Source organism: Enterobacter sp. PL1, from assembly GCF_945957325.1.
Taxonomy (GTDB): Bacteria; Pseudomonadota; Gammaproteobacteria; order Enterobacterales; family Enterobacteriaceae; genus Enterobacter; species Enterobacter roggenkampii.
Genome location: NZ_CAMFKT010000023.1, coordinates 1 through 57,159 on the forward strand (window position 1 = coordinate 1; position 57,159 = coordinate 57,159).

At 56.8% G+C, this 57,159-nt stretch carries 53 protein-coding genes and 1 pseudogene (1 of these 54 only partly in view); 32 read left to right on the forward strand and 22 right to left on the reverse strand.

The window, feature by feature from the left end; all coding sequences use genetic code 11:
• The first annotated feature begins 26 nt into the window (after positions 1-26).
• On the forward strand, positions 27-338 hold the full coding sequence (locus tag N6P30_RS18715; protein ID WP_023292565.1) for a YebG family protein: 312 nt from the start codon (positions 27-29) through the stop codon (positions 336-338).
• Between the two features lie 95 nt (positions 339-433).
• On the forward strand, positions 434-649 hold the full coding sequence (locus tag N6P30_RS18720; protein ID WP_023292566.1) for a DUF6500 family protein: 216 nt from the start codon (positions 434-436) through the stop codon (positions 647-649).
• Between the two features lie 288 nt (positions 650-937).
• Here the strand turns inward: N6P30_RS18720 and N6P30_RS18725 are convergent, their stop codons facing one another.
• Positions 938-2,614, reverse strand: a complete 1,677-nt coding sequence (locus N6P30_RS18725; RefSeq protein ID WP_023292568.1) for a caspase family protein — start codon at positions 2,612-2,614, stop codon at positions 938-940.
• Between the two features lie 501 nt (positions 2,615-3,115).
• Between N6P30_RS18725 and N6P30_RS18730 the strand changes: the two genes are divergently transcribed.
• Positions 3,116-3,526 carry a YybH family protein gene (locus N6P30_RS18730; protein WP_023292569.1) on the forward strand — a complete coding sequence of 137 codons (411 nt, stop codon included), beginning with the start codon at positions 3,116-3,118 and terminating at the stop codon, positions 3,524-3,526.
• Positions 3,527-3,569: 43 nt separating this feature from the next.
• Here N6P30_RS18730 and N6P30_RS18735 read toward each other — a convergent pair whose 3' ends face one another.
• The gene (locus tag N6P30_RS18735) at positions 3,570-4,025 is read right to left on the reverse strand and encodes a hypothetical protein (protein ID WP_023292570.1); all 456 of its coding nucleotides are present in this window, start codon (positions 4,023-4,025) and stop codon (positions 3,570-3,572) included.
• Between the two features lie 398 nt (positions 4,026-4,423).
• Positions 4,424-4,927, reverse strand: a complete 504-nt coding sequence (locus N6P30_RS18740; RefSeq protein ID WP_023292571.1) for a winged helix-turn-helix transcriptional regulator — start codon at positions 4,925-4,927, stop codon at positions 4,424-4,426.
• A gap of 61 nt (positions 4,928-4,988) precedes the next feature.
• Here N6P30_RS18740 and N6P30_RS18745 point away from each other — a divergent pair, with 61 nt between their 5' ends.
• The gene (locus N6P30_RS18745; protein ID WP_021241201.1) at positions 4,989-5,225 is read left to right on the forward strand and encodes a tautomerase family protein; all 237 of its coding nucleotides are present in this window, start codon (positions 4,989-4,991) and stop codon (positions 5,223-5,225) included.
• A gap of 65 nt (positions 5,226-5,290) precedes the next feature.
• On the opposite strand, the gene N6P30_RS18750 is transcribed toward N6P30_RS18745, so the two are convergent.
• Entirely contained in the window at positions 5,291-6,175 is an 885-nt protein-coding gene (locus N6P30_RS18750) for a LysR family transcriptional regulator (RefSeq protein WP_023292572.1), read from the reverse strand.
• 114 nt (positions 6,176-6,289) lie between these two features.
• On the opposite strand from N6P30_RS18750, the gene N6P30_RS18755 reads away from it, so the two are divergent.
• The 9 genes from N6P30_RS18755 (at position 6,290) to clcB (ending at position 15,378) form a co-directional block, all read left to right on the forward strand.
• Entirely contained in the window at positions 6,290-7,417 is a 1,128-nt protein-coding gene (locus tag N6P30_RS18755; RefSeq protein WP_032637711.1) for an alpha/beta hydrolase, read from the forward strand.
• Between the two features lie 49 nt (positions 7,418-7,466).
• Positions 7,467-8,651 carry an MFS transporter gene (locus N6P30_RS18760; protein ID WP_032676802.1) on the forward strand — a complete coding sequence of 395 codons (1,185 nt, stop codon included), beginning with the start codon at positions 7,467-7,469 and terminating at the stop codon, positions 8,649-8,651.
• An 84-nt stretch (positions 8,652-8,735) separates the two neighbouring features.
• Entirely contained in the window at positions 8,736-9,359 is a 624-nt protein-coding gene (locus tag N6P30_RS18765; RefSeq protein ID WP_032663620.1) for a glutathione S-transferase family protein, read from the forward strand.
• Between the two features lie 159 nt (positions 9,360-9,518).
• A complete protein-coding gene (locus tag N6P30_RS18770) occupies positions 9,519-10,256 on the forward strand; it encodes a YoaK family protein (RefSeq protein WP_032676803.1) in 738 nt (245 codons plus the stop codon).
• A gap of 276 nt (positions 10,257-10,532) precedes the next feature.
• A complete protein-coding gene (gene osmY / locus N6P30_RS18775) occupies positions 10,533-11,243 on the forward strand; it encodes an osmoprotectant ABC transporter permease OsmY (RefSeq protein WP_023292577.1) in 711 nt (236 codons plus the stop codon).
• 18 nt (positions 11,244-11,261) lie between these two features.
• Positions 11,262-12,161 (forward strand): osmoprotectant ABC transporter substrate-binding protein OsmX, encoded by a 900-nt coding sequence (osmX, locus tag N6P30_RS18780; protein WP_023292578.1) that lies wholly within the window; start codon positions 11,262-11,264, stop codon positions 12,159-12,161.
• Positions 12,162-12,169: 8 nt separating this feature from the next.
• On the forward strand, positions 12,170-12,817 hold the full coding sequence (osmW, locus tag N6P30_RS18785) for an osmoprotectant ABC transporter permease OsmW (RefSeq protein WP_023292579.1): 648 nt from the start codon (positions 12,170-12,172) through the stop codon (positions 12,815-12,817).
• Positions 12,817-13,965 carry an osmoprotectant ABC transporter ATP-binding protein OsmV gene (gene osmV, locus N6P30_RS18790; protein WP_008502444.1) on the forward strand — a complete coding sequence of 383 codons (1,149 nt, stop codon included), beginning with the start codon at positions 12,817-12,819 and terminating at the stop codon, positions 13,963-13,965. The genes osmW and osmV overlap by 1 nt, the downstream gene beginning before the upstream one ends.
• A 102-nt stretch (positions 13,966-14,067) precedes the next feature.
• The gene (clcB, locus tag N6P30_RS18795) at positions 14,068-15,378 is read left to right on the forward strand and encodes a voltage-gated ClC-type chloride channel ClcB (RefSeq protein WP_023292580.1); all 1,311 of its coding nucleotides are present in this window, start codon (positions 14,068-14,070) and stop codon (positions 15,376-15,378) included.
• Here clcB and bioD read toward each other — a convergent pair.
• The 3 genes from bioD to N6P30_RS18810 form a co-directional block, all read right to left on the reverse strand.
• A complete protein-coding gene (bioD, locus tag N6P30_RS18800) occupies positions 15,313-16,008 on the reverse strand; it encodes a dethiobiotin synthase (RefSeq protein WP_008502446.1) in 696 nt (231 codons plus the stop codon). The two genes, clcB and bioD, sit on opposite strands and share 66 nt — an antisense overlap.
• Positions 16,009-16,138: 130 nt before the next feature.
• A complete protein-coding gene (mlc, locus tag N6P30_RS18805) occupies positions 16,139-17,359 on the reverse strand; it encodes a sugar metabolism global transcriptional regulator Mlc (RefSeq protein ID WP_008502447.1) in 1,221 nt (406 codons plus the stop codon).
• A 94-nt stretch (positions 17,360-17,453) separates the two neighbouring features.
• Positions 17,454-18,386 carry a LysR family transcriptional regulator gene (locus tag N6P30_RS18810; protein WP_023292581.1) on the reverse strand — a complete coding sequence of 311 codons (933 nt, stop codon included), beginning with the start codon at positions 18,384-18,386 and terminating at the stop codon, positions 17,454-17,456.
• Positions 18,387-18,507: 121 nt separating this feature from the next.
• On the opposite strand from N6P30_RS18810, the gene N6P30_RS18815 reads away from it, so the two are divergent.
• On the forward strand, positions 18,508-19,761 hold the full coding sequence (locus tag N6P30_RS18815) for an MFS transporter (RefSeq protein WP_008502449.1): 1,254 nt from the start codon (positions 18,508-18,510) through the stop codon (positions 19,759-19,761).
• Between the two features lie 64 nt (positions 19,762-19,825).
• On the opposite strand, the pseudogene N6P30_RS18820 reads toward N6P30_RS18815, so the two are convergent.
• Together N6P30_RS18820 and N6P30_RS18825 are read right to left on the reverse strand one after the other, a co-directional pair.
• A pseudogene (locus N6P30_RS18820) lies at positions 19,826-21,216 on the reverse strand (APC family permease).
• 356 nt (positions 21,217-21,572) lie between these two features.
• A complete protein-coding gene (locus tag N6P30_RS18825; RefSeq protein ID WP_008502452.1) occupies positions 21,573-22,991 on the reverse strand; it encodes a glutamine synthetase family protein in 1,419 nt (472 codons plus the stop codon).
• A gap of 214 nt (positions 22,992-23,205) precedes the next feature.
• Here N6P30_RS18825 and puuD point away from each other — a divergent pair, with 214 nt between their 5' ends.
• The 8 genes from puuD (at position 23,206) to N6P30_RS18865 (ending at position 32,122) form a co-directional block, all read left to right on the forward strand.
• A complete protein-coding gene (puuD, locus tag N6P30_RS18830; protein ID WP_023292584.1) occupies positions 23,206-23,970 on the forward strand; it encodes a gamma-glutamyl-gamma-aminobutyrate hydrolase in 765 nt (254 codons plus the stop codon).
• A 25-nt stretch (positions 23,971-23,995) separates the two neighbouring features.
• Complete coding sequence (gene puuR, locus N6P30_RS18835) at positions 23,996-24,553, forward strand: HTH-type transcriptional regulator PuuR (protein ID WP_008502454.1); 558 nt, start codon at positions 23,996-23,998, stop codon at positions 24,551-24,553.
• 157 nt (positions 24,554-24,710) lie between these two features.
• Positions 24,711-26,204 carry an aldehyde dehydrogenase PuuC gene (gene puuC / locus N6P30_RS18840; protein ID WP_023292585.1) on the forward strand — a complete coding sequence of 498 codons (1,494 nt, stop codon included), beginning with the start codon at positions 24,711-24,713 and terminating at the stop codon, positions 26,202-26,204.
• Complete coding sequence (locus N6P30_RS18845) at positions 26,201-27,481, forward strand: NAD(P)/FAD-dependent oxidoreductase (RefSeq protein ID WP_023292586.1); 1,281 nt, start codon at positions 26,201-26,203, stop codon at positions 27,479-27,481. Before puuC ends, N6P30_RS18845 begins: the two co-directional genes overlap by 4 nt.
• Before the next feature lie 25 nt (positions 27,482-27,506).
• Positions 27,507-28,778 carry a 4-aminobutyrate transaminase gene (gene puuE / locus N6P30_RS18850; RefSeq protein ID WP_023292587.1) on the forward strand — a complete coding sequence of 424 codons (1,272 nt, stop codon included), beginning with the start codon at positions 27,507-27,509 and terminating at the stop codon, positions 28,776-28,778.
• A gap of 150 nt (positions 28,779-28,928) precedes the next feature.
• Positions 28,929-30,416: a carboxypeptidase M32 gene (locus tag N6P30_RS18855; RefSeq protein ID WP_260629966.1), complete on the forward strand. Its 1,488-nt coding sequence runs from the start codon at positions 28,929-28,931 to the stop codon at positions 30,414-30,416.
• Between the two features lie 230 nt (positions 30,417-30,646).
• Positions 30,647-31,021 (forward strand): acid resistance repetitive basic protein Asr, encoded by a 375-nt coding sequence (gene asr, locus N6P30_RS18860; protein ID WP_021241183.1) that lies wholly within the window; start codon positions 30,647-30,649, stop codon positions 31,019-31,021.
• 279 nt (positions 31,022-31,300) lie between these two features.
• Positions 31,301-32,122 (forward strand): trypsin-like serine peptidase, encoded by an 822-nt coding sequence (locus N6P30_RS18865; RefSeq protein WP_008502460.1) that lies wholly within the window; start codon positions 31,301-31,303, stop codon positions 32,120-32,122.
• 1 nt (position 32,123) lies between these two features.
• On the opposite strand, the gene N6P30_RS18870 is transcribed toward N6P30_RS18865, so the two are convergent.
• From N6P30_RS18870 to mdtJ, 3 genes are all read right to left on the reverse strand, one after another.
• Positions 32,124-34,286 carry a bifunctional diguanylate cyclase/phosphodiesterase gene (locus N6P30_RS18870; protein WP_023292589.1) on the reverse strand — a complete coding sequence of 721 codons (2,163 nt, stop codon included), beginning with the start codon at positions 34,284-34,286 and terminating at the stop codon, positions 32,124-32,126.
• An 84-nt stretch (positions 34,287-34,370) separates the two neighbouring features.
• Positions 34,371-34,700, reverse strand: coding sequence for a multidrug/spermidine efflux SMR transporter subunit MdtI (gene mdtI / locus N6P30_RS18875; RefSeq protein ID WP_008502462.1), 330 nt, complete (start codon positions 34,698-34,700; stop codon positions 34,371-34,373).
• Positions 34,687-35,049 (reverse strand): multidrug/spermidine efflux SMR transporter subunit MdtJ, encoded by a 363-nt coding sequence (gene mdtJ / locus N6P30_RS18880; RefSeq protein WP_008502463.1) that lies wholly within the window; start codon positions 35,047-35,049, stop codon positions 34,687-34,689. Before mdtJ ends, mdtI begins: the two co-directional genes overlap by 14 nt.
• A 421-nt stretch (positions 35,050-35,470) precedes the next feature.
• On the opposite strand from mdtJ, the gene N6P30_RS18885 reads away from it, so the two are divergent.
• On the forward strand, positions 35,471-36,505 hold the full coding sequence (locus N6P30_RS18885; RefSeq protein ID WP_023292590.1) for an AI-2E family transporter: 1,035 nt from the start codon (positions 35,471-35,473) through the stop codon (positions 36,503-36,505).
• A 3-nt stretch (positions 36,506-36,508) separates the two neighbouring features.
• Here the strand turns inward: N6P30_RS18885 and N6P30_RS18890 are convergent, their stop codons facing one another.
• Both N6P30_RS18890 and N6P30_RS18895 read right to left on the reverse strand, forming a co-directional pair.
• A complete protein-coding gene (locus tag N6P30_RS18890) occupies positions 36,509-37,456 on the reverse strand; it encodes a zinc-dependent alcohol dehydrogenase family protein (RefSeq protein WP_023292591.1) in 948 nt (315 codons plus the stop codon).
• A gap of 25 nt (positions 37,457-37,481) precedes the next feature.
• Positions 37,482-38,507, reverse strand: a complete 1,026-nt coding sequence (locus N6P30_RS18895) for an LLM class flavin-dependent oxidoreductase (RefSeq protein WP_023292592.1) — start codon at positions 38,505-38,507, stop codon at positions 37,482-37,484.
• A 178-nt stretch (positions 38,508-38,685) separates the two neighbouring features.
• Here N6P30_RS18895 and yajD point away from each other — a divergent pair, with 178 nt between their 5' ends.
• Positions 38,686-39,033 carry an HNH nuclease YajD gene (gene yajD, locus N6P30_RS18900; RefSeq protein WP_003857471.1) on the forward strand — a complete coding sequence of 116 codons (348 nt, stop codon included), beginning with the start codon at positions 38,686-38,688 and terminating at the stop codon, positions 39,031-39,033.
• Positions 39,034-39,070: 37 nt separating this feature from the next.
• Here yajD and N6P30_RS18905 read toward each other — a convergent pair whose 3' ends face one another.
• Positions 39,071-39,856, reverse strand: a complete 786-nt coding sequence (locus tag N6P30_RS18905) for a MipA/OmpV family protein (RefSeq protein WP_023292593.1) — start codon at positions 39,854-39,856, stop codon at positions 39,071-39,073.
• Between the two features lie 124 nt (positions 39,857-39,980).
• Between N6P30_RS18905 and N6P30_RS18910 the strand changes: the two genes are divergently transcribed.
• The 4 genes from N6P30_RS18910 (at position 39,981) to N6P30_RS18925 (ending at position 46,170) form a co-directional block, all read left to right on the forward strand.
• Positions 39,981-40,676: a response regulator gene (locus N6P30_RS18910; protein ID WP_008500520.1), complete on the forward strand. Its 696-nt coding sequence runs from the start codon at positions 39,981-39,983 to the stop codon at positions 40,674-40,676.
• On the forward strand, positions 40,673-41,869 hold the full coding sequence (locus N6P30_RS18915) for a sensor histidine kinase (protein ID WP_023292594.1): 1,197 nt from the start codon (positions 40,673-40,675) through the stop codon (positions 41,867-41,869). The genes N6P30_RS18910 and N6P30_RS18915 overlap by 4 nt, the downstream gene beginning before the upstream one ends.
• Before the next feature lie 78 nt (positions 41,870-41,947).
• Entirely contained in the window at positions 41,948-43,096 is a 1,149-nt protein-coding gene (locus N6P30_RS18920) for an efflux RND transporter periplasmic adaptor subunit (protein WP_023292595.1), read from the forward strand.
• Positions 43,093-46,170 carry an efflux RND transporter permease subunit gene (locus N6P30_RS18925; protein ID WP_023292596.1) on the forward strand — a complete coding sequence of 1,026 codons (3,078 nt, stop codon included), beginning with the start codon at positions 43,093-43,095 and terminating at the stop codon, positions 46,168-46,170. Before N6P30_RS18920 ends, N6P30_RS18925 begins: the two co-directional genes overlap by 4 nt.
• An 18-nt stretch (positions 46,171-46,188) precedes the next feature.
• Here N6P30_RS18925 and N6P30_RS18930 read toward each other — a convergent pair whose 3' ends face one another.
• Positions 46,189-46,956: an arylamine N-acetyltransferase family protein gene (locus N6P30_RS18930; protein WP_023292597.1), complete on the reverse strand. Its 768-nt coding sequence runs from the start codon at positions 46,954-46,956 to the stop codon at positions 46,189-46,191.
• Positions 46,957-47,052: 96 nt separating this feature from the next.
• On the opposite strand from N6P30_RS18930, the gene N6P30_RS18935 reads away from it, so the two are divergent.
• Complete coding sequence (locus tag N6P30_RS18935; RefSeq protein ID WP_032663644.1) at positions 47,053-48,498, forward strand: PLP-dependent aminotransferase family protein; 1,446 nt, start codon at positions 47,053-47,055, stop codon at positions 48,496-48,498.
• Here N6P30_RS18935 and N6P30_RS18940 read toward each other — a convergent pair.
• Positions 48,470-49,354 carry a LysR family transcriptional regulator gene (locus N6P30_RS18940; protein WP_023292599.1) on the reverse strand — a complete coding sequence of 295 codons (885 nt, stop codon included), beginning with the start codon at positions 49,352-49,354 and terminating at the stop codon, positions 48,470-48,472. The two genes, N6P30_RS18935 and N6P30_RS18940, sit on opposite strands and share 29 nt — an antisense overlap.
• 136 nt (positions 49,355-49,490) lie before the next feature.
• Here N6P30_RS18940 and N6P30_RS18945 point away from each other — a divergent pair, with 136 nt between their 5' ends.
• Positions 49,491-50,471, forward strand: a complete 981-nt coding sequence (locus N6P30_RS18945; RefSeq protein WP_023292600.1) for an NAD(P)H-dependent flavin oxidoreductase — start codon at positions 49,491-49,493, stop codon at positions 50,469-50,471.
• Between the two features lie 66 nt (positions 50,472-50,537).
• Here the strand turns inward: N6P30_RS18945 and N6P30_RS18950 are convergent, their stop codons facing one another.
• Positions 50,538-50,984, reverse strand: a complete 447-nt coding sequence (locus tag N6P30_RS18950) for a hypothetical protein (RefSeq protein WP_008500528.1) — start codon at positions 50,982-50,984, stop codon at positions 50,538-50,540.
• A gap of 75 nt (positions 50,985-51,059) precedes the next feature.
• Positions 51,060-52,115, reverse strand: a complete 1,056-nt coding sequence (locus N6P30_RS18955) for an SDR family oxidoreductase (RefSeq protein ID WP_023292601.1) — start codon at positions 52,113-52,115, stop codon at positions 51,060-51,062.
• Between the two features lie 97 nt (positions 52,116-52,212).
• Between N6P30_RS18955 and N6P30_RS18960 the strand changes: the two genes are divergently transcribed.
• A complete protein-coding gene (locus tag N6P30_RS18960) occupies positions 52,213-53,109 on the forward strand; it encodes a LysR family transcriptional regulator (RefSeq protein WP_023292602.1) in 897 nt (298 codons plus the stop codon).
• A 7-nt stretch (positions 53,110-53,116) separates the two neighbouring features.
• On the opposite strand, the gene umuC is transcribed toward N6P30_RS18960, so the two are convergent.
• From umuC to N6P30_RS18975, 3 genes are all read right to left on the reverse strand, one after another.
• A complete protein-coding gene (umuC, locus tag N6P30_RS18965) occupies positions 53,117-54,379 on the reverse strand; it encodes a translesion error-prone DNA polymerase V subunit UmuC (protein WP_023292603.1) in 1,263 nt (420 codons plus the stop codon).
• A complete protein-coding gene (umuD, locus tag N6P30_RS18970) occupies positions 54,363-54,797 on the reverse strand; it encodes a translesion error-prone DNA polymerase V autoproteolytic subunit (protein WP_008500532.1) in 435 nt (144 codons plus the stop codon). The genes umuC and umuD overlap by 17 nt, the downstream gene beginning before the upstream one ends.
• Before the next feature lie 159 nt (positions 54,798-54,956).
• Positions 54,957-55,823, reverse strand: a complete 867-nt coding sequence (locus tag N6P30_RS18975; protein WP_021241164.1) for an aldo/keto reductase family oxidoreductase — start codon at positions 55,821-55,823, stop codon at positions 54,957-54,959.
• A 143-nt stretch (positions 55,824-55,966) separates the two neighbouring features.
• On the opposite strand from N6P30_RS18975, the gene tcp reads away from it, so the two are divergent.
• Positions 55,967-57,159: the 5' portion of a methyl-accepting chemotaxis citrate transducer gene (gene tcp / locus N6P30_RS18980; RefSeq protein ID WP_023292604.1), read on the forward strand. It continues 469 nt past the right edge of the window; only the first 1,193 of its 1,662 coding nucleotides appear in the window; it begins with the start codon at positions 55,967-55,969; the stop codon falls past the right edge of the window.

A 57,159-nucleotide genomic window follows, 5' to 3' on the forward strand; every position in this document is an offset into this window, starting at 1 on the left:
ATAAATACAGTATAGAGAGGTGCACGATGGCTGTTGAAACAAAATTTGTTGTCGTAAGGAAAGGTGAAGAGAAAATGACATTTGCCAGTAAGAAAGAGGCTGACGCTCACGACAAGCTGCTCGATATGGCCGACGCGTTCACCGACTGGCTGTTGCAAAGCGGAATGCAGATGGACGAAACGCAGGCTGAAAATCTTGGTCTGTATCTCGCCGAGCAGAAAGAGACCGTGCAGCATATTCTGCGTACCAGCAAGCTTCCCGATCTCACTGCTGCTGCTGATAAAACAGAATCCGATGCGGCTGACACGAAAAAAATCAGGGCTGTGAAAGCGGCCTGATTGCCAGAAAACAATATTAACGATCCTGTAGCCGTAAGCAGACATCTGCTTGCGGCTTTTTTTATCCTGAACATGGAAAGAGTAAAGGAGATGGCGTGCGGCAAGGAATGAAGGAAAAAATCATCAGGATCTGTGATTCAAAAATTGCCTCTAAGGGAAGCGATGTTGGGCTTTCGTTTTATGCTTTTTTTGCTAATAAAAATGACGATCCTGAACTGCTTATGGAAGTGGCGCACTGGTGGATTATGGAGATGAAGCTGGACCATTTTGAAAAGGCTGAAAAGATTAGAAACCTCGTCTCAGCCCTTTAACACGCTAAAGCGGGATAGCCGGTAACAACCCTCGATGGTCTTTAACGAGGTGTAGTTAGCAAAGTTATAAAAAATTTAAACAATCAAGCAGGAAAATAAATTATATTAATATTTCTTGTAAAGCTTTAAACTTCGAATGAATACTTTCCACAACGTGGAATAAATCGTTATCGAATTCTAATTTAACGAGATTGAAAATGAGAAAGAATAGAATTATCTTCCTCCGAAAGTACAATCTATCTGCTTTTTTTAAAGCGATAGAATGGTATCACTCTATCGCTTTTCCAATTATGAAACTGATTCTGCTGAAGAACCCTTACTCTTTAAATAATTTAATATAAATGAATTGAATTCTTTAAATATATCGTCAATTTCTTTTTTTGTAGCCACTGCCTTTCCGGGTGATGAGATTTCATTAATCTTCCAGTTTCTACATTTTGCTCTTGAATAAGAACCCCAATCTATAAGTGGGCATGACTCAATAGATGAGAATAAAGTTATTTTCTCGTTTGAGTGCATAAGGGCTAGATTGATAGATATGGAATCCAAAATTCTGAAATCATCTTTCGGAGTAAACGTTACTTGCCGAATTCTACTTTCAGTGTCGTTATCAGTCATTGTTTGAAATAAGAAACCAATGAGTGGCTGGAGATCTTCATTATTGTTGTTCTGAGTGGGAGGAATCGTCGGGTTCGTGACAGATTGTGAGCTGTTTGAGGCCAATGGATTTGTAACGCTTCTTCTATATCTCGGCGTGGCAAAATAGGTGTGTTTGTTATTTTTTAACCACTCCCCTATCACCACTTCATTTGGTAGCGGTTTTTTCTCGCTTGCATTAACTGAATATGTGTAAAATGCAGATATTTTTTTTGATAATGATTCTATATTTGTGTCTATTGAGGCTATGTATTTTTTTAAAGATTCTGAATTAAAAATATTTTCTTTTGTTTTTTCTTTTAACTTCGCTTCCAGATCTTTCAGGAATGCATCATCATTTTCAGATGTTTTATCGCTATTCTTTATCTCTATTCCGCTGGCATACTCTGATATTAAGTTACCATAAATAAACTGTTTCGTGTCAGCATCTATCTCACCAAAACCTTCATCAAAAGAACCTTGCATTACAAAAACAGGGCGCTGTTCTTTTTTTGAAAAATCATCCGCAAGTCTATTAACTAAGTGGCGATATTTTATCTCTCCTTCTAACTCAAATAGTGCTTGAAATATTGACTCCGAAAAATCACTATATTTTGTATTAGCGAAAGACAGTTGATCATTTCTTGATGAAGCCATTACATACACGTTGTTAAAACCGCTATTTTCGTAATGTTTTTTGTCCTTTGATACAACTTCTAGGAATTTATCTCTTTGGTCAATTGCATTCTTTATTAATTTACTTCCGCTAAAGCATGCATCTATAATTTTAACATATGTTACAGGAGAAATATCTCTTGCCAAATCGTCAATAAAATCAGATGAAATAGTTGTTTCATTTATTCTGTTCTGAGAGTAATCAGAAAAAACCAATCGTGATTCACTACCAGCTCCACCTGTATCATGTGAAAGACCATGGCCTGTAAAATAAAAGAAAAGCTCATCGACGTTTAAACTTTTTTCTTTTATTTCTTTAAAAAAGTTTATTAGTTTATCTGACGCTTCCCTTCCGCTTGCCTTTCCAGAGAGTTTGAGAGTATGTAGCGGCTTCTTAATTCTGGATACAATTTCAGACGTTAACTCCATATCATTTTTACACTGAGGTAAATTTGACTCTGTTGACCCATAATCTGAAATACCAATAATAATTGCAATATTTACCTTTTCAGATAACGGCTCATCTGCAATGGTCTTTTTAGATATTTGTTGGGTTTGCCCTAGAATTTGATTTAAGTTTGATGATTCTAAACCAGCAATAACATCAACAAAATTGCTAAGCTTAGTCATTTTTGATTCTATGGGTTTAGACATAGCATGTATCCTTAAAGCTATTGATTTAAAAAGAATGAACAAAGTGGTGCAGATGAAATTATACGATAGTTGCTTTAGTTTTGATAGATATGACTTGAATAAAAACCACTGAATCTATAGAACTGATAAGATGAACTTGAGAATAGTGACTTTTCATATCTACCAATAACCATTACCTACAGCGGTTTTCACACTGCTTAGCATTCCTGCTACTGAGTTTTTTGTCATCAGGTTATTAGCGAGCCCCGTTACGCCCTACATGGTGATCAAATCCTCCTTGTCGACTGAAAGGCATCGGGTCTAAATTTGACCAGTAGACATGGTTAATTTTATTTGATATGAGAGATGCCCGTTTCTAGCGCTTAGCCGACGTAACCTTACCTACACCCACAGCCACAGCCACAGCCACAGCCACAGCCACCAGCCATAAAACCTGGTAGCTATACAAACACGCCATGCTGTTACGTTAATACGTGTTTACCCTTTAACAAGGAAATACGCATGACCCCACACCCGCTACGCCAGATAATCGAATCCTGCGATCGCGCCATCACCACCAAAAACTATGACGCGCTGATGAAACACTACGCCGAAGATGCAGCTCTGGTGGTCAAGCCCGGAATGGTTGTTAAAGGCAAAGACAACATCCGCAGCGCGTTTGTTGCCATCTCGGATTATTTCCAGGACCAATTGATTGTGGAACAAGGAGAGATGCAGGTGATCGAAGGCGGTGACAATGCCCTCGTTATCATGGAAACCGTTCTGCGTTTTCCTGATGGTCAGGGTGGAATAACGGAAATGTCGCGCCGCGCGACCTATGTTTTTCGGCAGGAAAGCGACGGTCGCTGGCTTTGTACCATCGACAACTCCTACGGTACGTCGCTTCTGGATACCGGGAACCGATCGCGTTAATCACGCTTTCAAAGGGGCGCTGCCGCCCCTCCACGCCAGCCCCTTAATGCGCAGTAATGCGCGGCTCCTTCACAAACTCAGCCAGCAGCCACACCATATCGTGCAGCAGGCCCGTCAGCTCTTTCGCTACATTAGCCGGCAGCGTTCCACCCATAACCGCTTGCGTCAGCGCCAGAACGTAGTCCACCTGCGTTAAGGTGTCCTGCCAGCAGTCGGGCACGCAGGAGTTGGTTTTCTCACCCATGATCAACTGTTCAATCAGGTATGGCGGAAGATCGACATCACAGAGTTCACGCAGCCTGCGCATGGCCTCAAGAAGACGCTCGCACAGCGCTGTACGGCTCGCGATATCATCGGTTTCGACCAGCACGCTCACCAGCGCGGCGCAGTTGTCGGCGACGACAAAAAGATCGGCATCGGCCGGAAGCGGCCGGGAGATACGTTGCAGAATGACGTTTTCGTCAGACGGGAGATAAGTCAATGTTGGGATAGTCGCCATACAAGGCTTCCTTCTATATGGAGTTTATTTAACCACCCTTTGAGTTCCTACGCTCGGGGGGTAGCGCTGACAGAGGTAGGAATACCGCCCATATAGAAAACGGCCAGCCTTACGGCTGCTCCGTCAGCGCCACCGTTATTGTAACGAGATCGGCACTGCTGCGACATACGTAATGTCACTATATGGTTGACGGGTTCCTACGCCCGATTGCGGATGTGCCGCAACGCAGGCACTTTACGACCGCGCCCCGTAGAGGAAAAGACATAACGCTGAATTTCATAAGGTTACTTTGCGGTTTGCGAGGCGCCTTCCAGAATGACAACGCTGCCCTAAATTTTAAGGGTATCAATCACCGCTCTCGCTGGGCTTTGACTCCCGGCATTCCTTCAACCGCAGCTTTAAGCGTCAGTATGGTCAGGCGCCTGGGGCATGGCGGCGGAGTATTGGCTGTCGTGAAACGTTAACCGAACGTTTTTAGGATCAACGAACTTACCGTCGACGGTAACATAGGCGCTATTCACCACTTCTCCACTTTCTTTGTCTGTTAAGGCAATATGTGGTGCGTCGTGCAGTATGTTTTTATGACCCCACTCCATCAAAGAGAAAAGAATCGGCGCAAGGCTGCGGCTTTTGGCGGTAAGAACATACTCATACCGTTCACGCGCCCCTTCTTCCTGATAAGGGATTTTGCAAAGCAGGCCGAGTTCAGTCATTTTTTTTAACCGGTTCGCCAGCGTCTGCCGGGTGATTTTTGTATGATCCCGTATCGTTTCAAAGCGTGTTACCCCATAAAACGCCTCTCTCAGAATCAACAAAACCCATTGATCGCCAAGAAGCTCAGCGGCCGCCGCTAACCCACAAAGCTCAGGTAATAAGTACGGTAATGATTTATTTTTTGACATCTCTTCGTTTGCCTCGCAACCTGAGTATGATTTAAAGACTCAGTTATTTAAGGAGAATACAATGCCCTTCGTAAATGTGCAAACCATTAAAGGAATGATGAATTCGGAGCAAAAAAAAGAACTGCTACGTCGTATGACTGACCTTATTGTTGAAATTGAGGGAAACGGCGATCCTGAATTCCGGCGTTCAGTATGGATCCGTATTGACGAGCATGAACCGGAACAGTGGAGTCTTGGGGGAATACAGCCCACATCTGAAATGATTGCTGCAAAATTTGCCTCACCACAGCGGTCCTGATTTATTTTTAGTCATAGCTCACCGGCGGGCAGTTTGAATGTCCGCTCTCGTGATGTTATGCCGCCCTAAATTTTCAGCGTATCGATCACAGCCCTCAGTGCAGGCGACACGTTGCGGTGCGGATAATAGAGATACAACCCGTCCATGCGCAGGCTATAGCGCTGCAACACCCGGATAAGCGTTCCGCGCTCCAGATCGTCAGCCACCAACTCCACCGGGACATAGGCCAGCCCAAGCCCCAGCCGGGCGGCCTCGGCTTCCATGTAGCTGTCAGACAGCGCCCATTGCCCCTCTGGTCGATGGGTGATTTTTTTCCCGTCCTGCACCAGTTCCCACTGATAGTCACTACCGTCGGCAAACTGGTAAGCAATGCAGGGATGGGCCACTAAATCGGCTGGCGTCTGCGGAAAACCGTAGCGTCTGAAGTGTTCCGGGGCAGCCACCGCGGCCATTTCCATATCAGGCGTGATACGCACAGCAATCATTCCCTGCCCTACTTCCGGCCCCAGTCTGACACCCGCATCGAACCGCTCGGCGATAATGTCGACGAAGCGGCTTTCATTGATCAGTTCCAGCCTGATGTCCGGGTAACGCTGTTTAAAAATGGCGAGCTTTGGCAGCAAACATTTATCGATAGCGTGCTGGCTGGCATTAATACGCACCGTGCCGGACGGCGTCTGACGATAGTGTGCCAGGGTCGCCAGACCCGTATCGAGCGTATCGAATGCAGACTCGGCGGTCTGATAAAGCTGTTCCCCGGCATGGGTGAGCGAGAGCTTGCGCGTGGTGCGGACCAGAAGTTGAACGCCCAATCGCTCTTCCAGTTCGCGAACCGAGCGGCTGATCCCGGATTGCGCCAGCCCAAGCCGAAGCGCGGCCGCCGTGAAGCTCCCCTCCCGTACCACCTGCATGAACAGGTACAGCTCATTATAGTTTTCCCGTTTCGCCATCATCCCCACCCATTTATAACAATATGATATGAATCCTAGCAGCTTTCGCCCTCTAATCAGCACTATTTCTGCTAACTATAATGACCGCAACACAACAACCCAGGGTTCATTTCTATGAAAACATTTACCCAAAAACTGTCCGTTGCGATGCTGCTATGTGCATCATTAAGTGGAGTGACAACAATGAGTTATGCAGAAACCACCAACCCCAACGCGCCTGTTTCGATGGTGAGCACTTGGGATAAAACCTTTGCCGAAAGTGACAAAGTCGATCACCGTAAGGTGTCCTTCCAGAACCGATACGGGATCACTTTGGTAGGCGATCTGTATCTTCCCAAAAACCGCGGCGACCGCAAGCTGGCGGCGATTGCGGTCAGCGGGCCATTTGGCGCGGTCAAAGAGCAGTCCAGCGGCCTGTATGCGCAAACCCTGGCAGAAAATGGGTTTGTGACCCTGGCGTTCGATCCGTCCTATACGGGCGAAAGCGGTGGCCAGCCGCGCAACGTAGCGTCTCCGGATATCAACACCGAAGACTTTAGCGCGGCGGTGGACTTCCTCGGTTTGCAGAAAGAGGTTGATCGTAACCGCATTGGTATTCTCGGCATCTGCGGCTGGGGCGGTATGGCGCTCAACGCAGCATCCATGGACACCCGCGTGAAGGCGGTCGCCACCAGCGTGATGTATGACATGAGCCGGGCGATGGGCCACGGCGTGGGCGACGGGAAAGATCGCTATTCAACGTCTGACCGCCGTGCCGTTCTGCAGTATCTGAACGCACAGCGCTGGAAAGATGCTGAGAACGGTACCTTCGCGCACGGCGGCCATGACATTTATGTCGATGAGAACGGCAAGGTGACGGCAGCTGAACGTATTCTGCCGGAGGCGTTACCTGACAACCCGAATCCGGTACTCAAAGAATTCTTTGACTACTACCGTATGCCGCGCGGCTTCCATGCGCGCTCCGTCAACTCCACCGGCGCGTGGACCGCGACCACGCCATTATCATTTATGAATATGCCGCTGCTGAGCTACGGCAGGGAAATTACTATCCCAACGCTTATCGTAACCGGTGAAAAGGCACACTCCCGCTACTTTGCGGAAGATGCGTTTAAAGCGGTCGGCAGCAAGCAGAAGGAACTGGTGATTGTTCCGGGCGCAAACCATGTCGATCTCTACGATAATGCTGCCGGGAAGATCCCCTTCGGCCAGTTTGAGCAGTTCTTCAAAACCAACCTGAAATAAACCTCTACGCCACCCGCCCTATACGGGTGGCTCTTTGTGAAATCTGACTATGTTTACACTGAGCCGCACCACATCACGGAACACAGAGCATGCACACTGGAGTGGCGTTTTTGCCATGACCCTGTGCGTATTTGTCTTGATTGCTTCGGAATTTATGCCCGTCAGCCTGCTTACTCCCCTTGCCAGAGATTTGGGCGTTACGGAGGGTCTCGCTGGCCAGGGGATCGCGATTTCCGGCGCGCTGGCGGTGCTGACCAGCCTCTTCCTTTCCCGGCTTGCCGGGAATATAAACCGCAAACACCTTCTTCTGGGCATGACGCTCCTGATGGCGCTCTCGGGGATGATTATCGCTTTCGCCCCAAACTATCTGGTTTACATGACAGGCCGCGCGCTGATCGGTATCGCTATAGGCGGGTTCTGGTCCATGTCTGCCGCAACGGCCATTCGCCTTGTTCCGCCGCATAAGGTTGCGCGCGCGCTGGCCATTTTCAACGGCGGTAACGCGCTGGCAACGGTGGTGGCCGCCCCGCTTGGCAGCTATCTTGGGGCCACTATTGGCTGGCGCGGCGCATTTCTTTGTCTGGTGCCCGTGGCGATAGTCGCGTTCATCTGGCAGTGTTTAAGCCTGCCTGACATGAACGCGCGTAAAAACGGTACATCACGAGGAAGTGTTTTTCGGTTATTCCGCCAGCCTGCCGTTTCCGTTGGTCTGCTGGCCTGCGGCCTGTTCTTTATGGGGCAGTTTGCGCTGTTTACCTATCTGCGCCCGTTCCTTGAAACCGTCACCCGGGTGAGCGGAGCCGGGCTGTCGCTAATTTTGCTCACCATAGGCGTTGCAGGTTTTGTGGGCACCCTTTTCGTTGCCCTGGTGCTTAATGCCGCGTTTTACATAACGCTGATCGCGATCCCTCTACTGATGGCGGCCATCGCAGTCGCGTTGATTCTCGCCGGGCATAACGTGTGGATTGTGGCCCTGCTGTCAGGCCTATGGGGGATGCTGGCAACATCAGCGCCGACGGGGTGGTGGACGTGGATTGCTCGAACGCTGCCGAAGGATGCTGAAGCAGGCGGTGGACTGATGGTCGCGGTGATCCAGCTCGCCATTGCGCTCGGCTCAACGGCGGGCGGTATAGCCTTCGATCGTTATAGCTGGCAGAGCTCGTTTGCATTGAGTGGCATAGTGCTCCTCTTTGCGGCAGCGCTAACGTTTCTGCTTTCGCGTCTTCACAAATAACGCGCCGGATGATTTTTTGACGTTTTTCTTCACCGATCGTGTATTGTTTTTAAACAATAACATCCCCTAAAGGACACCTGCGCAATGATCAGCATCCTCGGCAAAACCACCTCCATCAACGTTCGTAAAGTGCTCTGGACCTGCGAAGAAGCGGGCATCGCTTATCAGCAGGAAGATTACGGCAGCGGTTTCGCCTCGACGGAAACGGATGCCTTTCGCGCCCTGAACCCCAACGCCATGGTGCCGGTGCTGATAGACGGTGATTTCGTGCTGTGGGAGTCCAATTCCATCTGCCGTTATCTGGCGCGCAAGGCCGAACGTCACGATCTGCTGCCTGCCGCACCGCAGGCTTGCGCCAACGTTGAGCGCTGGATGGACTGGCAGGCCACTGAATTTAACAACGCCTGGCGCTATGTCTTCCCGGCCCTGGGGCGTAAAAACCCGGCCTTTAACGACCCTGAGCGTATTGCGGCGGGAATCAAGGAGTGGAACCACTGCGTCACCATTCTGGAAAACCAGCTGCAGCGCACCGGGGCCTTTGCGGCGGGCGAAACGTTTACCCTCGCGGACGTGGTGCTTGGGCTGTCGGTGAATCGCTGGAAAATGACGCCGTTTGATAAGCCAGACGTCCCCGCCATTGAGGCCTGGTTCGAGCGCCTTAACCAGCGTCCGGCATTTTTGCGTCACGGCAATAACGGCATGATATAAAACTTAATGCCTGAATGAATACCGCAACGAGGCTGTTTTATTTAATTACGAAACCCTGATTGTCGTCAGAGGGAATAATAATTAAGCCATATCCTGGACAGCCCATTGCACCGCTTTGCTAGCCTGAATAGTCAGGCAAAGCTCAACCCGGAGGTATTCTTGCTGATTAAACTCAAGAAAGAACGAACGCACCAGGAGGATCGCCGGCTTGCTCTCTGGCTGGCGACCTCAGCAGGTTTGCTGAACGCCATCGCCCTCGGGGCATTTGGCTTTTTCCCCTCACACATGACCGGCAACACCTCACAGTTATCCAGCGAAGTTTCTTCTACCGATCTGAGCGATATGATTTTCTTCGGCTCGATTATTCTCTCTTTTGTGGCTGGCGCCATTATTGCTCGCACGATCGTCATATGGGGAATTATCCATAACGTCAGGCTGGTTTTTTGCCAGATCCTTTTTGTCGAGGGGATATTACTGACCGGCGTCTCCTTCTACGAAATGTATTTCCATGCGCTCACCAGCAATCGCGAGATTATTCTTTTTCTCTGCTTTCTGATGGGCATTCATAATTCCACCTCCACGCAGCTTTCCGGCGGACGGGTAAGATCGACGCACATTACCGGCACGCTAACGGACGCGGGGATTTCCCTGGCCTCCGTCATGGTGGCGATGCTGCGCAGGGATTACTCCAAAGATACGGCGGCGCAAAAAAGCCAGCTAAAAACCCACTTAACCACCCTGTTTTCGTTCATTACGGGCGGTATTGTGGGGCTGCTGCTGTTCAGATGGATTGGCTTCAACGCCATGCTGGCGCTGGGGTTGATGCTCGCGGTTGTCGCCGTGGTATCAATTATCACCGTCTCGTCGCGGGTTCGACGGGTTCGCGCCCCTCTATGAAGGTAATGATCTGTACTCGGCATAAAAGCCCTTTAGATGTGACACTGTCACATTGAAAGGTTCGCTTTAGGACTATTCTGCCCGCCCCACAATCAGGCCTTATGCCATAAGGCCTGACCTCAGGTTGCCACTAGTTTCATAGGGTTACTGATTTTCCCCCTTCGCTGGAACCCTTCCCAAACGCTTGCTATAGGTCAATTACCCCTGCCGAAACATGGCATAACAACAGGCAACCGGTGGTTGCTATAACGCATGCGCACAGGGAGACACACCGCAATGCACCCATTACTCAAACGTTCGCTGCTGTTTGTCGCCGCCATTATCGTGGTTCTCGCCCTCCTCGTCTGGGGGATCGGGCTGGAGACCCTCAGAGCGCGACAGGTTGACCTGATCTATCTCGGGCAACAGCATATGATTCTGGTTTTCTCATCAATGTTCTTTGCCCTGCTGGTGGGTATTCCGGCCGGTATTCTGCTGAGCCGCCCGGCCGCGCGGGGTATCGCCGAATATGTGATGCAAATCTTCAACGTTGGCAACACGCTGCCGCCACTGGCCGTGCTGGCGCTGGCGATGGTGGTGATTGGTATTGGCGATACGCCGGCCATCATCGCCCTGTTCCTCGCCTCGCTGCTGCCGATCGTGCGCAACACCTATGCCGGGCTGTGCTCGGTCCCGCCGTCGCTGCTGGAAGCGGCAAACGGCATCGGGATGACCAAATGGCAGCGTCTGCACCAGGTGGAGCTGCCTGCCGCCTGGCCGGTCATGCTCTCGGGGATCCGCATCGCCACCGCCATTAACGTCGGTACCGCACCGCTGGCGTTCCTGATCGGTGCCAGCAGCTACGGCGAGCTGATTTTCCCCGGCATTTACCTGAACGATTTTCCGACCCTGATCCTCGGCGCGGCGGCCACCGCCCTGTTCGCCCTGATCCTCGATACCCTGCTGGCGGCGCTGGGTCGCGTGATGAGTCCCCATCTCGCTCGATAACAATAACAAGGAGCTTTTATGAGACTGATATCCAGCCTGGCGGCGCTGTGTGCCGCGGCGCTGTTCACCGGCCAGACCATCGCGGCCCCGCTGATTCTGGCGACCAAGAGCTTTACCGAGCAGCACATTCTCTCGGCGATGACCGTGCAGTACCTGCAGAAGAAAGGATTCCAGGTTCAGCCGCAAACCAATATCGCCACGGTGATTTCCCGTAACGCGATGATCAACAAGCAGATTGACATGACCTGGGAATATACCGGCACGTCATTAATCATCTTTAACCACATCAACAAGCGCATGTCGCCCCAGGAATCTTACGAGACGGTGAAACGTCTGGACGCGAAGCACGGTCTGGTCTGGCTCAAGCCCGCCGACATGAACAACACCTATGCGTTCGCCATGCAGCGCAAGCGCGCCGAGGCGGAACATATCAACACCATGTCGGACATGGTGGCGAAGATTGAGCAGATCCGTAAAACCAACCCGGACAAAAACTGGCTGCTGGGCTTAGACCTGGAATTTGCCGGGCGCAGCGACGGCATGAAGCCGCTTCAGGCCGCCTATAAGATGGACCTGGACCGCCCGCAGATCCGTCAGATGGACCCCGGTCTGGTCTATAACGCGGTGCGCGACGGTTTCGTCGACGCCGGGCTGATTTATACCACCGACGGGCGCGTGAAGGGCTTCGACCTCAAGGTGCTGGAGGATGATAAAGGCTTCTTCCCGAGCTATGCCGTCACCCCGGTAGTCCGTAAGGACACGCTGGAGGCCAACCCCGGCCTGGAAGAGGCGCTGAACACCCTCTCGGCCCAGCTCAACAACGACGTTATCACCGAACTGAACAAGAAGGTGGATATCGACCATCAGTCACCGCAGCAGGTCGCCCGTGATTTCCTGCGTAGCAAACAGCTGCTGTAGGAGGCGCTATGGAGACGATTCACTACATTCTGGACAACTGGGACTACCTCTTAACCCTGACGCTGCAGCATCTGTGGCTGGTGGCGCTGGCCGTAGGTTTAGCCATTCTCATCGGCGTCCCGCTCGGCATTCTGATTGTTCGCCACAAGTGGCTGGCGACGCCGGTGCTGGGGATTGCCACCATCGTGCTGACCATTCCGTCCATTGCGCTGTTTGGCCTGATGATCCCGCTCTTTTCGCTGATCGGTCAGGGGATTGGCGCCCTGCCCGCGATCACGGCGGTGTTTCTCTACTCGCTGCTGCCGATTGTGCGTAACACCCATACGGCGCTCGACAGCCTGCCGCCGGGCATGCGCGAAGCCGGGCGCGGCATCGGCATGACCTTCTGGCAGCGCCTGCGCTGGGTCGAAATTCCGATGGCGCTGCCGGTGATTTTCGGCGGGATCCGCACCGCCGTGGTGATGAACATCGGCGTGATGGCGATTGCCGCGGTGATCGGCGCGGGCGGTCTGGGCCTGCTGCTGCTCAACGGCATCGGCGGAAGCGATATTCGCATGCTGATTGCGGGCGCGCTGATGATTTGTCTTTTAGCGATTGTGCTCGACTGGCTGCTGCACCGTCTGCAGGTGGTTCTGACTCCAAAGGGGATTCGATAATGATAAAACTGGAAAACCTCACCAAACACTTTTCACAGAAGCACGGCCAGACCTTTAAGGCCGTCGACAACGTCAACCTGAACGTGCCCGAAGGGGAAATGTGCGTCCTGCTCGGCCCGTCCGGCTGCGGGAAGACCACCACCCTGAAGATGATTAACCGCCTCATTACGCCGAGCAGCGGGACGATCCTGATCAACGGCGAAGACACCAGCGGGATGGACACCGTCACCCTGCGCCGCAATATTGGCTACGTGATCCAGCAGATTGGCCTGTTCCCGAACATGACCATCGAAGAGAACATTACCGTCGTACCGCGCATGCTGGGCTGGGATAAAGCGCGCTGCAAAACCCGCGCCGAAGAGCTGATGGATATGGTGGCGCTGGATCCGCATAAGTTCCTGAATCGCTATCCGCGCGAGATGTCCGGCGGCCAGCAGCAGCGCATCGGCGTGATCCGCGCCCTGGCGGCGGATCCGCCGGTGCTGCTGATGGATGAGCCCTTCGGCGCGGTGGACCCGATCAACCGCGAGGTGATCCAGAACCAGTTCCTCGAGATGCAGCGCAAGCTGAAAAAAACCGTCATGCTGGTCAGCCACGATATCGATGAAGCCCTGAAGCTTGGCGACCGTATTGCGGTGTTCCGGCAGGGGAAAATCGTCCAGTGCGCCAGCCCTGATGAGCTGTTGGCGAAACCGGCGAACGAGTTTGTCGGCTCGTTTGTCGGTCAGGACCGCACGCTGAAGCGCCTGCTGCTGGTCTCCGCCGGAGACGTCACCGACCAGCAGCCGACCATTACGGTACGGGGTTCGACGCCGCTGCCTGAAGCCTTTGCCACCATGGATGATAACGATATTCGCGCGATTACCGTGGTTGACGAGCACGGCAAGCCGCTGGGCTTTGTGAAGCGTCGCGAAGCGCGTAACGCCAGCGGGACCTGCGCCGACATCCTGCATCCGTTCCGCATGACCGGCAAAGCCGAAGACAACCTGCGCGTGGTGCTGTCACGCCTGTATGAGAGCAACACCAGCTGGATGCCGATCGTGGATGAGGACGGGCGCTACAACGGCGAGATTTCTCAGGACTATATTGCCGAGTATCTCAGTTCAGGTCGTACGCGTCGGGCGTTGAATATACATAGCGAGAGCTAATCTTTCCGGCCGGGCATCGCCCGGCTTTTCCGCACGCATACCTTTTGCTAACCCCGCGATTTCCCGCCACAATATTGTATCTTTCCCGTTTACTCGCGACCCATGCAACGTCTTCATACGTACCCCGACATCCGCGCGATGTTTCGTCGACTGCTGATTGCTACCGTCACCGGCGTGCTGGCCGCGCTGGCCGTTGCGGTGTTCCGCCACAGCATGTATCTGCTGGAGTGGCTGCTTCTCAGCAACGACAGCGGCAGCCTGGTGAATGCCGCCGCCTCGCTCTCACCCTGGCGGCGCGCGCTGACGCCCGCGCTGGGCGGGCTGGCTGCCGGACTGTTACTATGGGGATGGCAACGGCTGACCGCCCAGCGGCCTCATGCCCCTACCGATTATATGGAAGCGCTGGAGACCGGCGACGGTCAGTTTGACTACGGCGCCAGCCTGGTGAAATCCCTTGCCTCGCTGCTGGTCGTGGCAAGCGGAAGCGCCATCGGGCGTGAAGGGGCGATGATCCTGCTTGCTGCCCTCGCCGCCTCCTTTTTTGCCCGGCGCTTTACGCCCAAATCTGAATGGAAGTTATGGATCGCCTGCGGCGCCGCGGCCGGGATGGCCAGCGCCTACCATGCTCCGTTAGCCGGAAGCCTGTTCATTGCGGAGATTCTGTTTGGCACCCTGATGCTGGCCTCGCTCGGGCCCGTGGTTATCGCGGCGGTAGTGGCGCTTCTCACCACGCAGCTCCTGGCGCCGGGAACCGGCACGCTCTACGCGGTCCATTTGAGCGGCACACTCACCGCAACTGATTATGCCCTGCTGGTCGCCATGGGGCTGCTGGCGGGTCTTTGCGGACCGCTGCTGATGCGGCTGATGGCGTTCAGCCACGGGCTATTCCTGCGCCTTAAGCTTTCGCCCCCGTGGCAGCTGGCGCTCGGCGGTGCGATCGTCGGGCTGCTGTCTCTTCTGACGCCGAAGGTGTGGGGGAACGGCTACAGCGTGGTGCAGGCTTTTCTGCTCGCCCCACCGCTGCTGTCGATCGTTGCAGGCGTCTTTATCTGTAAACTGCTGGCGGTGCTGGCGAGCAGCGGATCGGGCGCGCCGGGCGGGGTGTTCACGCCCACGCTGTTTGTCGGCATGGCGACAGGGATGCTGTTTGCACAGCTTTTCGCGCTGTGGCTGCCGGGCGCTGAGACGGCGATTCTGCTTGGGCTGGCGGGGATGGCGACGCTACTCGCCGCGACCACGCATGCGCCCATTATGTCGGCGCTGATGGTCTGTGAAATGACCGGGCAATATTTTTTACTGCCCGGTTTGCTGGTCGCCTGCGTGCTGGCGTCCGTGCTGTCGCGGACGTTACGCCACGACTCGATCTACGGTCAACACGCCACTGAGGGCAGAGAGATCGATGTACTGCGCTAGCTCGCGCTGCTCGGCGCGAGGCAGATAAGGCAGTTCGCCCACCAGCGGTCCGGGTAGTTTGGTGCTCAGCACGTCGATGATCTCCGCATAGTGCGCCAGACCAGGGTTGATGCGGTTGGCCACCCAGCCAACCAGCGGCAGGCCGTCATTGGCAATCGCCTGCGCCGTCAGCAGCGCATGGTTGATGCACCCTTCCTGGATCCCCACCACCATCACCACCGGAAGCTGTTCCTGCACCACCCATTCCGACAGCGGGCGCAGATCGTTCATCAGGCTGCGCCAGCCGCCCGTGCCTTCCACCACCACGTGATCGACCTTCTCGCACAGGCTCGCCAGACCGTTGGACAGCAGAGGGTAATTAATCAGGCCGCTATGCGCCACGCTGCTCTCCTCTTCACTTAACGCAATAGGATTGATCGCGTGATAAGGCAGTTCCAGTGACGAGACGCTTTGCAGTACCAGGGCGTCTTTATTACGCAATCCCTCTGGCGTCTCTTTACTCCCTTTTGCGACCGGTTTGTACCCTGCCACGCGTTTACCGCTTGCTGCCAGCGCCTGCAGCAATGCGCGGGATACAACGGTCTTGCCGACAGAGGTATCTGTACCAGTAACAAAGAAACGCTTAAGCATGACTCACTCCACCTCTTGGGTATGCTTCGAAAATATAAACCAGGTAAATAATTCAGTGGAGGAAGTCTACGGGATGCGTGCGCTACCCGGCTTGAGATAGCGCAATTTTTCTTACATCTGCAAAAAAGAGTTAACCCTGTAACAGGCGGATCAACAGCGAGCCGTTATACATGGCATCTTTGACCAGCGCCGCGCCGGCCATCGTGCCCTGATTGGAAAACTGGGTACTTTCTACCGCAATGTTTCGGCTGTAGGCGGGAAGCGACTGCTGCTGAATACAGGCCGTAATCGCCGGAAAGAGGATCTCCGCCGCCTGGCTCAGCGGTGAGCCAATAAGGATTTTTTGCGGGTTGAAGAGGTTCACCATAATCGCCAGAATGCGGCCAACGTTATTCCCCACCCCGGTAATGATGTCCTTCGCCAGCAGATCGCCCTGACGCGCCGCGGCGCAGAGAGAATCGACCGTGAGGGGTTGTCCGTGCAGCGAGGAGCTCATGGACTGACTGAGCCTGACCTGCGCCAGCTCCAGCACGCTTTCCACGCTGGCAATGGTCTCCAGACAGCCGTGGTTCCCGCAGTAGCAGCGCTTACCGTATGGGTCGACCTGGGTATGGCCAATTTCCACCAGACTGCTGCTTCCGGCGTGGAGAAGACGTCCGTCGGTAATGACGCCTGCCCCGACGTTATGATCGATAACCACCTGAATCACATCCCTCGCCCCGCGTGATGCGCCGAACAGCGCCTCCGCCATGGTCCAGGCGCTGATGTCATGCTGAATATAGACCGGCACGCCGGTATGGTTTTTCAGCACTTCGCCCAGCGGCATCTCTTTAACATCGTCGTAAAACGGCATGCGGTGAACAATGCCATTTTCGGTATCAATAATACCCGGCATGGTGATGGCAATGGCCGTTAAGCGTTCAAGCTTCTGCTGGTGACGAATAAAGAAGCGATCGATATGCGAAACAATCGCGTCGAGGAGCGGTTCCTCAGCGTTGAGCGGCAGATCAAGACGGTCTTCCACCACCAGCTTGCTGCTGAGATCGCGCAGCGCAAGGAAGATCTCCCCCCGGCTGATGCGCAGCGACAGGTAGTGCCAGGCCTCCGTCTCCACCACTAGCCCGACTGCCGGACGGCCACGGCTGCCCGGCTCCTGAATTTCCGTCTCCTGAACCAGGTGCGCTTCCAGCATCTCGCGGACAATCTTGGTAATACTGGCGGGTGCCAGCTGTGCCAGGCGCGAAAGATCGATACGCGAAACCGGACCAAGCTGATCAATCAGGCGATACACCGCGCCAGCGTTGGTCTGCTTAATCTGATCAATATGCCCTGGCTGACTATCAGCGACCACCTCGTACTCCCTTATTTTCGAGCTTCGAAATAAACTGTTGGCTATGGTGAAGCACTTGCAGGGCTGCCGTCAAATATTTACTTAGCCATGTGATTTACTGCACATTTTTGCCCACTTTTCCCTGAAAATGCCGCCCGGCGGAGGCGTTCATCAACTGCTGTTTGAAGCGCTGCGCGGCATGGCTCTGTTCGCGATGTTTTGCCCAGACCAGCCACATCTCTGAAACGGCATCCTCTTCGGCGATGGTCACCCAGCGCATTTCGCGCAGTTGTACCCGTTTAAAGGAGGCCGGAAGAATAGACACCCCCAGCCCGGCCGCGACCAGGCCGATAATGGTCATCGCTTCCCCGACTTCCTGGGTGATGACCGGGGCAAGATCGTAGCGGCGCATCAGCCCCAGGATATCGTCATACAGACCCGTTCCGACCTGCGGGTCAAAAAAGACAAACGGCTCGTTTGCCAGCTCTGCCAGCGAAACCGCCGGACGCGACGCCAGCGGGTGATCGTGCGGGATCATGGCCATCAGCGGCTCGCGCAGGATCACCTCCCACGCCAGCGAGTCCGGCAGCTGGGTATTACGCATCAGCCCCAGATCCAGCGAACCCTCATTCAGCGGCGCGATCTGCTCGCGGGTGTTGATCTCGCGCGTTTGAATATGAACATCCGGGAAATGGCGACGGAATGACGACAGGGTTTCCGAGACGGCGCTGATAAACGGTGCCGACGAGGTAAACCCGATGCGCAACTCTCCGGCCTCCCCGAGATAGAGCCGTTCTGCCCGGGCGGCTGCGTCCTCGACCATGCTCAGAATTTGTCGGCTATCGATGAGAAACTGCTTACCCGCCGCCGTCAGGCTCACGCTGCGGTTGGTGCGGGCCAGCAGGCGCGCCCCGACCTGCTGCTCCAGGATCTGAATCTGCTGGCTTAAGGGCGGCTGAGAGATGTTCAGCCGTGCCGCCGCGCGGCCAAAATGCAGCTCTTCAGCGACGGCGACAAAGTAGCGGAGATGACGCAGCTCGATATTCATATTTCTAAAGTATCATTTGAGATTATTAATATATTAGACAGAATATTTACATTTTCCTACCCTTATCAGGTGGTCATACCCGTCACCAGAAATCACGGGGATGTTTAAGCAAGGAAACTGTGTGAGTCGTACAACTGCCATTGATATCGATCCGGCGAGCGATATCGATGATTTACCTGCAACATCGCAGCCGGTTCAGTTCATTAAACGTGGTACCCCCCAATTTATGCGCGTCACGCTGGCGCTCTTCTCCGCCGGTCTGGCGACCTTCGCCCTGCTCTATTGCGTTCAGCCGATCCTGCCCGTGCTCTCCCATGAGTTTGGCGTTTCACCCGCCAGCAGCAGCGTATCCCTCTCTATTTCAACCGGTATGCTGGCGGTTGGCCTGCTCTTTACCGGGCCGCTGTCCGACGCCATCGGCCGTAAACAGGTGATGGTAACCGCGCTGATGCTGGCCTCGGTTTGTACGCTACTCTCGACCATGATGACCAGCTGGCACGGCATTCTGGTGATGCGCGCACTGATTGGGCTCTCGCTCAGCGGCGTGGCGGCGGTCGGGATGACCTACCTCAGCGAGGAGATCCACCCGAGCTTTGTTGCCTTCTCTATGGGGCTATACATCAGCGGGAACTCGATTGGCGGGATGAGCGGACGTCTGCTGAGCGGGGTATTCACGGACTTCTTTAGCTGGCGTATTGCGCTGGCGGTCATCGGCTGTTTCGCGCTGGCATCCGCCCTGATGTTCTGGAAAATTCTGCCGGAATCGCGTCATTTCCGCCCGACATCGCTGCGCCCGAAAACGCTGTTTATCAACTTCCGCCTGCACTGGCGCGACAAGGGGCTGCCGCGCCTGTTCCTGACCGGCTTCCTGCTGATGGGCTCGTTCGTCACGCTGTTTAACTATATTGGCTATCGCCTGATGCTCTCGCCGTGGCATCTGAGCCAGGCTCTTGTCGGTTTACTCTCGGTTGCGTATTTGACCGGAACGTGGAGTTCACCGAAAGCCGGGGCAATGACCGCCCGCTATGGCCGCGGCCCGGTCATGCTGTTCTTCACATCGGTGATGCTGGTCGGCCTGCTGCTGACGCTCTTCTCCTCCCTGTGGCTGATTTTTGCCGGCATGCTGCTCTTCTCCGCGGGTTTCTTCGCCGCCCACTCGGTCGCCAGCAGCTGGATTGGCCCACGCGCGCGTCGCGCCAAGGGCCAGGCATCCTCGCTGTATCTGTTTAGCTATTACCTGGGGTCCAGCATCGCCGGGACGCTCGGCGGCGTGTTCTGGCATCACTACGGCTGGAACGGCGTGGGCGGGTTTATTGCGCTGATGCTGTGCGCGGCGTTGCTCGTGGGGGGAAGCCTGCATAAACGTCTGAGATAATATGCTCGCGGGCGGACGTCCGTTTCCCGAAAAACGGCACCAGCATACTGGTGCCGTTTTTCGTTCAGGAATCCCAGGCCTGTTCTATCTTACCGGCTTCAAACTGCGGAGGCGGTTTTCGGAAGCGGCGCGTGAGCCATGTCAGGTAAAGGATCCCCAGCGCCGCCCAGATGAGGCCAAGCGTCAGGGACGTCGCTTCGAGGTTTATCCACAGCACGCCGACCGTGACGGCACCAATGAGCGGCAGCAGGAGATAGTGGAACCGATCTTTCCACGTTTTGTTCATCCCCTTGCGCCGCCAGAAATGGTTGTACACCGAGAGATTAACAAACGTAAACGCCACCAGCGCGCCAAAGTTGATCAGCGCCGTCGCGGTCACGAGATCGAAGTACAGGGCCGACAGCGCCACTATCCCAACCATAATGACGTTCAGGGCTGGCGTACGCCATTTCGGATGCACGTAGCCAAACACCCGCTCCGGAAACACGTTGTCACGCCCCATCACATACAGTAAGCGAGAGACGCTGGCGTGCGAGGCCAGGCCTGAAGCGAGCGTATTCACAAACGTGGTACACAGAAACACCGACTGGAAAGCTTGCCGCCCACGTACAGCGCGATTTCCGGCAGCGCGGCGTCCGGGTTTTTGAAGCGCGCGATCGTCGGGAAAAAGAGCTGCATGAAAAACGAGGCAACAATAAATATCAGCCCGCCATACAAAGCGGTGAGGAAGATGGCTTTGGGAATCACCCGCGCCGCGTTTGGCGTCTCTTCCGACAGCGTGGTGACCGCATCAAAGCCGAGGAAAGAGAAGCAGACGATAGTCGCGCCGGTAATAATCGGGATCAGGTGTGCGTTCTCGCTGATAAACGGCTGGAGCGACCAGACGGTGCCGACGCCCTCCCCCTTATGCAGACCGTGCACCACGAGTATGACAAACACCACCATGATGGCGATCTGCACCAGCACAAACAGGGTGTTAAAGTTGGCGACCAGATTCACACTCTTCAGGTTCGCCAGCGTCAGGATCGTCACAAACCCCACCACCCAGACCCACGGCGGGACTTCAGGGAACAGCGCGGAAAGGTAGATCTTCGCCAGCAGCACGTTGATCATCGGCAGGAAGAGATAATCCAGCAGCGATGACCAGCCGACCATAAAGCCTAAATGGGGGCCGATCGATTTCTGCGTGTAGGTGTACGCAGAGCCCGCTTCCGGGAACTGTCGTACCAGTTTGCCGTAGCTGATGGCGGTAAACATGACGCCAGCCAGCGCCAGGAGATACGAGGCGGGCACGTGGCCATTGCTGATACCGGACACAATACCGAAGGTATCAAACACGGTCATCGGGGTGAGATAAGCCAGCCCCATCATGACCACCTGCCAGAGCTTGAGGGAACTGCGCAGCCGGGTTCTGCCGGCCATGCGCGGCGAGTCAAGAGAGGTATTAGTCGCCATAAACCGTCCCCCCCATGCTTACCGTGGTTTGCAATCGCGCTGTCCTTAACGCAAACCTGCTTAGCAAAGGGGGAAGTTGTAAAGAACACACGCGATCGTACCAGCGCACCGTCTCTGGCTCGCACTCACAGCAGGCGCCGGACTGGCCCCCTTCGCCCTGCGGATAGTTGAACATCTGCATCATTTCCTACCTCGTCACACAGTGTCGTTAAGAAAATCCCTGTGCCGCCTGCGCTCCATAACGCGACTCCCGGGAGAAAGCTGGCGTGCCAGCGAACAGTTAGGCCAGGCTCCGCGCAGGCCGTTTGGTGATACGTGTCAGATGAAACAAAGCGGCCCCTTAGCGGGGCACGTCATCAGGCGTTTTTCAGCATCCACTCAATTTCCGTTTCGGTAATCAGGCGTTCAAACTGCAGTAATTCATCGTTTTTGCAGGCGTGATAGACGTGGCAGAAGCGTTCGCCCAGCCGCTCGCGCAGGCTATCGTTTTGCATAAATTCCCACAGCGCATCGCTCTGACGAATCGGGAACGGCAGCCCGTCCTGCTCCAGACCGTTGCCTTCCACTTCTTCCTGCAGGGGTAAATCGTTATCCAGCCCATGTAAAATGCCGGCAAAAATCGCCGCCATCACCAGATACGGATTCGCGTCAGCGCCCGCCACCCGGTACTCGACCCGATGGTTATGGCGATCGCCGCAGGGGATACGCAGGGCAACGGTGCGATTATTGTGTCCCCATGACGCCTGCGTCGGCACGTACATCCCCGGCTGGAAACGGCGGTAGGAGTTGACGTTCGGTGCCAGCAGCGCCATGGACGCAGGCATCAGGTCGATCATCCCGGCCAGCGCGCGTTTCAGCAGCGCGGAATCCTCGCCGTTGGCGTCTGCGAGCACGTTTTCGCCTCGGTTGTTTTGCATGCTGATGTGGATATGCATCCCGCTGCCCGCATGTTCTTCATACGGCTTTGCCATAAACGTGGCGTGCATCTTATGTTTTTCCGCCATCTGCCTGACGAGACGTTTAAGCGCCAGCGCATCATCGCAGGCATCGAGCACGTTTTCCGTATGGTGCAGGTTTATCTCAAACTGGCCCGGGGAGGCCTCAGCCACTGCCCCGTCGGCGGGGATCAGCTGCAGCTGCGCCAGTTCGTCAATATCGTTCAGTACGTCAGCAAAATGGTTAAGATTATCAACCGAGTAGACCTGACTCTGCGTGTTACGCACGTCGGTGCCCGGCGCGCAGGGGGGCTGCAGATAGCCGTCGGCATCGCGTTTACGGTCAAGTAAATAGAACTCCAGCTCTACCGCTACCACGGGGAACAGGCCGCGCTGGCGCAGCTGCTGCCAGAGTCGGTTGAGTACGTTCCGCGGCTCAACGTCAAAGGGAGCGCCATCTTCATCGACCATGGTGAGCTGCACCTGACCAATGTATTCCGGGTCGGCGGCGGACGGCGTCAGGGTGCCCGGCACCGGCACGCAGATACAGTCCGGCTCGCCGAGCTCCTGCCCCAGCCCCGCCTCTTCCACGACGTTACCTAAAATGTCCATGGCGAAAACCGATGCCGGGAAATAGCAGCCTTTTTCAAGCTTGCTCAGTCCGGCAACCGGGATGCGCTTGCCGCGAAAACAGCCGTTCAGGTCGGTCAGGAGGACATCAATAAACTGGGTGTCAGGATACTTTTCTAAATAGCGCTTCACTTCCTGCGTAAAGGCGCTGCCCCGCCTCTCATCCGTGTGCTGCACAAAGTTCTCAACTTCTACGATATTGGTTTCCATGATTTACCACCGTTTTTGGGATTTGCGTTCGCTGCTCTGGACTGTCAAATATAATGTCCACTCTATCGAATCTGTATGCAAATAAATTGTTTGTCAAATGTTAAATTAAGTTTGCAAAAGGCAGATCCCGTTGCTAGATTGAGAAAATATTGAACGAAAAGGCCGTTTATCAGGCGAAAATGGCCTAAATTTAGTCCACTTTGTGAGGGCGATCATGGAAAATATAATGAACAAGCCAGTTATTGGCGTGGTGATGTGTAGAAACAGGCTTAAGGGTCATGAGACCCAGACCCTGCAAGAAAAGTACCTGAATGCCATTATTAACGCGGGGGGTTTACCGATTGCCTTACCGCATGCGCTGGCAGAGCCAGAGCTGCTCACCGCTCTGCTGCCCACCCTGGACGGGATTTACCTGCCGGGCAGCCCAAGTAACGTGCAGCCGCACCTTTATGGTGAAAACGGCGATGAGCCTGACGCCGATCCCGGGCGAGATCTTCTGAGTATGGCGCTGATTGCCGCCGCGCTCGAAAGGCGCATCCCCATTTTCGCCATCTGCCGGGGGCTGCAGGAACTCGTTGTTGCGACGGGGGGGACGCTGTATCGCCGCCTGTTCGAGCAGAACGACCTGCTCGAGCACCGGGAAGATCCTGAACTGCCGGTTGAGCTACAATACGCCCCGTCTCATGAAGTTCAGGTTCAGGAGGGAGGACTGCTGTCTCAATTAATACCAGGCTGTAACACATTTTGGGTAAACTCGTTACACGGGCAAGGTGCACGGACGTTAGGACCACGGCTTCGCGTGGAGGCCCGCTCGACGGATGGGCTGGTCGAGGCGGTCAGCGTTCATGACCACCCTTTTGCCCTCGGCGTGCAATGGCACCCCGAATGGAACAGCAGCGAGTACGCCCTGTCCCGTATGTTGTTTGAAGGTTTTATCACCGCCTGTCAAAGCCACATTGCCGAGAAGCAACGGCTTTGACCACTACCGTAAAGGAAATGCAACTATGAGCGATGACGGACTGGCGCCAGGGAAACGTCTGTCTGAGATCCGCCAGCAGCTGGGTCTCTCGCAGCGGCGTGCCGCGGAACTGTCTGGGTTAACACACAGTGCCATCAGCACCATTGAGCAGGACAAAGTCAGTCCTGCTATCAGTACGCTGCAAAAGCTGCTGAAAGTTTATGGGCTGTCGCTCTCGGAATTCTTTTCGGAACCGGAAAAACCTGATGAACCGCAGGTGGTTATTAATCAGGAAGACCTTATCGAAATAGGCAGTCAGGGGGTTTCGATGAAGCTGGTTCATAACGGAAATCCGAACCGTACGCTGGCGATGATTTTTGAAACTTACCAGCCTGGAACCACGACCGGAGAGAGGATCAAACACCAGGGTGAGGAGATCGGTACGATACTGGAAGGTGAAATATTGTTGACCATTAATGGCCAGCAATATCACCTGGTTGCGGGGCAGAGCTATGCCATCAATACCGGCATACCGCACAGCTTCAGCAACACCTCGGCAGGCATCTGCCGCATTATCAGTGCCCACACTCCTACCACGTTCTAATTACCACTCAGTCCCGGCGTAAGCGCGCTTACGCCGGGAAATATAAAAACGATCGCTGTCGGCATTTAACGGGTTAATTCCCGGGATGCCCCACGGCTTCGTATTGCCTGAAACGGCCATGCCTTTATTTATCTGATTGCGAAAGAAAGGAGTGAATATGCATTTTCAGCACCTGACTTACTGGCAGGATAAAGCAAAAAATAGCGCCATTGAGACCCGGTTATTTATTAACGGTGCCTATTGTGACGCCGCCGATAATGCCACGTTTGAAACCGTCAATCCCGCGACCCAGCAGACGCTGGCGAACGTCGCACGGGGCAAGCAGGCGGACGTGGACCGCGCAGTTCAGGCCGCGCGTGCGGTATTTGAGCGCGGTGACTGGTCGCAGGCGTCTCCGGCGCAGCGCAAGGCCGTGCTAAATACGCTCGCCGATTTAATGGAACGCCATAGCGAAGAGCTGGCCTTACTGGAAACGCTGGACACCGGTAAACCCATCCGCCACAGCCTGCGCGACGATATTCCCGGCGCGGCACGCGCCATTCGCTGGTACGCCGAAGCGGCGGATAAAGTCTACGGCGAAGTGGCGCCTACGGGTCCGGGCGAGCTGGCGATGATCGTGCGCGAGCCCATCGGGGTTGTCGCGGCCATCGTCCCCTGGAACTTCCCACTGCTGCTGGCCTGCTGGAAGCTGGGCCCGGCGCTGATCGCGGGCAACAGCGTGGTATTGAAACCATCGGAGAAATCACCGCTCACCGCCCTGCGGCTGGCCGGGCTGGCGAAAGAGGCGGGCCTGCCTGACGGCGTGCTGAACGTGATAAGCGGTTACGGCCACGAAGCGGGCCAGGCGCTGGCACTGCATCCGGAGGTTGAGGTGCTGACGTTTACCGGCTCTACCCGTACCGGCAAGCAGCTGCTGAAGGACGCAGGAGAAAGCAACATGAAGCGCGTCTGGCTGGAGGCGGGCGGCAAAAGCGCCAACATTATCTTTGCCGACTGTCCGGACCTGGACAAGGCCGTGAGCGCGACCGCCGCCGGGATTTTTTATAACCAGGGGCAAGTCTGTATCGCCGGCACCCGCCTGCTGCTCGAAGACAGCATCGCTGATGACTTCCTGGCAAGGCTGAAGGCGCAGGCCCGCCACTGGCAGCCGGGCGATCCGCTCGACCCCGACAGCACGATGGGGATGCTCATCGACGCCGCGCACGCCGATACCGTCCACACGTTTATTCGCGAGGGAACCCGGAAAGGTACGCTGCTGCTGGACGGGCGGGAACAATCGTGGCCTTCCGCAGTCGGTCCAACCATTTTCGTCGACATCGACCCTGCTTCCCCGCTGTGCCGGGAAGAGATTTTCGGGCCGGTGCTGGTCGTCACCCGTTTTAAAACCGAAGAGGAAGCCTTAACGCTGGCCAACGACAGTGAATATGGGCTTGGCGCGGCGGTATGGACCCGCGATCTCTCCCGCGCGCACCGCATGAGCCGCCGCCTGAAGGCAGGCTCGGTCTTCGTCAATAACTATAACGACGGTGATATGACCGTTCCCTTTGGCGGCTTTAAGCAGAGCGGCAACGGTCGCGATAAGTCCCTGCACGCGCTGGAAAAATTTACCGAACTGAAAACCATCTGGATTGCCCTGGAGCCTCAATCATGACCGAACATACCACCAGCTACTACGCGGCCAGCGCGAACGCTTACGAACCTTTCCCGACGCTTAACGAATCGATCAGCTGTGACGTGTGCGTGGTGGGCGGCGGCTATACCGGCCTCTCCTCCGCGCTGCATCTCGCCGAAATGGGCTACGACGTGGTGCTCCTTGAAGGCGCGCGCATCGGCTTCGGCGCCAGCGGACGCAACGGCGGCCAGCTGGTTAACTCCTACAGCCGCGACATCGACGTGATCGAGAAAAACTACGGGCCCGATGCCGCCAGAATGCTCGGGAGCATGATGTTTGAAGGCGGGGAGATCATCCGGGAGCGTATCCAGCGCTATCAGATCCAGTGCGACTATCGTCCCGGCGGGCTGTTTGTGGCGCTAAACCATAAGCAGCTGGAGACGCTGGAGGAGCAAAAAGCCAACTGGGAACGCTACGGCAACACGCAGCTGGAGCTGCTGGACGCCAGCGCCATCCGCCGGGAAGTCGACAGCGAACGCTATACCGGCGCGCTGCTGGACCGCAGCGGGGGGCACATTCATCCGCTGAACCTGGCGATCGGCGAAGCGGACGCCATTCGCCTGAACGGTGGGCGGGTGTATGAACAGTCCCCGGTGAATGCCATTCAGCACACCAGCCCGGCCGTGGTGAGCACGCAGCATGGTCAGGTGACGGCCCGCTACGTGATCGTCGCCGGGAATGCCTATCTGGGCGATAAGATCGAACCGGAGCTGGCAAAACGCAGCATGCCCTGCGGCACCCAGGTGGTGACCACCGCCCCGCTGCCGGAAGAGCTCGCCCGCACGCTGATCCCCAATAACTACTGCGTGGAAGATTGTAACTACCTGCTGGATTACTACCGTCTCACCGCCGACAACCGCCTGCTGTACGGCGGTGGCGTCGTGTATGGCGCGCGCGATCCGGACGATGTCGAGCGCCTGGTGATGCCAAAGCTGCTGAAAACTTTCCCTCAGCTGGCAGGCGTCAAAATCGACTACCGCTGGACGGGCAACTTCCTGCTGACCCTGTCGCGTATGCCGCAGTTTGGTCGTCTGGATAAAAACATCTATTACATGCAGGGCTACAGCGGCCACGGCGTAACCTGCACCCACCTGGCCGGACGGCTGATCTCGGAACTGTTGCGCGGTGACGCTGAGCGCTTTGATGCGTTTGCCAACCTCCCGCACTACCCCTTCCCGGGCGGCCGCAGCCTGCGGATTCCATTCACGGCGATGGGCGCGGCGTACTACAGCCTGCGCGATCGTCTTGGCGTATGATCGTTTCGACAAAAGGGTATCTGACATGAGTAACCAGGAATTTCATCAGCGCAGACTTTCTGCCACCCCGCGCGGCGTTGGCGTAATGTGTAATTTCTTTGCCCGCTCGGCGGAGAATGCCACGCTCACCGACGTGGAAGGCAACGACTATATTGATTTCGCCGCCGGGATCGCGGTACTGAATACCGGCCATCGTCATCCTGAACTGGTGGCCGCAGTGGAAAAACAGCTTCACCAGTTCACCCACACGGCCTACCAGATTGTGCCGTATGAAAGCTACGTTTCATTGGCCGAAAAACTTAACGAGCTGGCCCCGGTGCAGAGCCCGGCCAAAACGGCGTTCTTCACAACGGGCGCGGAAGCGGTGGAAAATGCCATTAAAATCGCCCGGGCCCACACCGGCAGACCGGGCGTGATTGCCTTCGGGGGAGGCTTTCACGGCCGAACCTATATGACCATGGCCTTAACCGGCAAGGTCGCGCCTTACAAGCTGGGATTTGGCCCCTTCCCGGGCTCGGTTTACCACGTGCCGTATCCCTCCGAGCTGCACGGCATCACGACGCAGGATGCCATCGCGGCGATAGAACGCCTGTTCAAAGCAGATATTGAGGCGAAACAGGTGGCGGCGATTATTTTTGAACCCATTCAGGGTGAAGGCGGATTCAACGTCGCCCCGCCAGAACTGGTGGCCGCCATCCGCCGTATCTGTGATGAGCACGGGATCGTGATGATTGCCGACGAAGTGCAGAGCGGCTTCGCCCGTACGGGGAAACTGTTTGCGATGGAACACTACGCGGACAAACCCGACCTGATGACGATGGCTAAAAGCCTGGCAGGCGGAATGCCGCTGTCCGGCGTGGTGGGCCGCGCCGAAATCATGGACGCGCCGGCTCCCGGCGGCCTGGGGGGCACCTATGCAGGCAACCCGCTTGCGGTGGCCGCCGCGCACGCGGTGCTGAAGATTATCGACAACGAGTCGCTGTGCGCGCGTGCCCGTCAGCTGGGCGATCGGCTGAAAGCCACGCTGGAGGAGATTCAGGGCACCTTCCCTGCGCTCGTGGCGATAAGGGGAAGAGGATCGATGATTGCGGCGGAGTTTTTTGACCCCGAGAGCCGTGAACCGTCGGCCGCCATCGCGCAGGCGATCCAGCAAAAGGCGCTCGCCCAGGGCCTGCTGTTATTGATCTGCGGCCAGTACGGCAACGTGATCCGCTTCCTTTATCCGCTGACCATTCCGGACGCCCAGTTCAACCAGGCGCTGGCGATCCTGCAACAGGTTATGCGCGATAAGTCCTGAGTGCCCACCGAAAACCGTCTCCCGGAATGCCGGGGACGGTTTCAACGGAGGAGATCGGCACAGATTTCCTCCGCGTGGGAAATGTTGGGGAATTGGGTCTGTTTCATTGTATGCTCCCTGAAACACATCCCCGGCATGAGGAAATAAGAATTGCAAAAAACATCATCCTATCAGTCACTTGTGAAAACCTTCCAGCGTCTCTCCCGCTTCTCGCACCTTACCTCCATCGCCAGCTGGGACATGTTTACCATGATGCCGCCCGGCGGCAGCGCCGCACGCGGCGAGGCGCTGGCGGAGATGAGCGTCCTGCAGCACCAGATCCTGACCGATAAAAAAGTCGGCGACCTGTTAGCGGCGGCGGCAGGTGAAGATCTGAATGACGTCGAACAGGCCAACCTGCGCGAAATGACGCGCCACTACCAGCAGGCAACCCTGCTGCCGGAATCGCTGGTGGAAGCCAAATCCCTGGCGGGCAGCAGGTGCGAGCACGCCTGGCGCACGCAGCGTCCCGCCAACGACTGGCAGGGCTTTTCCGCCAAACTGAAAGAGGTGGTCAAACTTAGCCGCGAAGAGGCGCGCCTGCGGGCGGAAGCCAAAGGCTGTACGCCGTACGATGCGCTGCTGGATATTTTTGAGCCCGACATGACCAGCGCCCGTCTGGACGTTCTGTTCGGCGATATGAAATCCTGGCTGCCGGACCTGCTGGCAAACGTCGTGGAAAAGCAGGCTCAGCGCTCGTTTGTTCCTCCTCAGGGGCCTTTCCCGACGGCAACACAGCGTGAGCTGGGCCTGGAAGCCATGAAGATGCTCGGCTTCGATTTTAACGGCGGTCGCCTCGACGTGAGTGCGCACCCGTTCTGCGGCGGCGTACCGGAAGACGTGCGCATCACCACGCGCTACGACGAGGATGAACTGCTCAGCGCGCTGTTTGGCGTGATCCACGAAACCGGACACGCGCGCTACGAACAAAACCTGCCGCGCGCATGGGCAGGACAGCCGATTGCCATCGCCCGCTCAACCGCGATCCACGAATCCCAGAGCCTGTTCTTTGAGATGCAGCTGGGACGCAGTGAAGCCTTCCTCAAGCATCTTCTCCCTGCGGTGCACGCCCGCTTTGGCAGCCAGGCGGCGTTCAGCGAAGAGAATTTTATTGCCTGGAACCAGCGCGTGAAGCCGGGCTATATCCGCGTCGATGCGGACGAAGTGAGCTACCCGGCACACGTGGTGCTGCGCTATGAGATTGAGCGCGCGCTGATCAACGGCGAGATAGAAGTGGACGATATCCCTGCCCTGTGGGACGAGAAAATGCAGGCCTGGCTCGGGTTATCCACCAAAGACAACTACCGCAACGGCTGTATGCAGGATATCCACTGGACCGACGGCGGTTTTGGCTACTTCCCGTCGTATACGCTGGGGGCCATGTATGCCGCACAGCTGTTCCACGCCGCGAAAACGGCGCTTCCGGGTCTGCAGGCCTCCATCGCTGAGGGCGATTTTTCCGCACTCTTTGAGTGGCTGCGTCAGAACATCTGGCAGCACGGCAGTCGCTTCAGCACGTCGCAGTTAATCACCCAGGCGACGGGTGAAGATCTGAATATCCGTTATTTCCGCGAGCATCTGACCTCCCGCTATTTGTAATCTGTTTGGCCAGGGGTGAGGGACCTCAGGTAAAGAAGTCGTATGTTCCCCCTCACCCCAGCCCGTATACCCTCATGGGAGAGGGAGCCGTCTGTGCAGGACCCCGGCAATGTACATATGGTTACACGCCGATACCAATCACTCACGGAAACCCCGAATTTACAGGGATATAGTTATTTCAACGGCCCCGCAGTGGGGTTAAATGAAAAACCAAATTCGAGGGTATGAACATGAAAAAAGTATTAGCTCTGGTTGTTGCCGCTGCTATGGGTCTGTCTTCTGCTGCGTTCGCTGCTGAAACCACTGCTGCACCGGCTGCTGCGGCACCTGCTGCAACGACCACCGCGGCGCCAGCAAAAACTGTCCATCACAAGAAACATCATAAAGCCGCTAAACCGGCTGCAGAGCAAAAAGCCCAGGCCGCTAAAAAGCACCACAAAAAAGCGACCAAACCAGCTGCAGAGCAGAAAGCCCAGGCTGCTAAAAAGCACCATAAAAAAGCGACCAAACCGGCTGTAGAGCAGAAAGCCCAGGCTGCTAAAAAGCATCACAAAAAAGCAGTAAAACACGAAGCTGCTAAACCAGCTGCACAGCCAGCTGCGTAAGAGTACAAGCTAAACCGTGCCCTTCGGGGCACGTTGGTAAACCGGCGCTGAACCGGAACAGGTTCCGCGCCGTTTTTTTTATCCGGAGGGCGTATGCTGCGGCGCTATCGGTTTGAGCTGATTCTGATCCTGCTTATTTTATGCGCGCTCATCGCCAGCCATTTTTATCTTTCCTGAATGTAGCACGCTGATTTTACTCCCACTTTAGCGCTGTCCCGTCTATAGTATTTTCATAGGGTTCACTTTTAATAATCATAATTACCCCCACCAGAGTGAGATATGCGTAAATCTGTTGTGTTGTTACTGGGAACGTTTGGTCTTTTTTCTGGATTCTCACATGCGGATGATGGCGGTGATGACACCATTAGCGCGAAAGAGCTAAAGACGCTTTTTTTCAATCATGACGACCGTACGCGCGTCGCCGATCCCACCCAGGCACCCTGGGATGCTATAGGTCAACTGGAAACCGCCAGCGGTAACTTATGTACTGCGACGTTGATCACCCCTCAGCTTGCCCTGACGGCAGGCCACTGTCTGTTAACGCCGCCAAACGGCAAGCCGGATAAAGCGGTGGCCTTGCGGTTTGTGTCGCAAAAAGGCACCTGGCGCTATGAAATACACGGCATTGAAGGCCGGGTCGATCCGTCTCTCGGCAAACGGCTGAAACCGGATGGTGACGGCTGGATCGTGCCACCGGCGGCCGCCTCATGGGACTTTGGCCTGATCGTTTTACGCTACCCCCCTTCCGGCATTACGCCGCTGCCGTTATTTGACGGCGATAAAGACGCACTCACCGCCGCGCTGAAAGCCGCCGACCGGAAGGTGACGCAGTCCGGCTATCCAGTCGACCATCTGGATACCCTTTACACCCACACCGACTGTATTGTGACGGGCTGGGCGCAAACCAGCGTACTCTCGCACCAGTGTGATACGTTGCCGGGCGACAGTGGTTCACCGCTGATGCTGAAAACAGACAACGGCTGGCAGTTGATTGGCGTGCAGAGCTCTGCACCGGCGGCGAAAGATCGCTGGCGGGCCGATAACCGGGCCTTGTCCGTGACCGGTTTTCGCGACAAGCTGGAAGCGCTGGCGCAGCAGTAAATCAGCATCGTCTGACCTGATGTAATGCCCTGATTGACTCAATCGGCATCGGCTGGCTGAACCAGAAACCCTGCAGTTGATCGCAGCCAGCCAGCCGCAGCAGTTTCATTTGTCTTTCGGTTTCGACCCCTTCGGCGACCACCGCCATCCCCAGCGCGTTGGCGATCCGCACCGTGCCGCTCACCAGCGCGGCCGCCTGTTCATCGTGGTCCACCAGCCCGGCCAGCGATTTATCAATCTTGATGGTGTCGAAGTTAAAACGCCGCAAATAGCCAATGCTGGAATAGCCGGTGCCAAAGTCGTCCAGCGCCACCGCGGTGCCCAGCGCTTTAAGATTGGCTATCGCCATGCGGGCACGCTCCGGATTTTCCAGCACATAAGACTCCGTGACCTCCAGCTGCAGTCGGTTGGCAGGGAAATGGGTGGTTTCCAGCACGCTGGCCACTTTGTCTTCGAAGGCGGGATCGCGGAATTGTGCGGGAGAAATATTAACGGAAAGCGTTAAGTCACCGTATGGCTGGAGATCCTGACAGGCGCGCTGCAACACAAACTGGCCCAGTTTGTAAATCAGACCGCTCGTCTCCGCGATGGCGATGAAGGTATCCGGGCCCAGCGGCCCTTCCGGGCGACGCGGCCAGCGGACTAACGCTTCGACGCTGCTCATTTTCTGGCTGCGGGCGTCAATAATCGGCTGATACCAGACCTCAAACTCATCGCGCTCCAGACCGTTACGGATCTGATTTTCAATCGCCAGCTTGCGCTCACGGGCGCTATTCAGCTCGGCGTCGTAGTGGGTGATACGCCCTTTCCCGCTCATTTTGGCATGGTACATGGCAATATCGGCGCGACGAAACAGCTCGGAACTGGTGCATTCAATCAGGGTTCCGCTGGCGATCCCGATACTGGCCCCGATATGGATGGTGCGTTCCCCCAGCTGAATCGGGGCGGAGAGAGAATCCAGCACCGACACGGCAAAAGCGGTGGCCTGTGTCTCTGCCTTATCACCGCCGATTGTCATGGCAAACTCATCCCCGCCCATACGCGCCAGCATTCCCCCCGGCGGCACGCGTTCACTCAGCGTTTTCGCAATCGCCACGATGAGATCGTCACCCACGCTGTGGCCGTAGATGTCATTCACGTCTTTAAAGCCATCCAGATCGATAAACACCACGCTTTTGACGTCGATATCTCCGCGTAAGCTCACCCGATCCAGCGCCTCGATGAGCGCTCGCCGGTTCGGCAGATGGCTTAGCCAGTCCGTTCTGGCCACCAGACGCGCCTGGCTTTCTCCGCGCGCAAGCTTGTACAGCCCCACGCTGCTCACCAGAATAAAGAGCAGGATCAGGGCCGATGCCAGCACGACAATCTGGGTGATATCAGAGGATGCCGCCCGGGCGGCCTGCGCTCCCGGAAGCCGTGCCTGCCAGTTAAGATAGCCCAGCAGCTCCCCTGCCGAACTGCGCAGCGGCATACTCAGCTCGTTAATTTTATCCGGCGTAAAGTGCAGGTTATCGATCTGAAAGGTCGACCCCAGGTCGGATAAAATTCTGGCGTTCAGATGACGGGTGATTACCAGATAGCGGCGCGTTCCGTCGGTAACCTGTAATCTTCCGACCATCGGGCGAATCAGCCCAATGCCCACAAAGGCGACGCCGCTTCGCGTTTTGCTGATCCCGGCATAGATATTTTTATCCCCTGACAGGGCGCGCGCGTGCTGAGCAATAAGCGCCTTCAGCCCCTTACCGAAAAAATCGAGATTCGTCTCCTGAAATGGCTGACTTTGAAACGATCCCCAGATGACGTTGAAATGCTCATCAAGCACGAAGGTGCCATCATAGAGGTTGTTGATTTTAAAGCCGGCGCCCCAGGTGTTATACAACCAGTTAGTATCGAGCGTGGGACGGTAGGCCTCCCGCACCGCATCGTCCCAGACGGCGTTATCCAGCACCAGCGAGGAGACGCGGTTGACCGATGTCTGAATGGCCCCCTGTACGGAAAGCGCCGCGCGATGTTCATCAATTTCATTGGTTTTGGTGCTGATAAGATGCAGGGAAAGATAGAGGAGTGCGACGACGGAGATGATTAAGCCGATGCCCGCCATAAAGACCATGGCAAACAACGTTCTCGCGGTGGGAATATTGCGCCAGCTTAATGTGCGATACATCCGCCATCCTCTTCAGGGTTTTGCTTTTCTAAGCGTAATACAGGCAGCGAATTTCGCTGCCTGTAAAGGATGGCTTTATGAGCGTCAGGCGAGTTTTATCATAATCATACCGGCAAGCAGCAAGATGAGTCCCATCCAGCCCTTGTTATTTAAACGCTGACCGAAGAGCACCCAGCCTGCGGCCAGCGTGGCGGCGATACCAAAACCGCCCCACAGCGCATAGGCCACCGACAGGTCAATCCCTTTTACCGCCTGGGACAGCGCGCTGAACGCTCCCAGAACCGCGGCAATCGACATCAGGCCGTAGAGCTTACGGCGAAAACCATCGGAGAATTTCAGCAGGACGTTCGCCAGAATTTCCAGCACGATGGCGAACCCCAGCCAGGCCGCATGAACCCACTCAAACTGTTGCATGGTTCTGCTCCTTCTGCACTTTAGACGGCTTACGGGTACCTGATTTAATCAGCACAATACCCGCGACCAGCGTCGTTAATCCGGCGACCTTCATTGTTGTTAATGTTTCGTCAAATATCAGAACGCTGAACAGCGTAATCAACAAAATACCGATCCCTTCCCACAGGGCATACGCGACGCCCAGCGCAATTTTTTTCACCGCAAATGAGAGGAAAATATAAGAAAGCGAAATCATCACCAGCATCAAAATAAAACCGGTATTGCCATCGCTGACGCTTGCCCACTTCATCGACAGCGTGCCGGTAATTTCAGCAATAATAGCCAGTGCTAATAAAATCCAGTAAAACATGTTTTTCTCCTGCTTGAGAATATAATCCATCGTGGCCCGCTGCGTGCAGCAAACCCAAAAATACGAATTGAAATCAGTCAGCTAAGCGCTTAGCGCCAGCTCAGGCAGAAGAAATGACTAGAGTGCGGTGCGCCAGTGTTGCTCACCAGAAAGCAGGCAGAAAGAGGTGGAATATACAGCAGTATTGTTTGAAGAGTACGTCCTGAACATATTGTCCATAAAATTACAATTATCCGCGTTGTTGCTTCTCGTCTTTGCGGATGAAAATTGTCCTCGGTAGTTAAACACACCGAATTTGTACCATAAGCCAGGATTTTACTCAAAGTCTTTGCAATTCTTTACCCACCCTGTTTGATTTTGGTTAGTTTATTGCAACGCCTTTCGCCTTTATTATAAAAATAACAAAAATTGCGGAGTCACCATGGCTAAACCCATCATTACCCTGAACGGGTTAAAAATTGTCATCATGCTGGGCATGCTGGTGATCATATTGACAGGCGTGCGCTTTGCCGCCGACATTATTGTGCCCTTTATTCTGGCCCTGTTTATTGCGGTGATCCTCAACCCGCTGGTGCAGCGCATGACGCGGCTGCGCATCCCGCGCGTGCTGGCCATCACGCTGCTTATCAGCATCATTATTGTGGCGATGGTGCTGCTGGTCGCTTATCTGGGCACCTCGCTCAATGAACTGGCGCGAACGCTGCCGAAATATCGCTCTTCGCTGGCGATCCCCCTGCTGCAGCTGGAGCCCTGGCTGCAGCGCGCGGGGATCGAAATCTCGGTTGAGGAACTCCTGAAATATATCGACCCCAATGCGGCGATGACGATCGTCACCAGCCTGCTGACGCAGCTTTCCAACGCCATGACCTCCATTTTCCTGCTGTTCTTAACGGTGGTGTTCATGCTGCTGGAGGTGCCCCAGCTGCCGGCAAAGCTGCAGCAGATCATGGTCCGTCCGGTTGAAGGAATGGGGGCGATTCAACGCGCGCTGGACAGCGTTTCTCGCTATCTGGTGCTGAAAACCGCCATTAGCCTGGTGACGGGCGTTGTCGTCTGGGTGATGCTTCTGGCGCTGGACGTCCGCTTTGCGTTCGTCTGGGGGTTACTGGCGTTTGCGCTTAACTACATTCCCAACATCGGCTCCGTGCTGGCGGCGATCCCCCCTATCCTTCAGGTGCTGGTTTTCAGCGGGCTTTATGACGCGCTGATCCTGCTGGCCGGATACCTGGTCATCAATCTGGTGTTCGGTAACATACTGGAACCGCGCATGATGGGCCGGGGCCTGGGGCTGTCCACGCTGGTGGTCTTTTTGTCCCTGATATTCTGGGGCTGGCTGCTCGGGCCCGTTGGGATGCTGCTCTCCGTTCCGCTCACCATCATCGTCAAGATTGGTCTGGAGCAGACGGCGGGCGGGCAAAGTATCGCCGTGCTGCTGAGCGATATGAGTCATAAATAGCCGTCATTCCGCCATCGACAGGAGGGGCTTGCGGGTCCTTCCACCTTCACGATAAGCGCTTAGCGCCCTTCGCCACTCCGCCAGCGGGTACACCGTAACGTCGCTGTACTCACTGCCGGGCAACCTCAGCCAGATGCGCTCGAACTCTGCGCGCCACGCCTCAACGCTGAGCGCATCCAGACCGTTTCGGATATGGAACCACGCCACGCGCGGCGCAGGCCGCCGCTGTGTGAAGGCTTGCCCGGACAGCAGCCCGTAGCAAACAAACATGCCCGGCTCGGGCATGACGCTGAGGATCGCTTCCGCAAGCGGCCCGCCGGTGGCATCGTAGACGATATCGCTGCGTGCGGCGACGGCGCCGATTCTGTGCGCGTCATGCTGCGCGACAGGCGTGATCCCCATCGCCTCCAGCCGTTCAGCATGCACGGCGGAACGGTGAATGCCGAACACCGCTTCCGCCCCCGCCTGACGCGCCCACTGCCCCAGCAGGATGGCGCAATCGGATCCTGCAGCCGTGAGCAAGACCCGCTTTCCGCGCGGCGGGTAGCGGGTCAGCATCATCTGCGCCGCCAGCGGGTTGATGTAGGCCCGCGCGGCCAGGCGCGAGTCGACAACGTCCGGAACGGGTATCGCATACTCTGCCGGACAGTCCACATAGCGCTGCCAGGTGCCCTGACCGCGCAGCGGCAGGACGCGCTTACCCACCAGATGCTTAAACGAGGCGGGCGCCCCGGTGACAACCCCGACACCTTCATACCCCGCGACGGCGGGTAACGGGGTTCGGTGGCGATAGGCGCCGGTGATGGGGATAAGATCGGACGCGTTGACCGGAGAAAACAGCATCCGCACGCGGAGCTGTCCGGGCGCAAGCGCGCCCAGCGGCGCGTTTTCAGGTTGCAGAACAGAGTCTGGCTCGCCAAACCGGCGATACCAGAGGGCCAGGTTTTCCATTACGATCTCAAGGCTGATAGCGGAACTACTCGCGCCAGCCCATTGCCGGTGCGACATGTTTGAGAATAGACTCAATCACGTGCGCATTATAATCCACCCCCAGCTGGTTCGGTACGGTCAGTAAGAGCGTATCCGCCTCGGCAATCGCCTCGTCTTTTTTCAGCTGTTCAACCAGCTTGTCCGGCTCCGCGGCATAGCTGCGCCCGAAGATGGCGCGCGTTTTCTCATCAAGATAACCCACGCTATCGCTGTCGTTGCGGCTGGCACCGAAATACATCCGGTCACGGTCGTCCATCAGCGCAAAAATACTGCGGCTAACCGACACGCGCGGCTCGCGCGTATGCCCTGCGTCTTTCCAGGCCTGACGGTACGCGCGGATCTGTTTTGCCTGCTGAATGTGGAACGGCTCGCCGGTTTCATCGTCCTTCAGCGTTGAGCTTTGCAGGTTCATGCCCAGTTTTGCCGCCCATACCGCCGTCGCATTAGAACCCGCGCCCCACCAGATACGCTCGCGCAGCCCTTCTGAATAAGGCTCCAGACGCAGCAGCCCCGGCGGATTGGGGAACATTGGCTGTGGGTTCGGTTTGGCAAACCCTTCCCCACGCAGCACCTCAAGCAGCACCTCGGTATGACGACGCGCCATATCCGACTCGCTTTCCCCTTCCTGCGGGACATAGCCGAAATGCCGCCAGCCATCAATAACCTGCTCCGGTGAGCCCCGGCTGATGCCCAGCTGCAGGCGACCGCCGGAAATCAGATCCGCCGCGCCCGCATCTTCGGCCATGTACATCGGATTTTCATAGCGCATGTCGATTACGCCGGTGCCAATTTCGATGGTTTTTGTTTTTGCCCCTATAGCGGCCAGCAGAGGGAACGGCGAGCTAAGCTGTCGGGCGAAGTGGTGCACGCGGAAATAGGCGCCGTCGGCCCCCAGCTCTTCAGCCGCCACGGCTAAATCGATGGACTGCAGCAGCGTATCGGCCGCCGAGCGCGTGCCGGACTGCGGTGAAGGCGTCCAGTGACCAAAGGATAAAAATCCGATCTTTTTCATAACCCTGTGTCCTGATAATGCGTTGCGTTCTGTCCACTTTACGCATTACCCGGTAAGAATAAATGCCGTTTATTTAACGGAATGGTTCAAATAAATTGACATAACTGACGGGTTCGTCACGACGCAATGTTATGGGATATACTCTTCCCCACTCTTTTCATGGCAGGTAAAACCGGCAATGGCTTTGATCCCCAAAAACTACGCGCGGCTGGAAAGCGGCTATCGCGAAAAAGCATTAAAAATTTATCCATGGGTGTGTGGACGCTGCTCGCGCGAGTTTGTCTATTCCAATCTGCGTGAACTCACGGTTCACCATATCGATCACGACCATACCAACAACCCGGAAGATGGCAGCAACTGGGAGCTGTTGTGCCTGTTTTGCCACGATCATGAGCATTCGAAATACACCGAAGCGGATCAGTACGGCACCACCGTGGTGGCAGGGGAAGACGCGCAAAAAGACGTGGGCGTCGCCACGTTTAACCCGTTTGCCGATTTGAAAGCGATGATGGATAAAAAGAAATAAACCTCTCGCCCCCTCGCTCACATCATGATCCGCGAATTTAGAATGTCCAGGTGATAGCGGCGGTTGCAGACCCCTCATTACGCCGCATCACGATCGGGCTTTGATTGGCATGGTCGCCAAGCCAGGTATAGTCCGCGCTGAGGACCGTTCCCCAGTGAGCATCGAACTGATGGCTCCAGGTCAGGCTGGTGTCGACGCCGTAAAATCCACCCGGCGCAGCATAGCGGCGATAGCCGGTGCGGCGGCTCTGCTGCTCGCTGACCCCATACCAGGTATTCAGGTAACGGCTGTCGCCAAACAGGGCCGCAGACTGAAAGGCTATCGTGTCCTGGTTATTTTGTACCGGGATCAGCGTAACGGAGGCCTGATAGCTTGCCCCCTGACTGTCGGTTAACGGCAGCGTCGCTTTGCCTTCCATGCTCAGCCATGGCGCAGCCTGCCAGCCCACGGCAAGGCCGGTATTCAGGGTGGCATCAATATCCCCCATCCCTTTCAGGTTGTTTGCCCCCTCGCGCCAGCCAGAATTTTTATCAGCCCTTCCGGGGTCGTCGCCCAGCGTGTGTTCGAAATACCAGCCGCTGTCGTTTTGCAGGTCATATCCCACCCCTTTTTGTGCATCAACAAAGAAAGCGCCTTTGCGTCCCTGCAGCACAGGAACCACCTGCCACACCTGCTTGTCTGAGCCTGAGTAACGCGGGGCATATTGCCCTCCCAGCCCGACGGTTAAGGAATCGGACGCGGTGTCATCATCCGCCTGCGCGGCGGATGCCACGACCATCAGAAGCGGGACGGACATATACAGGACTTTTTTTATCGCTATCATACTGCTCTCCTTACAGACGCTGGCGTCTCCTGAGACAGGAACAGCCACACAATGTTGGCGCAGTATGATTTGGCTGAATCAATGAATCGTCGGGATAGTGTTAAGAAATGGTCAAGGTGAACGGATGTTATCCAGAAGAGTGCTGATTATTGAAGATGACGCCGACGCGGCTGGCGTGCTCGAAGCCTATTTACGGCGTGAAAATTACGACGTGACCATTACCGGAGACGGTCTTTCCGGGTTGGATATGGCGCAGCGGTGGAAGCCCGACCTCATCCTGCTGGACGTCATGCTGCCGGGACTTAACGGCACCGAGGTGCTGGCGGGCCTGCGTCGTAAAAGCGATGTGCCGGTGATCATGGTCACGGCCATGGGGGATACTCCCGATCGCATTGGCGCCCTGCGCTACGGTGCCGATGATTACGTGGTGAAGCCTTATCATCCGGGCGAAGTGGTGGCGCGGGTGCAGGCGGTGCTGCGGCGCAGCAGTAAAAAAGAGACAGAGGAAAAGATCCTTCGCTGGCAAACGCTGGCGGTGGATGTCGCCGCCATTGTGGCGTGCGTGGACAACGGCGACGACGCGCCTGTGATGCTCGATCTTACGCCAACGGAATTCTCGCTTCTGGCAACGCTGCTGCGCTCGCCTGCGCACCCGTTTTCCCGCCAGTATTTACTGGAACACTGTTTGCCGGAAAGCGAGGCGCTGGAGCGCGTTGTCGACACCCATATTTATAACCTGCGTAAAAAACTCGAAGCTGTGGGTATTTCCGGCGTGCTGATCAACGTGCGCGGCGTGGGTTACAGGTTCAGACAGCCATGATAAAAAACCGGCACGCCTCTCTGTGGCGCTGGATTTGCGCGCGCATCCTGGCGCTGGCTATCGGCAGCGTGATCGTCATTGCCACCTGCATGTGGCTGCGCTATGCGGTCCAGAACTACTGGATCATGGGCAGGATGCCGCCAGCGGTCCGGCAGGAGTTTCTTACGCTCAGCCAGAACCCGCAGGCCAATCCGGCCCGCTTCCACACGATTGTGGATACCTGGTGGGGCCTGAGCTATTCCACGCCGTCCATCGCCTCAGCGGACTGGGTCACGGTGGCCCTGCTGGTGCTGGTGATGATCCCGTTTATTGTGGTGATGGGGCTCAAACACGCCCGCCCGCTGGCGCTGCAGTTCAGCCGCCTTCGCGATGCGGCAAAGGATGTCGCCGAAGGGCAGTTTGGCCGTCAGGCAGAGCTCATCAAGGATGCACCGGCAGAAATGGTCAGCTTTGCGGCGGACTTCAACTCCATGACGGGGCAACTGGCCCGCTATGAGAAAGAGCTCCGCGCCTCGCACGTCGCGATGGCGCACGAGCTGCGCTCGCCCCTGACGGCCGCCATCGGGCGTCTGCAGGGCATGTTAGACGGCGTGTTTGATGCCAGCCCGGCGCAGCTGGGCATGGTGATGAAACAGCTCCAGCACCTCAACCGCCTCACCGACGAGCTCCACCTTCTCTCTTTGGCAGACGCGGGTAACCTTGTGCTGGAGGATCAGCCGTTCTGTCTGGATGAGCTGATTCAGGAGCGGGCTGCCTGGATCATGCCCCAGGCGGATGCGCATCATTTCAGGATAACGCTGCGTAACCCGCACACCAGCCCCTTCCGGGGCGATGCGTTCCGTATGGGGCAGGTCGTTACCATCCTCATGGAAAATGCGCTACGTTACGGACGCGAAGGCGGCCACCTTGAGGTGGCGCTGCATTACGCCAGCGGGCATTACATCCTCGAATTCACCGATGACGGGCCGGGCGTGTCGCCCCAGTTCTTACCGGAAATGTTTAAACGCTTTAGCCGCGAGGAGCAGTCCCGCGCGCGGCATTCCGGCGGCAGCGGCCTCGGTTTGTCCATCGCCCGGGCGATTTGCGAGGCGCATGGGGGTGAGATTAGCGCGTCATTACCGGAAACCGGCGGCCTCGCGGTGTGCATTTTGTTGCCCTGGCATCCGTCCGATAATGAAAATCTCCCCTCTTGATAAAGCCTTGACAGAACATCGAATCTTTCTCGACGTAGCGCGTATTTAATAACGCCATTCCCTTTATGGAGCGGCGTTATGTCAGACGAATTTTTTCTCTCCCTCCGCCACTGCCTGCATCATTTGTACGGCGTGGCGCGTACCCTTTCCTGGCTGCATTTTCTTCCCCTGGCCCTGCTTGCGCTGGCGATTTTTCCGCTGACCGGCTGCGGTGATAAACACGAAAACAAACCTGACCCAGTGCGTAAGGTACGCTACGTCGTCGTTGGCTCCGCCCAATCCCTTCCCGCGCTGGAAAGAACCGGTGAGATCCATGCCCACGATGAAACGACCCTGAGCTTTCGCACCGGAGGCCGGATACTGACGCGTAGCGTCGATATTGGCGACCGGGTCACTGCCGGACAGCTGCTGGCCACGCTTGATAATACGACCGGGCAAAACCAGCTGGACAGCGCAGCGGCCGACTATGAAGGCGCCAAAGCCTCTGCCCAGGTCGCCGCGCTTAACGTCAGTCGCATGCAAAAGCTTATGCCAACGGGCGCGATAGCCCGCACGCAGCTCGACAGCGCCCGGGCTGACTGGCTTGTCGCCCGCGCGCGCTTAAAAAGCAGCGAGGCCGCATGGCGAAATGCCCGCGAAAGCCTCGGCTGGACGCGACTTATCGCTCCGCAAGCGGGCGTCATCACGGCCGTGAGCGCCTCTGCGGGACAGGTTGTCAGCGACGGCCAGTCCGTGCTGACGCTGGCGACCGGGGAAGCCCGCGACGTGGCGTTTGACATTGCCGCGCCCGATGCGATCCCGTCTCTGGATAAAGCGGTTTTGCAGGTTTCCCTGCTCGGCGACCCGTCGGTGCAGGCGTCTGCCGCACTGCGGGATATCACCCCGCAGGCCGATCCTCAGACCCGCACGTGGCGCGTCAGAGCCACCCTGCAAAACCCGCCGGGGGCCATGGCGCTGGGCGCCAGCGTCACCGTGACGTTGCCCTCCGCCGCCCCGCACGGGTACGCGCTTCCCGCGTCGGCGCTGACCCGAGCCAGCGACAAACCGGCGGTTTTTGTGATTACCCCGCAGTCGCGGACACAGCTGCGCGTGGTGGTGCCCGTCGGCTATACAGCCACCTCCGTCATGATTGCCTCCGGCCTTGAGCCCGGCGACAGGGTGATTACGGCGGGCGTGAGCACATTACGACCCGGCGAGCCGGTGATGGCCGGAGAGGTTCAGCCATGAACACAGGATCGGAAGCCCAATTTAACCTCTCCGCCTGGGCGCTGAAGAACCAGCAGATGGTCAGCTTTTTCATGCTGCTGGTGATTGCGATGGGCGTGTTCTGCTATGAGAAGCTGCCGCGTAACGAAGATCCGGCATTCACCATTAAAACGGCCGTCGTCTCCGCACAGTGGCCGGGAGCCTCCGTGACGGATACCACCCGCCTGCTGACCGATACGCTTGAAAAAAAGCTGCAGGAAACGCCCTGGCTGGACTATCTCGAAAGTGAAACCCGTGCCGGACGCACCGTTATCCACGTCAACCTCCGTGACGATACGCCCCCGCAAAGCGTGCCCGATATCTGGTATCAGGTTCGCAAAAAAATGCAGGACATCGCGCCGTCCCTGCCCGAAGGGGTGCAGGGTCCTGCCGTGGATGACGAGTTTGACGACACGTTCGGCACAATTTACGCCTTTATTCCCGAAGGCTTCACCCTGCGGGAGGTACGGGATCGCGCAGAGACAATACGGCGCGAACTCATGTCCCTGCCGGATATGGGCAAAACCACCCTGCTGGGCGAACAGCAGGAGCAGTGGGTTCTCGCCTTTTCTCCGGCACGCCTGGCCGGGATGGGGCTGGATATTCAGGACGTTGCCAACGCCCTCCGGGCGCAAAACGCCGTTGTCCCGGCAGGAACGATGCGTACCGGGCAGGAGAACATGGCGATAAAGGTCAGCGGGGCGCTCACCACCGAAGAGAGTTTGCGCGCCGTCACGCTGCACGTTAACAATCGCTATATTCCGCTGACCGACATTGCCACCGTCACCCGGGAAATCGCCGAGCCACCGGCCCCGGCCTACCGGGTGAACGGCAAACCGGCTATCGGGCTGGCGGTGTCGATGGCGCCGACAGGCAACATGCTGCGTTTCGGTGCTGCGCTGAACGCAAAAATGGCGGCCCTCAGCGCCGGGCTGCCGCACGGTATCGAGATGGTGAAAGTCGCCGATCAGTCAGCGGTGGTGAGTGAAGCGGTAAGCGGGTTTATCCGGGTACTTATCGAAGCCGTTGTTATCGTGCTGGCGGTTTCATTTGTCTCGCTGGGTTTGCGGGCCGGACTGGTGGTGGCGACGGCCATTCCGCTGGTGCTCGCCATGACGTTTGTCGGCATGATGCTCGCCGGCATCGGCCTTCAGCGTATCTCGCTCGGGGCGCTGATCATTGCCCTGGGCCTGCTGGTGGATGACGCCATGATCGCCGTCGAAACGATGGTCTCCCGACTGGAAGCGGGGGATTCCCGTCGACTCGCGGCCACCTATGCATTCAAAACGACGGCCTTCCCGATGCTCACCGGTACTCTGGTCATGATTGCCGGTTTTATTCCCGTTGGTTTTGCGGCCTCCAGCGCCGGTGAATACTGCTTCTCCCTGTTTGCGGTGGTGCTCATCGCCCTGCTCTGCTCCTGGGCCGTCGCGATCCTGTTTTCGCCGCTAACGGGCACGTGGCTGCTGCCGGAAAAAGTCAGACATCACGCGGCAGGACCGGGACGGATCGCGCGCGGGTATGGACGGCTTTTACGCCTGGCGCTCCGCCACCGGCTCGCTACCGTACTGATTGCGCTTGCCGCGCTGGGGCTGTCAGCGTACGGCACGACGTTTATGCAGGGCGAGTTTTTCCCCGCCTCGGACCGGCCCGAGTTGTTGGTCAGCCTGACGCTTCCGGCCAACGCGTCGCAGCCGGAAACGCTCAGAGAGGTGGAAAAGCTGGAAAAAGCGCTGGCCGACAACAGCAATATCGATCGCTTTTCGACGTACGTTGGCTCAGGCGCCGTCCGTTTTTACCTGCCGATGGACGTGCTGCTGGAAAATGAAAATATCGCCCAGATGGTTGTGGTCGCGAAGGATCTTGCGGCGCGGGATCGTCTGCACGCACAGCTCAACACGATCCTGGCGACGCAATTTAGCGACATCATCACCCGCGTGTCGCCCCTTGAGCTGGGGCCTCCCGTCGGCTGGCCCATCAAATACCGGGTGAGCGGGCCGGATTATCTGCAGGTCCGGGCGCTTGCGAACCGTCTCACGGACGCGATTGGCCGCTCCCCGTTCTCACGCGACGTTAACCAGACGGCCGGAGAGCCGGAGAGGGTCATCACCCTTAAGGTGAATCAGACGGCGGCCAGAGTGGCGGGAATATCGTCAGAAAGCCTCGCCCGCACGCTGAATACCGTCTGGTCCGGCAGCGTTGTCACGTCCATCAGAGATAATGACCGCCTTGTCGACGTGGTGCTCCGGGCCACGGACGATGCACGTCACAGCACCGCCACCCTCTCCTCGCTCACGATTCAGGGGAATGACGGTAAAAAAATTCCGCTCAGCGCCGTCGCAACGCCGGTCTGGGGCGTGGACGATCCGGTCATCTGGCGCCGCCAGCGCGTGCCCTTTATCACGGTGCAAACCGACCTCGCCCCGGAGCTGAGGGCTGAAGCGGTATCCGCCGCGCTGCGTCCGGCGGTGGATAAACTGCGCGCGAGCCTGCCCGCAGGTTACAGCATTGAAGAAGGCGGCGCGGTTGCCGAATCGGATAAGGGGAACAGCTCCGTCTTTACCGTTCTTCCGGTGACGCTGGTCATCATGCTGATGCTGCTGATGCTTCAGCTGCGGCGATATTCCCGTATGCTGCTGGCGCTCCTGATGGCCCCGTTTGGTTTACCGGGGATCGTGCTGGCTATGCTGCCTGGCGGCACGCCGATGGGGTTTGTCGCGCTGCTGGGCGTCATCGCCCTGGCAGGGATGATCGTGCGTAACGCGGTGATATTGATTAGCGAGGTTGACAGCAATCTTGCTCAGGGGATGGCAAATGATGCCGCGATTATGGCGGCCGCGGAGCACCGGGCCAGACCCATCTGTCTGACCGCCTGCGCCGCCATTCTGGGCATGATCCCGATCTCTCACCAGGTTTTCTGGGGTCCAATGGCCTATGCCATTATCGGCGGGCTGCTGGCTGCGACGCTGGTGACGCTGACCGTGTTACCCGCGTCGTTTAGCCTGCTGTTACAGTGGGGGGCTCAGCGCAAAGCCGCAGCCGACGGGCCGGGCTGAGTCCCCATCTTTCTCCGATTACGCGGCGGTCAGCGCAAAACGGTCTTTCAGGACATGGCGGATGTCCTCCTCCGCCAGCTGCCGCGTTTCAGTGCCATTCGCCGTGATGGTTTTCAGCATATCGCCCAGCAAAATCTGGCGTCCTTCCGGGCTGTGCTGCACCACCACCCGCTTCTGCACAAAAATAGCATCAGGATGCGTCGAGTTCAGGTAGTTTGCCGGAACGAAATCAATCCACTCCTGGGGCGTGAGATCGAAGCCGTATTGTCGGGCCCATTCGCCTTCCACCTTCGCCTCAAGCAGATACTCGCCCTCCGCGCTGCGGCTCAGGCGAAACGTGTCGAAATCCTGGGTGATATCCACATCAAGCGTGTCCAGCGCCATTGGCGCGCGGATGCCGTAGCTGCCGAACCCGAGATCGCAAAGCCACTGGCGGCTCTCCACCTCGGCGATGAGCGCCATATGGGTTTTCGGCCGCCGCGCGGGGTAGAACATCGGGCGCGCCGCCACGAAACGGTAAGGAATGCCGAGTGCTTCCAGCGCCATGGCAAAAAGCCCGTTCACCTCATAGCAGTAGCCACCGCGCCCTTTCTTTAACACCTTCTCGGCAATGTCGTCTGGCGCCAGCGAGACAATTTTCCCCGCCTGCACGTCCAGATTTTCAAAGGGAACGGAAAAGAGCTGATGACGCATCAGCGCATGCAGGGTGGACGTATCGGCCGCCGCCGGTCCGGTGTAGTTTATGCGTTTGAAATACGAGGAAATGTCGAAATTATCGCTGTGCATAATGCCTCCTTGTCCTGAACATGCCGGACACTATAGATGGCGCACATCATTGGCTGTATAGTCAGTTTTATCGAAAATTAGCCTGAACAGATACCCATGTCTGCCCCCTCCCCACACTATCGCCGGATTGCTGAGCGTCTGCGCCTCACGCTCTCTTCAGGCGCATTGCGAGTCGGTGACCGGATGATCTCCGCGCGTAAACTGGCCGAACGCGAGCACGTGAGCCTTCCGACGGCGCTGGAGGCCCTTCGCTGCCTTGAGGCTGAAGGGCTGATCGTTGCGCGACCGCGTTCAGGTTATTACATCCACCAGATCAGCCACCCTCCGCGCGCGGAGCCCGCGCGTTCCACGCCGGGCCCGGTGCCCGTGACTATGTCCGCCGTGGCCCGGTCGCTGTTCAGCAGTGCAGAAGCCCGGCTGATCCCGCTGGGCGCCGCCCTGCCCGATCCCGCGTGGCTGCCAGGAGATGCGCTACAGCGGGCGTTACACTCCGTGGGCCGTCGTCTGGACGCGCATGGGCAGAGCTACAGCCTGCCGCCGGGAAGGCGTGATTTACGAAGCAAGATTGCGGCGCGTGCTGCGCAGTGGGGAGCCCGCTTCGGCGCGGACGATCTGATTATTACCGCAGGCGCGACGCAGGCGCTGCGCCTGGCCCTGCGGGCCGTGTGTCAGCCAGGTGATGTGGTGGCGGTGGAGCAGCCCGCCTACTTTGGCACGCTCCTGCTGCTGGAGGATTTAGGCCTGAAGGCCTTAGAAATTCCCACCGATCCTGCTGAAGGTCTGTTACTGGAACCGCTGGCTGACGCCATCCGCTGCCACCGTCCCGCGGCCGTCCTGGCCTCGCCCACCGTGCAAAACCCATTGGGTGCCAGCATGCCCGTCGCGCGCAAGCAGGAACTGGTTGCTCTGCTTGAAGAAGCCGGTATTCCTCTGATTGAGGACGACGTTTACGGTGACCTGGTCGGTGACGGGCAACGTCCTCCGGCCTGCAAAGCCTTCGACCAGAACGGGAATGTGATTTACTGCAGCTCCCTGTCTAAAACGCTTGCACCGGGGTGGCGAATAGGCTGGATTGCCGCCGGACGCTATTACCCGCAGGTCTTGCAGGCCCGCATGGCCGGAGACTGGGCCGGCGCGCCGCTGCTGGAAGCCGCGACGAGCGAGATGCTGGCAAACGGCGACTACGACCGTCACCTGCGGCGGCTAAAGCGGCGGATCGCAGAGGGAATCGCCGCCGTCGTGGTGCGGGTCAAGGCCAGTTTTCCCCCCGGTACCCGCGTAAACGTCCCCGCAGCTGGCTTTCTGCTGTGGGTCGAACTTCCTCCGCAGGTCAACGCGCTGGAGGTGCATCGCCGCGCGCTGGCGCGGGGTATTGGCGTCAGCCCCGGCCCCCTGTTTTCCCCTGGCGCAGAACTCACGCACTTTCTGCGGCTAAACTGTGCAAACGAACCGACGCCCCGCCTGCTCACTGCCGTGGAGCAGATTGGTGCGCTATGCCATGAGCTGGCCGCTTTCACACCAGACTCTCCAGCCACTCGGTAAATACCCGCACTTTGCGGGAGAGATGACGGTGTGGGTAGAGCAGTGACAGTTTGCGGTCCGGCGAACGATATTCAGGCAGGACCTCAACCAGCAGGCCGCGGTCAATGTAAGGCTGGAGAAAGAGATTCATTCCCTGCATTACCCCCAGCCCGGCCAGGCCTGCCGCGATGTAGGCCTCGGAGTTATCCACCACGAGCTTACCGGGTAGCGCGATCTCCGCAACGCCCTCTGGCGTGGTAAACGTCCACGGCTGAACGTGCCTGCTGCTGTTGTTAATCCAGTTAATCGCCTGATGCTTGCGTAAATCCTCCAGCGTTTCTGGCGTACCGTGTTCAGCCAGCCAGGCCGGGCTGGCGCAGGTCGTGATTTTAATGTTCCCGATTTTACGCGCGATATAGTCGCCGTCGTCCAGCTCGCCCACCCGCAGCACGCAGTCCAGACCGTCCCGCAGCATATCCCGACGGCGGTCAGAACTGCTCAGGATGATGTCGATATCAGGATGCTGACGATAAAAATCAGGCAGGTTGGGTATCACCCGCAGCGCCGCAAAAGAGATGGGCATATCCACACGCAGCTGGCCGTGTATCGGTCGATCGGCGCCAAACGACTCCAGTAATTCGTCCGCCTGCGCCAGCAGGGGTTTACTGCGGCGATAAAAGGCTTCCCCATCCGGCGTCAGGCTAATCCGACGCGTGGTGCGCTGCAGGAGCCGCGTGCCGCTGTGTTGTTCCAGAAGCTGCAGCGCTTTGGTCACTGCCGGGCGATGGACCTGCAGATTTTCCGCCGCCTGGGTAAGGCTCCCCGAGTCGACAATTTCAATAAAAATCCGGATAGATTCAAAGAGGTTTATTTGCATAAGGGGTATTTTTTGCCGCGCGCAGAATAAAATGATTGTTATTAATTTTATAACAGTGATGAATGTTTTTGGCTATTTTTCCTAACAATCTTCCTCTCTACACTCTCCCTCATTCAAACGTAAGGGAGAGTCTGCTATGAAAAATAACCGTATCTGTCAGATCCTGGGTATCGAAAAGCCCGTTATTCAGGGACCGTTATCCTGGCTTACTGATGCCCGTTTAGTGGCCGCGGTCAGCAATGCCGGAGGACTCGGCGTGCTGGGCCCCAACGCCGGTTTAACCGCCGATACCGCGGTCTCCACGCCGGAAGCAACCGCCGAAAAAATGCGGGAAGAAATTCGGAAAACCAAACGGCTGACCGAAAAACCCTTCGGCGTGAACCTGATCCCCACCGCCGTTAATGACGTCTGGACCGGGCCAATTCTTAAGGTGGTAAAAGAGGAAGGCGTCAGGGCCGTGGTGTATACGGGCTATGGGGAAGGCAGCATTATTCCCGCGCTGTTCAATGAGTTAAAAGAGGCGGGCATTGCCATTATCTACCGCGACATCAATCCCACGCCGGAAAATACCCTTCTGGCTGAAGAAATGGGGGCAGACATCATCGTCGCCACCGGTTTTGACGAGGGTGGGACGCTACCCGCGACGGCGCTGGGGACCTTTTCCATCGTGCCGCTGATTGCCGATGCCGTGAAGCACGTCCCGGTGATGGCGGCGGGCGGTATAACCGATAATCGCACCGCCAGAGCGGCGCATGCGTTAGGGGCGGAAGGCGTGTTTGCCGGTTCGGTCTTTATCAGTACCGAAGAAAGCCGCGTGCCGCAGGGGGTCAAAGAGAAAATTGTTGCCGCCAACGGCCTGGACCTGCTGCTTTTCCGCACCGTTCCCCACTACTATCGTTCTCTCCCCGGCAAGCTGGCGAAAAAACTGGCGGCGATGGATAAAGCTGGCGCAAGCAACGAAGCGCTGGGCAAGGCGATGGGCGGATTACGGGGCCTGCGCCTGGGCATGCTGGAAAATAATACCGATGAAGGGTATATCGCGCTCGGCACGGGGATCGGGAATATCCGCAGCGTGAAAAGCGTGGCCGAGGTTGTCGATGCGTTAACGGTTGAGTAAGCCCTTAACCCTGATGCTATGGACGCTGCACAGGAGCAGCGTCCGCAAACCGTCTGCGGTTCTTTTTCACACATTGAGGATTGCGCGTTCTTTAACCACAGCGTCAGGATTGGCACGTTTTACCGCTACCAGAAAAGCCGTGAAGTTATGATTCCAGAGGGTAAGATTGTTATAAAACTGCACCTGTTTTTCATTAACACCGTCGCGGTAAATAACAATCCAGACCCGTCTGCTGTTTATCTCGGTATTCCCCGGTCTGATTTTAATGATGTTAGCCAGCGCAATTTTACGGGTGGCGTTGTTTTTAACTTCATATAAAAACTGGTCATCATAAAACCAGGTTTTACCTGCATTTCCGCCAAATATTGAGGGACTGGCAGAGATCTTTTTCATCCCGTTACGGTCTGAAATGATACGTTTTGCCTGGCGAATGCGTCTGACCAAAAAGCTTAACAGAATGAGAAGCGCAATGAGGGGCAGAGCGACTGATATCATTTTTAGACTTTCGTGCATATCCCTGCCCCACAATACATTCATTTTAACGCGTGAGTATAACGCGCCGATCGTTGATGACAACAACCCTTACGGTCAGGGAATAATCCGCGCGGCTCTCAACTGCGCGAACAGGTGGAAAAACATCTCATCCGTCGCCTGCATTTGCGTAAAGCCCGCCCTGCGCAGCTTGCTCCCGTCACCAAACATGTCGTAATTCCAGCTAAAGACAAAATCGGCAAACCGCCCGTCGCTCAGCTGCAGAATATCCGCTTCCACCAGCCGCTCTCCGGCAAGCTCGCGCCATACGCCGCGATAGTCCGTAAACAGCTGATGAAATGACAGCCTCACCGGCGGTGCAGAGTCCAGGTCAAACCAGCGTGCGATGCGCGGCCAGAGCTCGCTCCAGCGCCAGATATCGCCATTATTCACGTTGAACGCCTGATTCTGTGCCGCAGGTGACGCGGCGGCCCACAGAGTGGCGTCGGCCAGCAGCCCGGCGTCTGTATGGTCAACGATACTGTGCCAGGTCTGTTCCGAACCGGGAAAACGCAACGGTAAACCCAGCGCCTTGCACAGGGAGGCGTACAGGGCAATGCTCAGCGCAAGGTTCATGGCATTGCCCGGTACCGCACTCCCTACCACGCCCGGCCTGATGGCATTCCAGTGCCAGCGCTTTCCCCGCTGAAACTGGCTGAGCCACGCAAGCTGCGCGGCGTTAAATTCGGCACCCGGTACGCCGGGATCGCTTTCGCGCGCCGGGGTTTTAAACGGTCCCAGATGCGCGCCGTAGACCTTGTACCCCTGCATCAGGCTTACCGTCTGCAAAGGTGCCGTTTTTTCGAGGATGCTGACCAGATTACGCAGCATGGTGACGTTCGGCTCAACCATGTCTTCCCAGTTCGCCGCGTTCGCCCAGGCGCTGTAAAAGAGATGGGTGGTACCGTCCAGGGAGCGCAGCGCCCGGGCGCTGTCCTTTTCATCCAGTAAATCGATCTTGACCATCGGAATGCCGTCAGGATGCGACCCGGCATGGCGGCTAAGGCCGATCACCTGCCACTGATGGTGCAGGAGCGTGTTGACCATCTGTCTGCCGACAATGCCGCTGGCGCCCGCGACCAGGGCGACGTTGTGTTGCTGCCTATTATTCATGGTATTTCTCCGGAAAGGGTGACAGACGCAGTGTGATATATTATTTTTTCTGGAGATATCCCATGAAACCGATGGCACTTATAAGCAAAATCATTAAATGAATAATAAGCTCAATGCCATTTCTACCTTTCTGCGCGTCGCTGAAGCGGGCTCGTTTTCAGCGGCTGCCCGTCAGACCGGTATTAAGCAGTCCGCCGTCAGTCAACAGATCGCGGCGCTTGAGGAATCGCTGGGTGTGGTACTGCTGCACCGTACGACGCGTACGATGAAGCTGACCGAACAAGGGGAACGCTACCGGCGTGATATGCAGCTCGTGCTGGTCGCCATGGGGGAAGCGGAGAGGCGTTTACATCCTGTCGATCATAGCGTTCAGGGACGCGTCCATGTCCAGTTGCCGAGCGGCCTGGGGCAGATCATTTTGCCGCATCTGCTGGCGTTACAGCGCCTGCATCCTGAGCTGCAGCTGATGCTTTCCCTGGATGACCGCCTTGCCGATCTGGTGGCGGAGGGCGTGGATGTCGCGATACGGCTGAGCAGCGAGCCTCCGCAGGCGCACGCGGCTCGCGTGCTGGGACGGATTGAAGCTGCACTGTTTGCCGCTCCCGGTTTTCAGGCGGTACACGCGGTCAGCGAACTGGCGACGCTGCCACACGTACGGTTCAGCGGCATTCCGCCGGATGCTCCCCTGCGCCTGATGTCTGACGAGGAAACGGTCGAGGTCAACGTGAATACCGTTTTCCGTGCCAACACCAGCGAGGCGCTGCTGCAGGCGCTGGAGTCAGGCATCGGTATCGGCGGCATGCAGCGACCGCTCGTGGCCAGGGCTCTGCAGGCGGGCACGCTGGTACCGGTGCTGCCCGACTGGCGGTTACCCGATCGCTTCCTCTATGCCGTTTATCCTGATGCCCGCTTTATTCCGCAGCGCGTCAGAAAGGTCGTCAGCGTGATTGAGCAATTACTGCCTGAGATCGCGACCCACAACGCCACAAAATAACCGCCTTTTACCTCGCCACCGGTAAATCCGCGTACCGCGTCGTATAGGCCGGTGACAACATCTCTCGCTTCATGGCCCACGGTTTCTCAATCCCCTGCCCGGCGAACCATATCTTCCCTTTGCCGGAGTGATTGACGCTGTCGATCATCTCCATCAGCGCCGCGCTGTTGGCGCGCAGGCGATTGTCGTCAAACAGATTAAGCTGAGCGACACCGCTGCTGAAAAAGTCCGCCAGCATGACCCCGGCCTTCATATAGCGATACCCGTCGAGCCATATCCGCCCCAGCGCCTCCGTGGCGGCACGGATGATATCCCGCGAGTCATTGGTGGGCGTCATCAGGGTGACCGAAGCCTGATTACCGTAATAAATTTCGTTGTCCGCATGCGGGCTGGTGCGCACAAACACGCTGATAAAACGACAGTATTGATGCTCGCCGCGCAGTTTCTCCGCGGCGCGTTCCGCGTAGGCGCAAATCGCCTGGTGCATCTCTTCATATTGCGTAATGCGATGACCAAACGAACGGCTACAGATGATTTGCTGCTTCGTGGGGGTGTACTCTTCAAGGTCAAGACAGGGCTCACCGCGAAGCTCGCGCGCCGTACGCTCCAGCACCACGTTAAAATGTTTGCGAATGACCCATGAGGAGGCCTCCGCCAGCCCCAGCGCCGTGGTAATTCCCATCGCATTCAGTTTTTTCGTGATGCGCCGCCCTACGCCCCATACCTCCTCTACCGGAACCTTTGACAGCAGTTTACGCTGCCGCTCGCGGCCCGACAGATCGACCACGCCGCCGGTACTGGCCCAGCGTTTCGCCGCATAGTTGGCCAGCTTCGCCAGCGTTTTTGTCGGGGCAATGCCGACGCCAACGGTTAAACCCGTGTTTTTAAAGACCTGCGTGCGCATCTGGTGTCCGAACGCGTCCAGCGACATGCAGTTACCGATCCCTGAAACGTTCACGAACGCCTCGTCAATCGAGTAAATTTCTATGGCCGGAGCCAGATCCGTCAGCGTCTGCATCACCCGACTGCTGAGGTCGGCATACAGCGCATAGTTCGAACTGAAGACGTAAACCCTCGCCGGAAAAAGCTTCTCTTTGAATTTAAAATAGGGCTCACCCATTTTTATGCCGAACTGCTTTGCCTCCCGCGAGAGTGAAATTATGCAGCCGTCGTTGTTGGACACCACCACGATGGGCTTCCCCTCCAGATCGGGGCGGAATACCTTCTCGCAGGAGGCATAGAAGCTGTTCACATCAACCAGCGCGAACATGTTTATGCGTTTTAAGCGTGTGGGTGACGACGCCGAAGATCTGCAGCTCCTCTTCGGACTGAAAGGTAATCGGCTGATAGCGGGCGTTATGTGGCAACAGCCTCAGAACCGGGCGCGTCTGTAGCTCTTTCACCGTAAACTCACCGGCGACCGACGCCACAACGATATCCCCATGTTCGGCATTTAACGAGCGGTCAACCACCAGCAGATCGCCGTCGCCAATCCCCGCGCCAATCATGGAGTCTCCACTCACCTTGATAAAATAGGTCGCACTGGGGTGCCTCACTGCCAGCCGGTTAAGATCGAGACGATCCTCCACATAATCCTGCGCCGGGCTGGGAAACCCACAGGCAACACGTTCTAAAAACAAAGGTAGTTCAATGATTTGTTTTGGTTGATAAGAAAAGAGAGTGTCCATGATGCCTTTCTCGCCATATACTGTATATAAATACAGTATTACGGATTATGGTCAGGGATCAAGGTCATTTCCGGAAGCGAACCCAAACGCGTTGAAGTGTCAGAAGATTTAAAACGCGCAAAGCCCGGAAGCACATGTCGGGCTTTGCGCCTGTGACGATCAGTCCATCAGCGTATTCAATGTTTCCAGCGCGTCAGGCGGCAGCTGCAGTTCTCCCGCCGCGAGGTTTTGCCGCAGATGCGCCACGGAAGAGGTGCCCGGGATCAGCAGGATATTCGGAGAACGCTGCAGCAGCCATGCCAGCGCAACCTGCATTGCCGTGACGCCCAGTGAATCCGCGACAGCCTTCAGCCCGGACGATTGCAGCGGCGTAAAGCCGCCCAGTGGGAAGAACGGCACATACGCAATCCCCTGCTGCGCAAGCAGATCCACCAGCGCATCGTCACCCCGGTTCACAATGTTGTACATGTTCTGCACGCACACCACCTGCACCATCTTCTGCGCTTCCGCGACCTGGGTGGCCGTGACGTTGCTCAAACCAATATGCCGCACCAGCCCCTGCTGCTGTAATTCTGCCAGGGTGGAGAGCGGTTCAGCAATCGACCCTTCCGCTGGCCCGTGCGCGCTAAACATGATCCGCAGGTTCACCACGTCCAGCACGTCCAGCTGCAGATTACGCAGGTTGTCATGCACCGCCTGCGTCAGCTCCTGCGCGGAAAAGGCCGGCAGCCAGGCGCCTTTGTCGTTGCGACGGGCGCCAATCTTGGTGACGATCGTCAGATCGTCCCGGTAAGGATGAAGCGCCTCGCGGATCAGCTGGTTGGTGACATGAGGGCCATAAAAATCACTGGTATCAATGTGGTTCACTCCCGCCGCCACGGCCTCGCGTAACACGTCCAGCGCGGCCTGCTTATCCTTCGGCGGCCCAAAGACGCCCGGCCCGGCCAGCTGCATCGCGCCGTAGCCCAGCCGTTTCACCGTCCGCGTCCCGAGCGCGTATGTCCCGCTTTTATCAATGCTGCTCATGTTGACCTTCCTCATAAAAATGATCCGGATTTACAACAGGTTCCCAAAAGGGCCCCTTAGTTAAGCGCGAGTTAATTAAAGTTTACATTCTCTACGACGATAGTAATGAAGTAACCCTGCATCTTCTCTAACGGACGACCGCTATGCTGAAAAATCTGCACGTGATTACCGGTATTATCTTTGCCCTCACCATATTCTGCCTGCTGCAAGTTGTCACGGGAGGGTTGTTCTACTCTGCCGTCAGTAACGATCGCCATAACTTCCAGAACTCCGGCGTGCTCAATGCCCAGCAGGAAAGCCTGAGCGACAGCGTGAACACGCTGGTGAAAACGCGCGTCACCGTCACCCGCGTGGCGATCCGCTACCTGAAAAACCAGCGTGACCCGGCTTCCCTGGCGGCGATCAATAAACTGCTGGGCACCGCAGGCGACTCGCTGGCAAAAGCCGAAGCCTATAACAAAGAGTGGCAGAAACTGCCGCAGGTTAAGGGCCAGGAGGCGGCATTGACCGACGAGATGCAGAAATCCTGGAACCAGATGCACGAAGTCATGCGTTTATCGATTGAGTATCTGCGCGCCGACAACTATCAGGCCTATGGCGATCTGGATGCGCAGCAGGCGCAGGACAATATGGAAGCGGTCTATAACCGCTGGCGCGCCGAAAACAACACCCTGCTGAAGGCCGCAACCGAAGAGAACCAGAGCAGCTTCACGCAGATGCAGTGGACGCTGGCGGCAATTCTGCTGGCCGTTATCGCGGTTCTGGTGGTCATCTGGCAGGGTTTACAGCACCTGCTGTTAAAACCACTCCACTCCATTATGGACCATATTCGCGCCATTGCAGGGGGCGACCTGACGCAGGAGATCGCTATCTCGGGCCGCAATGAGATGGGTCAGCTGGCCGCAGGCCTGCATGAGATGCAGCAGTCGCTGGTGACCACCGTCAGCGCCGTACGCGGAAGTACCGATTCCATCTACACCGGCGCAGGCGAAATTGCCGCAGGAAGCAACGATCTTTCCGCCCGCACCGAGCAGCAGGCCGCCTCGCTCGAAGAGACCGCCGCCAGCATGGAAGAGCTGACCGCGACGGTTAAACAGAACTCCGATAACGCCCGTCAGGCCACGCTGCTGGCGAAAAACGCCTCTGAAACGGCCGCGCGCGGCGGTCACGTCGTGGATAACGTGGTTCGCACCATGAACGAGATCGCCGACAGTTCGCAGCAAATTGCGCATATTACCGGCGTAATTGACAGCATCGCGTTCCAGACGAACATTCTGGCGCTTAACGCCGCGGTGGAAGCGGCACGCGCCGGGGAACAGGGGCGTGGTTTTGCGGT

Bases quoted from the DNA above. Each gene is read 5' to 3' on its own strand.
- osmY (WP_023292577.1), top strand. From the start codon at position 10,533: ATGCACCCATTACTCAAACGTTCGCTGCTGTTTGTCGCCGCCATTATC.
- N6P30_RS18845 (WP_023292586.1), top strand. From the start codon at position 26,201: ATGACCGAACATACCACCAGCTACTACGCGGCCAGCGCGAACGCTTAC.
- N6P30_RS18750 (WP_023292572.1), bottom strand. From the start codon at position 6,175: ATGGCGAAACGGGAAAACTATAATGAGCTGTACCTGTTCATGCAGGTG.
- N6P30_RS18930 (WP_023292597.1), bottom strand. From the start codon at position 46,956: ATGCACAGCGATAATTTCGACATTTCCTCGTATTTCAAACGCATAAAC.
- puuD (WP_023292584.1), top strand. From the start codon at position 23,206: ATGGAAAATATAATGAACAAGCCAGTTATTGGCGTGGTGATGTGTAGA.
- N6P30_RS18925 (WP_023292596.1), top strand. From the start codon at position 43,093: ATGAACACAGGATCGGAAGCCCAATTTAACCTCTCCGCCTGGGCGCTG.
- N6P30_RS18735 (WP_023292570.1), bottom strand. From the start codon at position 4,025: ATGGCGACTATCCCAACATTGACTTATCTCCCGTCTGACGAAAACGTC.
- N6P30_RS18960 (WP_023292602.1), top strand. From the start codon at position 52,213: ATGAATAATAAGCTCAATGCCATTTCTACCTTTCTGCGCGTCGCTGAA.
- N6P30_RS18975 (WP_021241164.1), bottom strand. From the start codon at position 55,823: ATGAGCAGCATTGATAAAAGCGGGACATACGCGCTCGGGACGCGGACG.
- bioD (WP_008502446.1), bottom strand. From the start codon at position 16,008: ATGCTTAAGCGTTTCTTTGTTACTGGTACAGATACCTCTGTCGGCAAG.
- asr (WP_021241183.1), top strand. From the start codon at position 30,647: ATGAAAAAAGTATTAGCTCTGGTTGTTGCCGCTGCTATGGGTCTGTCT.
- N6P30_RS18950 (WP_008500528.1), bottom strand. From the start codon at position 50,984: ATGCACGAAAGTCTAAAAATGATATCAGTCGCTCTGCCCCTCATTGCG.
- osmW (WP_023292579.1), top strand. From the start codon at position 12,170: ATGGAGACGATTCACTACATTCTGGACAACTGGGACTACCTCTTAACC.
- N6P30_RS18725 (WP_023292568.1), bottom strand. From the start codon at position 2,614: ATGTCTAAACCCATAGAATCAAAAATGACTAAGCTTAGCAATTTTGTT.
- N6P30_RS18905 (WP_023292593.1), bottom strand. From the start codon at position 39,856: ATGATAGCGATAAAAAAAGTCCTGTATATGTCCGTCCCGCTTCTGATG.
- N6P30_RS18825 (WP_008502452.1), bottom strand. From the start codon at position 22,991: ATGGAAACCAATATCGTAGAAGTTGAGAACTTTGTGCAGCACACGGAT.
- N6P30_RS18870 (WP_023292589.1), bottom strand. From the start codon at position 34,286: ATGTATCGCACATTAAGCTGGCGCAATATTCCCACCGCGAGAACGTTG.
- N6P30_RS18915 (WP_023292594.1), top strand. From the start codon at position 40,673: ATGATAAAAAACCGGCACGCCTCTCTGTGGCGCTGGATTTGCGCGCGC.
- N6P30_RS18945 (WP_023292600.1), top strand. From the start codon at position 49,491: ATGAAAAATAACCGTATCTGTCAGATCCTGGGTATCGAAAAGCCCGTT.
- puuC (WP_023292585.1), top strand. From the start codon at position 24,711: ATGCATTTTCAGCACCTGACTTACTGGCAGGATAAAGCAAAAAATAGC.
- N6P30_RS18895 (WP_023292592.1), bottom strand. From the start codon at position 38,507: ATGAAAAAGATCGGATTTTTATCCTTTGGTCACTGGACGCCTTCACCG.
- N6P30_RS18765 (WP_032663620.1), top strand. From the start codon at position 8,736: ATGATCAGCATCCTCGGCAAAACCACCTCCATCAACGTTCGTAAAGTG.
- puuE (WP_023292587.1), top strand. From the start codon at position 27,507: ATGAGTAACCAGGAATTTCATCAGCGCAGACTTTCTGCCACCCCGCGC.
- N6P30_RS18920 (WP_023292595.1), top strand. From the start codon at position 41,948: ATGTCAGACGAATTTTTTCTCTCCCTCCGCCACTGCCTGCATCATTTG.
- osmX (WP_023292578.1), top strand. From the start codon at position 11,262: ATGAGACTGATATCCAGCCTGGCGGCGCTGTGTGCCGCGGCGCTGTTC.
- N6P30_RS18955 (WP_023292601.1), bottom strand. From the start codon at position 52,115: ATGAATAATAGGCAGCAACACAACGTCGCCCTGGTCGCGGGCGCCAGC.
- N6P30_RS18910 (WP_008500520.1), top strand. From the start codon at position 39,981: ATGTTATCCAGAAGAGTGCTGATTATTGAAGATGACGCCGACGCGGCT.
- N6P30_RS18760 (WP_032676802.1), top strand. From the start codon at position 7,467: ATGTTTACACTGAGCCGCACCACATCACGGAACACAGAGCATGCACAC.
- clcB (WP_023292580.1), top strand. From the start codon at position 14,068: ATGCAACGTCTTCATACGTACCCCGACATCCGCGCGATGTTTCGTCGA.
- osmV (WP_008502444.1), top strand. From the start codon at position 12,817: ATGATAAAACTGGAAAACCTCACCAAACACTTTTCACAGAAGCACGGC.
- N6P30_RS18715 (WP_023292565.1), top strand. From the start codon at position 27: ATGGCTGTTGAAACAAAATTTGTTGTCGTAAGGAAAGGTGAAGAGAAA.
- N6P30_RS18890 (WP_023292591.1), bottom strand. From the start codon at position 37,456: ATGGAAAACCTGGCCCTCTGGTATCGCCGGTTTGGCGAGCCAGACTCT.
- N6P30_RS18740 (WP_023292571.1), bottom strand. From the start codon at position 4,927: ATGTCAAAAAATAAATCATTACCGTACTTATTACCTGAGCTTTGTGGG.
- yajD (WP_003857471.1), top strand. From the start codon at position 38,686: ATGGCTTTGATCCCCAAAAACTACGCGCGGCTGGAAAGCGGCTATCGC.
- puuR (WP_008502454.1), top strand. From the start codon at position 23,996: ATGAGCGATGACGGACTGGCGCCAGGGAAACGTCTGTCTGAGATCCGC.
- N6P30_RS18940 (WP_023292599.1), bottom strand. From the start codon at position 49,354: ATGCAAATAAACCTCTTTGAATCTATCCGGATTTTTATTGAAATTGTC.
- N6P30_RS18745 (WP_021241201.1), top strand. From the start codon at position 4,989: ATGCCCTTCGTAAATGTGCAAACCATTAAAGGAATGATGAATTCGGAG.
- N6P30_RS18755 (WP_032637711.1), top strand. From the start codon at position 6,290: ATGAAAACATTTACCCAAAAACTGTCCGTTGCGATGCTGCTATGTGCA.
- mdtJ (WP_008502463.1), bottom strand. From the start codon at position 35,049: ATGTTTTACTGGATTTTATTAGCACTGGCTATTATTGCTGAAATTACC.
- N6P30_RS18730 (WP_023292569.1), top strand. From the start codon at position 3,116: ATGACCCCACACCCGCTACGCCAGATAATCGAATCCTGCGATCGCGCC.
- umuD (WP_008500532.1), bottom strand. From the start codon at position 54,797: ATGGACACTCTCTTTTCTTATCAACCAAAACAAATCATTGAACTACCT.
- mdtI (WP_008502462.1), bottom strand. From the start codon at position 34,700: ATGCAACAGTTTGAGTGGGTTCATGCGGCCTGGCTGGGGTTCGCCATC.
- N6P30_RS18810 (WP_023292581.1), bottom strand. From the start codon at position 18,386: ATGAATATCGAGCTGCGTCATCTCCGCTACTTTGTCGCCGTCGCTGAA.
- N6P30_RS18935 (WP_032663644.1), top strand. From the start codon at position 47,053: ATGTCTGCCCCCTCCCCACACTATCGCCGGATTGCTGAGCGTCTGCGC.
- umuC (WP_023292603.1), bottom strand. From the start codon at position 54,379: ATGTTCGCGCTGGTTGATGTGAACAGCTTCTATGCCTCCTGCGAGAAG.
- N6P30_RS18865 (WP_008502460.1), top strand. From the start codon at position 31,301: ATGCGTAAATCTGTTGTGTTGTTACTGGGAACGTTTGGTCTTTTTTCT.
- N6P30_RS18885 (WP_023292590.1), top strand. From the start codon at position 35,471: ATGGCTAAACCCATCATTACCCTGAACGGGTTAAAAATTGTCATCATG.